The organism is Prevotella marseillensis (assembly GCF_900625065.1).
Lineage (GTDB): Bacteria > Bacteroidota > Bacteroidia > Bacteroidales > Bacteroidaceae > Prevotella > Prevotella rara.
In genome coordinates, this window is sequence record NZ_UYXY01000001.1 from 1,185,001 (window position 1) to 1,242,671 (window position 57,671).

A 57,671-nucleotide genomic window follows, 5' to 3' on the forward strand; every position below is an offset into this window, starting at 1 on the left:
CAGGCAACAATTAAGGTTTCATTAAAGACCGAGAAGAACACTAAGAGCTATTCATATACGAGTACAGATGAGTTGAAGGCTAACTACAAAATTAATATAACAGGAACTTACAATGAAAACGGAATAACACTTAATGGGACTATAACCGGAGCAACGTGGCAAGGGGTTAAAAACATAAACTTCAATTTTGATGAAACAGGGAGCTCCATAGATGAAAATACCGGCTCGGAAACTGAAGAAGGAAAGGATGAAGAAGACACAGGGGAAATGACAACAGGAAATGCTCCTGAAGTTGGTACATTGTATAAGAATTGTTATGTGTTAAAATCAGAAAATGTAGGAAATGGTACAAAAGTAACATTGATGTCTACAACATTTGAACAAGGACTTATATTTACTGATAACGATCAATCTTCAATAAATGAAGCTATAAATGTGAAACTAAAAGATATGGCAGCAGCTTCTGATGGCCTTGAATCATTTAGAATACCAACTTTGGAAGATCTCAAGTATGTAAAAAATAACTTGGAAGCAATTAATGCCAATCTTGAAAAATTAGGTAAGACGTTGTTTTTTACAGGTACAGGTACATTGTATTCATATTATTTTCTTGATAATGATGGAAGTATAAAAGCATATTGGCCATCGCGTGACGAGCCTGATTCACAGATTCCGTGTATTAGTACAGATATTAAGAGTAAAAGAAACTCTATTATACTTCGTGGCTTTACAACAATAACATTCATAGAATAAAGTTCCAATAGCAATATATCTAATTTTGTTTACTAGTATAAATAATTTTGTATAAATAGAAATACGGGATTCAATTTTGAGTCTCGTATTTTTTTGACACTGTCCAAAATTTTGTGTAAATGTAAACTAGATTTAACTGTAAGTTTCTTCTTGCATCTAGATTCCGTTTACAACAAATTGTAGTATAGATTATTTGCTTATTTCCAGGGGGAATTGGAAGAAAACAGTCTGATACAAGAGTTTCTGTTCAGATGTACCACACAGATTTCTTTGGGGGATGACTGAGGAAATATGGTACGGATGGTATCCGTAAATCCATTCAGATTGTTGGTATAGGTAATCAGTATATCCTGTACTCCACGGGCTTTTAAATCGGTCAGGACGCCGATTTGCCGACCCACATGCCAAGAACTTCCTTCTGGCCGTTTGTTTCAGACCGACACAAAGATAAACGGTCTTGTTTATAATCTTGCCGTTATCTCGTACCTTGAAGACGATACAGTCCATCCACACTATCAGACAAACAGGATCAAGTGGACGGTTTTGCCAGTCCTTGGCGGCCTGGTTTACTTTGTTTATAATGATGGAAATGGCTGATGTGGAGAGCTCTATTTCATAAATCTCACGCATCTCTTCCTCTATGTCAGAAACACTCATTCCTTTGGCATATAGGGAGATGACAAGTTTTTCTATGGAAAGTCCACGGCTTTCATGTTTGGGCACAGCTATCGGCTCAAATTGGCCATTACGGTCACGCGGAATGGAGATGACTGCTTTCCCATGTTCAGTCTGGATCCGCTTCGGATAGCTGCCGTTGCGTGAATTGCCACTGTTATTACCGGCCACGGAATTCTTTTCATACCCCAAATGGGCATCCATTTCACCTTCAAGCATCTTTTCCAATACCTGGGCATGCAACTGCTTCAGGAACTTGCTTACATCGGATTCTGTCTTGAACCGGCTAAGGAATTCCTTGCTTAACATCTCATCGGGCAATACTTGATTCTTTTCTCGCATAATCTTATTCTTTGGGTGTAAATATATAAAATAAAAAATACAGAACTCTATTTTGAATCCTGTATTTTACATTTACACAAAATATTTTAAGTGCCTATGGGATTAAATCTTTAGGTCTTTAATAAATTTTATTTCAATTTATGTTATGAATTACAAACCTGTTACAAGGACTGTATTAATAGGCTGTTATATATAATATTGATTATTGGTCATGCAGTATACGCAGCTCAATTTATTTTATACATGAGGTGATTTCACTTGGAGTTTCTACTAACGTTTGCGCTCCATTTCTTATTAGAAAATCTTTATCCCTGAATCCCCATAATACACTTATGCATGGCATGCTGCTATTACGTGCAGTTTGGATATCAACCTCGCTGTCGCCTATATATACAGCATTATCGCGTTCCGCCTCAAGAAGTTTCAAGGCTTCATTAACTGTGTCTGGTGCAGGTTTCTTTCTTATTTTATCGCTTTCGCCTATTGCAACTTTTATATAATCACTGAAAAAGTACCGGCATAGTTCTTCTGTTGCTTTACAGTACTTGTTGCTCACTACGGCAATTTTTTTGCCATGCTGTTTTAGTATTGCCAACATGTCTATTATGCCGTCGTATGGCCTTGTTGTATCGGCGTTGTGTTTCAGATAATATTCAATAAATGTATTATAAATATCTTCATAATGTTTGTTGTCTTTTCCTCCTGGTACAGCACGTTCAATAAGTTTTTTTATGCCATTGCCAACCATCATCCTTACTTCTTCTGTTGTATGTTCTGGCAAACTAAATGCACGCATTGCATAATTGGTACTTGCGGTAAGGTCATCAAGTGTATACAACAAAGTTCCGTCCAAATCAAAAATGTATGTGTCAAACTCTTTCATCTTTATACCTCCATCGTCTTTTATCACTAAATACTTTTTGTTGAAGATTTTATGCAAAAGTACATATAAAAAATATAACGCAATGATATTCGGTCATCCTTTTTTCTACTATTTTACTTATTAATAGATTATAATAAACTATTGTTTTGTTCTGGCTGTTTATTTTTGACTTAAAAGTAGTTATGGTGTTTATAATTTATATGGGTGTAGCTTCTGTTGTAAAATAGTTTCAACACAATATTTATTCATAAATTATTTATTGTGTTGCCATGTCTTATCATTTTAAATGAGATAGGGTAGTGATGACGCTTATCATATTATTTTTTCATAACATACAGTTTCATCATATATGGTAAAAAATTAAACCTGTTCCCTATATTTGTCAATATTTTTAGGGAACAGGTTTTCGTATTTATGTACTTTATTTAAAACAGACTAAATATTAATCTATTTAATTCTAATCTTACTTACATTTATGCTATTTTCTGATATCTGTTTTATTACGTAGATACCAGTTGGCAGATTTTCTTTCACTTTCTCTGCTGTCGTCATTTTATGTTTTGCTATCTTTCTTCCGTTAAGATCGTATACCTCGATGTCGCATTGTTCCACACTTATACCATCTATACAACCTGCTACAGTATTATTTACAGATATTGGCATGTATATATCGGCTGCACCTCGTGAAGATAACTTAACATAAGCTTCATGAACACCTATTTCGTCAGAATTGAACGACACCATAAATGATCCGCCTGTTACAGGTAATTGAGTTGTTGACAACTTAAATCTACTCTTATTCGGTCCTCCCAAAGACAACTTGATTGGTTCTGCAAGGTTGTTACCCGTTACAGTTATTTCATCTGATACAGCATCTTTACCAGCCGTTGCGGTGAATGCAAGCTGTGTGAGCGAAGGCCTGATAACAGCAAGGTCAGTTCGGCCGTAACTTACATCATCAATATAGTATGTTACAGAGTTGGCACGTCCACGAGTGCTCTTAAACCTAAATCCCATAAAGAACACATCCGCAATATTTTGTCCGGTCAAATCTATATGATATTCTTGCCATTCGCCGCTTTGGTCTTGCATGTTAGGCATATTGAAGCCTTCTATTGGCGCTACAAACATATCTCCTTCAGCCAGGTCTATATAGCATAGCTCTAACAAATCTGTCTGGTTGTCAAGAAGATAGTCACCCCTGACTCTGAAAGTAAACATCTTAGACTCAGAGTTCTTGAAGTCTAGAGCAGGTGTAACGAGCATCATTTCACATTCAGTTTCTTCACCTTCTGCTACACTGCCATCGTATGCGGTTACTTTTGCAACCTTTTCACCCGCAGACTCATCTTCATCAGGCAGTTCATATCCCCACCATGCACGTTTACCAACCATTGCAAGGTTTTTCCATCCTTCTATGCTAAGAGGCTTGTTCTTTGTTACATTGTCAAAATGTTCATTTACGAGTTTCATCGGTGATGAAGCGTCGAGCGGCAACTCGTCGCCTTCCTTTTCAGGCTCCGGCTCAGTACTTTCACCTGCCTTACCGTTTATCTTCACTCTCAATGTGTCCAGTCCGAGTCCGTATATCTCAATCTCGTTTTCATATTCTCCTGCTTCTTTCGGAGCAAACGTAACTTTCACATTTGCTGTAGCGTCTTTCATTAGCATTGTCGTGCTTAACAGGAACGAGCCTGATTCTTTCAGTTTCATGTATGCATAGTCTGGCAGATTGGCTGTCGTTATGCTTATTGTCTGCTCCTGTCTTTCGCCGACCTTGGCTTCAAACTTAGGCAATGTTTCTGGACTTACTGTTACTGTCGGCGGATTTTGCTCGTCTATAGCATAGGCTGACAGAGTAATGCTTTGTGACAGCAACGGCATTTCTGGGCAGTCTATAAACAGGCGTCCTTCATGTTTTCCTATTGCTGTGGGATTATATGTTATCACGATGTCGGTTTCGTTTGTTCCTGCGGGTACTGATGTTGCCGAAAGTTCAAACATATCGCGGTTTTTGCCGATAATCTCAAGATTGGTTGCTGCCGGCATGTTTACGGCACTTATATGCACTGTTCCAAATTCTGACGACTTACCAACCAGTCCTGCTGCCATTTCAAATTTTGAAGGGGTAACAGTCAACGAAGGTTCTGACGCTACAGCCGACTTTATGTCTTCAGCCTTGCGCGGCGCAACAATTACAGCACTTGCTGATGTCGACAGTCCTGTTATATGTACAGTTTCTGTCGGTATTGCTTTTCCTATTAGGGTTGTACCTTTAAACAGTCTTAGTTTACCTTTTCCTGTTGCGTCTGTTATTGTGGGTTGAGACATGCTTTCGGTAAATGTGGCACCTTCTGAAATGTCTTTAAATTGTGCATCTGCAACTCTCACTAATCTGTTTGTATAATCAGTCGGTGCAGCCTTAAGGTCTGCCAACGTTACTGTTACAGGCTCAACAGTGTTGTTCTCTGAAACAAGTGTACCGAGTGATGCTGTCAACGGAATAAACGAGTTTACACCGAACGAACTGGTTATCATTCCTATAAATCCTGTAACCATGTCGCCTTCCTTATACGTCTCGGTCATCATGTCGTAGTCGTTCTTCACTTGCAGTCCGCCAGTCTCGTCCTGAAGGTAATAAACGGGACTTGCCTGACTCTTGTCTACAAACGTTACAACAGCCTTGCCTTTATATCGGTAGGTGAGATATGTTTCACCGTCTTCTGCTGCAAACTCTTTTAGGGTGGCAATGTCTTTCACAGCGATGGTGCACCATGTCGCTCCGAGTGTTGCGTCTGTAGCTCCTTCACTGACAAATGTTATTGTTGCCTTGCCGTTCTCGCTTGTCGGTGTCAGCGTAAATTCTACATCCACACCTTCTATTGCCATTGCATCTGCTGCAGATATAGTTGTAACTGACGGCTTTAATTCATAGTTGTCTACAGTTATTGTTATGTCGTCCGTCAGGTTTACGCCTTTCACGTTTACGGTCTTGGTCTTTATGTCACCACTATACAACGTACCAAAATCCAAACCTCTTTCGCTCAAAGTTATTACCGGAGTGTCTTCTCCTGGTCCTGCACTTTCTGTAAAGAGTTCTGCATAACTGTCAGCTACACGCAATGATCCCACAAGTAAAGTAGGTGCTGTTGCGCTATAATTTGTTCCTTGGCGCAGTTCAAGTCCTTGTAATCCCCATGTTGATATACCGCTACCTGCTGATGACGGGTCAAACACAGCATCAGCAACTTTTGGCTCTTCAGTATAGCTTGCTGGATTAACATACAGCGTAACACCGTCATAACGTTCACCGGCTGCACCAATCTCATATTTAACAACAACGAGATAAGTTTCACCGATATTGAAACTTCTGTTTGCATAAACGGCTTTTGTACTTCCGCGTTCAACTCCCAGCTTATAGTGTCCTTCGTCGTCACCGGCATTAACATATAGTCGGCCTAATTCTGTAGGACTTGTTCCGTCTTTAACAACGCTGCTGAATGTGCGTGCCAGCAATGCCATTACATGTACAGGACCACTTGGTGCCTCAGAAACATTAATTAGAGCAGAATAATACATTGTACCATTCTTTATACCTTCTTCACTAGGATCAAATCTAACAAGTAAGTCTTCTCCTGACGAAGCAGCCCCTAGTTTTACTGATTTGCCTTTAACCCCTCCAGGATATCCTTCATAGTCTAGGGTTTGTTCTACTACCTGTATAGGATCGTTAGGATTAGAACCATACTTTCCCCATCCGCCATGGCCATAGAGGTTACCGGTTGGATAATTAAAATCTTCTTGCCACTTAATTTGTGCACCTACATCGGCAGGAATTAAGAACATAGACATAAGTAGCATGAGTGTGCATGCAAGCGTTGTGTTTCTTTTTCTCATGTTTTTAGTTGTTTGTGGTTAGTGAATTTAAGTTTAGGTTCTCAATGTGATTTATTAAATACAAATATAGTATATTTTTGCTATGAATGCAAAATTTTGTATATTAATTGCATGATTTTTCATCTATACCAGAAAATACAAAGTAAATTAAACGATTCTAATATGTTTTATACTTCATCTCATAATTTGCATATCCAATTTTTGTCGTATAAATATGTCATATATAATTTGAATTAGTTTTTCTTCTATTATTAATTATATTTATTTAAATCCAAGAAAATTACAGATTGTTGCTTATTAACAAATGAGCCAGAACTGCCATGTTCTGTTGTACAGTTCTGGCTCTTAATGCTTACTTATTAATAATTTAAATCTTTATCTTATTACAAATGGTTTTGCCTTATATATTCTTCCAGCTGATGTTTTGGCTATAGCTACATAGACACCAGGCATAAGGTTGACTTTATATGATGTAATTTGACCATTCACTATTGTTGACGCAACCATAATACCAGCAGTGTTTACTATTTTAACTTCTGCAGTCTCGGCATTTTCAAGCGGTAAACTTATGGTCAGGTTCTTTCCGTCTGGATAAACTATGAATTTACCGTCATTACCATTCATAGCCATTATTCCGCTTGCAGTATGGTCATAAACAGTGTATAGGCAAACTAGTTCCGATGCGTTATCATTATAAATTGCCGTTCCTAATGGTGTCAGTTTTGCCGTCTCTGGATTCACTTCATATAGCTCGCCTTGACTTTTTGCACCGGTATGCACCCAGAATAATCGCCCTGTATTATGGTCAAATGCCATTGATTGAAGATATGCCACGTCTGTTATTCCTGTATTTCCTATTGTAGTCGGTATACCCGTAGCCTTATCTATAGTACATAGGTCACCATCTGAAGATATGGCATACAATATTCCGTCCTTGCTGCAAGCCATTGCATGCAAGTTTATTCCGGTATTGCCTATAAGTTCTGTCTCACCGTTAGTCAGGCTTATTTTTACAAGTTCACTGGTAGTGTTTGTGGCACGCAATCCAAACATCGTCTTCGACGAGTAGTCAAATGCCATATCCTGTATATAGTCTTCTGTTGTAGCTGATGCTACAGGAGCCCAAGTTATTGTGTCAAGAACAACAAATTGTCTTGGCTCAGAATACCATGTTGCCGTGTATGCATATACACGTCCGTCATAATATTCTCCGGCATTTATTAATGCTTCATCCGGTATTACTTCTTTTATGAACGAAGCCTGTTCCGGTATGTTAGAGTGTATTTTCATCATACCGGCATTCCCGTAAGCGTCCCATCTGTACGCACGCAGGCCTACATCATCAAAGTTTGGCAAAGAGAATGTCTTGGCATCGTTGTTTACTGCCTCGTCTCCTTCAATTTCAGTATATGCCTTGAATATGTATAGAGCCTTTTCTTTCAGTTCATAAGAACCAAGAGTCAGGTCTGTGGTTTCGCCTTTGTTTAAGTTTACCGTGAATGTTTCCCCAATAGGTTCATTGTCGTTTACGGTGAAATATGCAGATACATTTGTCAGCGGTTTTTCGCCATAGTTTTTGACCCTTATCTTTACTTCAACTTTACCTTGTGGATCTATAGTCTTTATAGGCGATATGAATTCAGCTATGCCGGCATCAATGTTGATGGCCCTTACAATAGTGTCAGTATATGCACTGGCAGACTCCTTGTCTGTGTTATAAACTGCTTTCACGCAATACATATATTTCCCTGCTGTAAGTTCGTCCCAGTCGTTATCAGTAAATGTCAGTTCCGTTAGCGGATCCTTGTTAAGTTTTGTCTTTTGTTCTGGTTGCGACATATCTATTCGGTATATGTTATATGAGCATTTCGGCGCTTCTGTTTCTGTTGTTACTGGCAATTCTGTTCCTGGTATGCCGCAGTATGCAGAAATATTCCATGCATAATATCCGTCATATAAATACTGATTATTGCTCCATTTCAGATTATTCTTTCCGTCAATGCTGCTTCCATAGCCGGCGGTGCCTATTGGGTCAGTAGGACCATTCTTGCAGTTTACTCCTATCAGATAGTTTTCTCCTTCCTTAATCTCTACGCCAGGCGAATCAAACTCGACTGTTACCCATGCTCCTTCTGCCGTGATTTCAGAAGCAGGTATTTCTTTTGAAGCTATTTCCACGTTATTGTCACGCGTTCCTTTCCATATTTTAGCTGTATAGGTACCTTGTTCGGCTTTAATAAATACTTTTATTTTCAGAAAACTTTGTCCTATCATCATTGAGTCTTTTATGTCGTCTGCCGTAAATGCGTGAGCTACATTATAGTCTGTCGCACTATAGTCACCTCCGGTGCTCTCGTTATATTCCGAGTTGCCCCATTTTGTCCACATTATGCGTCCTTTTCTCGAAAGTGGGTCTTTCCAGCTTATTGTTGAATAAGAGCCGTCAGAACTGATTTCGCCAGACACTCCATAGACGCTGATAAGGCTGCGTGTAAGTATAATGTCTTCCATATTCAAGTCTTTATCGCTAGGCAATTCCTGTCTGTATACGTCATAAAGAGGTGTTTCTATGCTGAGCGAATAACTCTCGTTGGCATATATTCCGCCCAATTCGAATGTACCGTCGTCTGCACTCGTTGTGCTTACATCAGAATAACCGTAAGCATTAATTCTTACATTCTTCAGCGGTTTGCCTGTGTCTTCTGCTTTTATGCATCCTTTTACAGTTATTGTAGGTTTGGCTTCTATACTGAAATTCTCGGCCTGTTCACCTTCATTCTGAATTGTTATGTCTTTTTCAAAGTCTAGATACCCTGTTGCAGTTATCGTTACATGCTGCAGTCCGCTTGGCACCACATAGAAACTGTATTCTCCATTGTTGTCAGTTACGGTCGACAGTTTAAGTTCCGGTATCGAAATTATTGCTCCGCCTATGGGCTTGTCGGTATCTTTATCAGTTACAGTTCCATGGAGTCCGGCCGCGTCTTTCGTGTTCATCACAAATCTGGTCATAAGCATAGCGTCATAAAGTCCGCCCGTGCTCTCTGTAAGCATGGAATTGTCTATCTGTTCATACGACATATAGCTGCGTGTGCGTTTAGGCTTATCCGGTGTTTGTTCGATAAAGAATCTGTCAAAATACCCTCCATTGCCTTGACTATAGTCCATCGTCATTACAACTACAAGATTCTTTCCCGTATATTCATATGGTTCAGCCAACTCTACAGGAACATCATTTATACCGTTGACAAATGCTATATTCCCGTTATATACTTCTTTCATATTTTCTGTGCTTATCCAGCCTTCCGATAAATCCTGCTTGTCTGTTTCACCTAACCATATCCGTATAGGCTTTTCCAACTTGCTCGAGCTAAAGCTGTTCTTATATACAATATGGCGTATGGTACCCTTGGCATACATTAAGTCCTCAGGATAGAATACTGCCTGATAAACACCGTAGCGCTGACTGAAATCAAATGGCAGATACGGATTTCCATATTCTGTATTTGCATTCATGCCGGCAGATATGTCTTTCATGTCATCTCCGTAACTTATTACAGCATTAGAAGTTATAGGCATACTGGTACCTGTATTGTTGGATGCCGTAACTATATATGAGTGCAGAGCTCCAGCCGACACTTTGTCGGTGTATTGTCTTTCTTTTATTCCTTCGGCTATCACTTCAGTTCCATTATCCGTTTTTCGCTCAACAGTGTATGTCAGATTTTCCGTGTTTATATATCCTTTATTCATGCCTTTTGTAGGAGCATTCCATGTTATTCTGGTTTGTCCTTCCGACACATAGGCATTTAAGTTCTCTACTTCTGCAGGAACGTCTTCCCCTATGTATGCTCTTTTTGATATAGCCTTTGACTGGCCTTCGCCAGTCTTGGCGATTACAGAGTATGTATGCATGCCATTATCCATACTTGTGTCTGTATATGATGAAGTTCCGCCTGGAGTAACGTTTTCTGTTATTGCGGTCAGCAGTTTATTGTCGCGGTATATGCCTATAGCCAGTTCCCCCATAATATCTGTTCCTGTGCCGTCTGTTTGTGGATTTTTCCATGTAAGTGTTGCCGACAAAGCTCCGTTCTCTCCAGGAGTAACGGTAAGATTGCTTATTGCTTTTGGTCCTTTCTGGTTTGTCACTTCCACGTCGTCAATTCCAAGTGCATAACTTCCTGAACCTTTGTGTACAAACGCTATATATATTTTTTTTCCATTATATTCGCTTAATGAACGTGTTAAAGTCTTCAATGTAGGATAGTCGTCATATCCGTTGTCTACGGTTTCTTCATATAGTATGGTAGTGAAGTCTTTAACATCAGTTCCTGATTCAGAAATCCTCACCTCAATTTTTTCTTTGCTGTCAAGGTCTTGAGCGCAATATTTAAATGAAATCTGGAATGTTTCGTTTGTAACCTCAATTTGAGGTGTTATCAGATAATTGTCCTGTACGCCATATTCTTCTGTAGGACTATTCGGGTCTACAGTATATGATATAGCGGTTTTCTCTCCACTGACAGTAGCATCACTTCGTGTTGCTGTCTGCCAGCAGTGTCCGTCTCCGTCGTTATCAACAATTTTCCATTCTTTAGGCGGAAAACCTTCACCCTCGAAACCTTCGTTAATCAAATACGATTGTCCGTTGGCGGTAATGCTTGTCCCAAAAAGCACAATTAAAGTGACAAAGGACACGACCTGAAGATGATAATCCTTTCTCATAGTAAATAGCGCAGGGTTCACGGGTTAAATAATACTGCCGGATTTTACATTGGAACCCTTTTAGATGCAAAATCCGGATTCTTAATAAATATATATATGAAAGTTTTCAAATATAGGTATTAATATTCTAGCCTTGCATCTCGTTTGGTTAAAAATAATTAACACATATGTAATATCCGTCAAATCGTAGAGTTTTCAGGTAAAGTAGTATATAAATATGCTTTGACTTGCATGTGCTTTTCTTTAAAAAATAGCAATTATAAAAATATTTATTCAAAATTAACTGTAAACGTGTTACACGTATTTATTATGTAATAAAACATGAGTATTAAAATTTTATAAAAACTTAATTGTATTCAATTATTAGTATAATCTTAGATACTGTAGGTAATACATTCATAAAATATTACAAAAAATAAATTTCTATAGTGGTTATTAAAATTCTTCAAAACTTTAATGATTTTGGGTTAAAAACTCATTGAGTTTCGATACGAAATTCATTGAGTTTTGTATCGTATTTCAATGGTTTCTAAATCATATTAAATTTATATTTACTATTGTTCTATTTTTCATTAAAAAATAACTATTATAGACTGATTTGCATAGCAAAAATACATAAAAAAGACATTTCTATTGACGATAAAAACATCTGTAACTATAATTTAAATCTTTTGTTATATGTCGCTGATTAACATATGTTTATCCGTAAATATTAAAGTTTAAATTGCATTGTGGCATATATGCCATAATGCTCAATTCAAATTGATTATTAGGCTTAATACGGTTTAAACCAACAGGCAATTTGGTGTTTTCAAGTTGTATGTTTGTCTAATATTATCACATTTCATTATATGGCTCATTATGTTTAAAAGTGAATGACAATATACTTACGTTGAATCCAAAGACTGATTTGGATTAATAATATAGTTTTATCAATCTATCAGGTATAACATAAACTTTTCTAAAAGGAGATTCCTTTTTAAGAAAAAGACGGTAATTATGCTTTACATTTTATCTTTATATTTTTCAAAAAAATGGTTGTTTTTGCGAAATAGAAAAAGAATAAAGATGGAATATGTAAACTAGTAGATTTAAGTTAAAAGCTGATGTGTTCGTATAATATTCTGAAACCTATCAGAAGAAGAATCACTCCTCCAATAAATTCTGGCTTAAGGCGCTTTACTATCGACTTGCCACACATTACGCCTAGAATGTTGCCTAATATAGACATAACGAACGAGCATGCGCCAATGACGATAAGCGGCAAGGTTAGCTGTTCTATATTTTTATATCCAAGACATGCGAAAGATATGCCTACAGCCAGGGCGTCAATACTGGTTGCAACAGCAAAGAGTAGTTGGCTTGTCAGTTTTGAAGGGTCAAAATGAGCCTCTTCTTCGCTTCCGAACGAGTCTTTTATCATTTTCCCACCAAGAAAAGCCAAAAGGCCAAATGCAATCCAATGGTCGACAGACTCAAGGTAATGGCTGAAATAGCTTGTTCCTAACCAACCAATAAAAGGCATCATTGCCTGAAACAGACCGAACAGAACTGCCATGCGCAAAATAACCGAAAGAATGTATTTACGGATAATGACTCCACTGACAATGGAAACTGTAAAGCAATCCATTGCTAAAGCCAAGGCAAGAAATGTGATATCAATAAGACTCATCGTGTCAATTGGTAAGATGTATGATATTTATGTGCCGTAGGATATTGTTTCCTTGATACGGCAAATTGCTAGTGCAAAGGTAATAAAAAATATTTTAACACAAATGGTCATTGAACTTTTAGTGATTGGTGACAAATAATTATTTGGAATCAATAATTTATTGCACTATCATAAATATAAACAAATCATATATATGCTGACAGAACCTTTGTTTTATCGGTTTATTTGGTGTAACATGCGGTAAAAGCATAAATATAGATGATTTTATTTTGACTTGCATCTGATTTGCATTATCTTTGCATAAGCTAAGCTGAGTCTCGGCATAAACGCTAAAAACGGGAATTGGCTATTTTGCTCCTGATTTATAACAACAATTATATGCGCACAAATTATAACGACAATAATTATCTGCATTTAACGGTAAAAGAAGACAAACCGCTGCTGGAATTTCTGCTTGACAGCATGGAGAATACAAGCCGCACGAAGATAAAATCTACGTTGCAGGGCAGGGGGGTGAAGGTTAACGGTAAGGTGATAACACAGTTTGACTATCCCTTAAGTTGCGGTATGAAAGTAGCTGTAAGCAGGAGTAAGCAAAACGCTGAAATGTTTAAAAACCGCTACATCAAGATTGTCTATGAAGACCGTTATATAGTTGTTGTAGAAAAGAATGTTGGCATATTGTCGATGGCTGCAGGCCATAGTTCGCTGAACGTCAAGACAGTGCTTGACTCGTATTTTAAGACGAGCAGACAGAAATGCACTGCACATGTCGTACACAGACTTGACCGTTACACCAGCGGACTAATGATTTATGCCAAAGACATGCAGACAGAGCAGATACTGGAACATGAATGGCATGACATAGTTTATGACCGCAGATATGTTGCTGTGGTAAGTGGTGAAATGGAGGACGACTATGGAACTATGACCAGTTGGCTGAAAGACAACAATGCTTATATTACATACTCTTCTCCTTATGACAACGGAGGCAAATACGCAGTAACGCATTTTCATACGCTTGACCGGACCACTGATCACAGCCTTGTTGAATTCAGGCTTGAGACAGGCAGAAAGAACCAGATACGTGTGCATTCTGCAGACATGGGACATCCTGTGTGCGGTGACATAAAATATGGTAATGGTGATGATCCAATAGGCCGTCTGTGCCTTCATGCTTATGTCCTGTGTTTTTACCATCCTATAACAAGACGCCGTATGGAGTTTGAAACGCCTATACCGGTAAATTTCAGAAAACTTTTTAAATAGTCTTACTTAAAATTGCAGTATTCCACGAAGAACGGATACACAATTCTAATGTAGTTTGAAAATGGAAAATTTTGGATATTATATTTTTTGTATTATTGCGCTCATTGTAGGCATTTTTATATTCAAGAAAGTTGCGGGTTGTCTTATGAAGACAATCTTCTTTATCATAATACTAGCCGTTCTTGCGGCATGTTATTATATGTTCTTTAAATAGCACGACAGGAGCGCCTATGGATGTTGAAGCAGTGAAACGACTGATAGAGCGGCGTCCGAATCTGTCGACCGCCTTAGGTATGGATTTTGTCTCTACGCCAGAGAACGATATATGCAAGGCAACGATGACGGTTGACGAACGTAATCGCCAACCCTTCGGCTTCCTTAGTGGCGGTGCCTCATTAGCATTGGCTGAAAATGTTGCTGGAGTTGGGTCGTTGGCTTTGTGCCCCGACAAAATATGTGTGGGCATAAGTGTCAGCGGCAATCACGTCAAGGCGGTGGCAGAAGGTGATACTGTTACGGCTACGGCACGACTTGTCAGCAAAGGACATAAATTACATGTATGGGATGTTGATATAACCGATTCGTCTGGCGGACTCATCTCTACCGTACATGTTACTAACTATATCATTACTCCAAAAAATCAGACTGATGAATAATAGCTTTGTCATGTACAGGTTGCCGCATGAGACAACCTACACCATTATGCGACAGTGTGACGGCGAAGCTGAAATATTGCCGTCATATGCAGATTTAAACGGAAGGACGGGTTTTGTCTTTTCGCCGTTTATGATGTCTGAAAAGCATCCGTTGCTGCTGATAAGACCCGACGAGACTGAAACTTGCAAGATTGATGATTGTAGTAAGCATAAGTCGCTGGCTTTTAGCAATCGTGACATTGACAAAGAGCATAGGCAGTATGAAACTGATTTCAACAAATTTCATTCCCAATTATGCAAAGGAACATTTCGGAAGATTGTATTGGCGAGAAATAGTGTAGAAAATGCTTGTGAAGATATTACCCCGGAATTGATATTCAAACGAGCTTGCCGTATATATCCAAATGAATTTATAGCGCTTGTATCTACACCTTACAGCGGAACATGGCTCATGGCAACGCCAGAGACATTGGTTGAAGGACATGAAGAAGAATGGCATACAGTGGCCTTAGCCGGAACAAAACGTATTGGTATTGTAGGCGAGTCGGAAGTACAGAAAATGCAAAACCGGAATATATACGATGTGTGGGACGAAAAAAACATACACGAACAGCAATATGTTGCCGACTATATACGAGAGCGCCTGCGGTGTTTTACCCCAAAGGTTGATGAAGCAAAACCACAGACACTTGTGGCCGGTCAGCTGATACATATTGTCACACATTTCAGATTTAACTTGAATGCCAATGCAGGTATAGGAAATCTTATAAAGACACTTCATCCAACGCCTGCAGTATGCGGACTGCCCAAAGAAGAAGCCTACAAGTTTATATTAGATAATGAAAGCGGTGACAGAGGATATTATAGCGGCTTCTCTGGACCGCTGAACTACGAAGGCTCCACACATCTCTTTGTGACATTACGATGCATGCAGATAGAAGGCAGATGCTGCAAACTATATGCCGGTGGTGGATTGTTAAGTGAAAGTGAAGTAGAAACAGAATGGCTTGAAACAGAAGCCAAAATGGATACAATGAGACGATGTTTAGCGATAAGAAGAATATAAATATACTAACCTCATTGCTTGTTGCACACGGGGTGAAACGAGTGGTAGTGTGTCCTGGGTCAAGAAATGCGCCCATAGTGCACAATTTTAACGAATGTGCCGACATAATATGTTACCCTGTAACAGACGAGCGCAGTGCAGGCTTTTATGCTTTAGGTATGGCTTTGGCTGATAATAGTCCTGTGGCCGTGTGTGTTACTTCAGGCACTGCATTGCTTAATGTCGTTCCGGCAGTGGCAGAAGCATCCTATCGGCATAGGGGAATAATTGTTATATCAGCAGACCGTCCGTTGGAGTGGATTGATCAGCTTGACGGACAGACGCTGCCTCAGAGCGGTGCGTTCGGTAAATATGTGAGCAAATGCGTATCGCTGTCAGAGCCAAATAATGAACAAGAGCACTGGTATTGCAACAGAGTAGTGAATGAGGCTCTTATTGCTGTGAAAACACACGAAAGAAAGTCTGTGCATATTAACGTACATATCAACGAGCCATTGTTTAACTTCACTCAACAGGAGCTGCCGCTTGAGCGTAAAATAAGCTATATGCCATCTGTAATGAATTTAGACGCTTTAAGAACGATTGCAGAACGGATTCAGGCAGCACATAAGCCTATGATTATAGTAGGACAGACAAGATCCAGAAACAGTGAAGTTACAGATGCCATAAAGACTATAGGACGTAAAGTTGTAACGATATCAGAGACACTGGCATCTGACGTTATTACACATTTTGACTTGATGCTGTCACGTATAGGAAAAGACGAGCGCTATATGCCTGACTTTATTCTTTTTCTAGGCGACAATATGGTGAGCAAACGTCTGAAAAAGTTTCTACGTCTGTCGCATCCAGCTGAAAGCTGGGCTATAAGTGAAGACCGTGAGATACACGACACTTTTATGCATCTTACGGGGATTATTGAGGCCGACTATAAAGAGGCACTGACGGCATTGGCCAAAATGATAAACGAAACAGAGGGTATGCAAGACGGCGTGTCTGACCTTGACAACGCTGAGTTTAGACATATATGGCATGAACAGATCAAGATCATAGACGAAAAAATTGCCGCTTATGATCCGCAATACTCCCAGATGTCTGCTGTAAAAATATTTGAAGAGTCACTGGCAGACATGGACTATGAATATCACGTGCATTATGCCAATAGTTCGGCCGTCCGCTTGGCTGACATATATTCAGATCATTATGTATGGTGTAACCGCGGTGTAAACGGTATAGAAGGTAGCTTGTCAACAGCAGCAGGATTTTCTGTTGCATGCCGCGATATGGTGTTCTGTGTGATAGGTGATCTCAGTTTCTTTTATGACCAAAATGCCTTATGGAACACAAATCTTAGAGGCAACTTCCGTATGTTGCTGCTGAACAATGGCGGTGGTGGAATATTCTACAACTTGAAAGGACTGAAAGAGAGTAATGCGTGCGAAAAACTTGTTGCGGCATGCCATATGACAACTGCTCAAGGTATATGCACACAAAATGATATAGGATATATGTCTGCACGTAATGCAGAAGAGTTGCGCATTGGCATTGCCATGCTGCTCGCCTCGGATGCAAAACGCCCGATGTTGCTTGAGGTGTTTACGGACATATCTGATGATAGTAATGCATTAAGTGAATTAGTAAAAAATATAAAATAAATATGGCACATAGAAATTGGGAACCAATAAAGGGATTCGACTTTAAGGAAATATTGTTTGAACAATACAATGGTATTGCAAAGATTACCATTAACCGTCCGCGTTATCGAAATGCGTTTACTCCTAGGACAACATTTGAAATGAGTCAGGCTTTTGCCTACTGTCGCGAAGCTCAGGATATATGCGTTGTTATATTAACAGGTGCAGGCGACAAGGCTTTCTGCTCTGGAGGAGACATGCATGTTAAGGGGCGAGGTGGATATGTAGGAGAAGATGGTGTGCCGCGCCTAAATGTACTTGACGTTCAAAAACAAATTCGTTCTCTGCCTAAGCCTGTTATTGCCATGGTTAACGGTTATGCCATTGGGGGCGGTCATGTGCTCCATGTGGTGTGTGACTTGACTATTGCTAGTGAGAACGCAATATTCGGACAGACTGGGCCTAAGGTTGGTTCGTTCGATGCCGGATTTGGAGCTTCATATCTTGCACGCATAGTAGGACAGAAGAAGGCAAGAGAGATATGGTTCCTGTGCCGCCAATATACAGCAGAAGAAGCTGAGCGTATGGGACTTGTTAATTGTGTAGTTCCTTTTGACAAGTTGGAGGATACATGTGTAGAATGGGCTGAGACTATGATGGAACGCAGCCCGTTGGCCTTGCGCATGATTAAAGCCGGACTAAACGCAGAACTTGACGGACAGGCTGGAATACAGGAATTGGCAGGAGACGCTACAATGCTCTACTATTTTTTGGATGAGGCACAGGAAGGCGGAAAAGCTTTTCTTGAAAAGCGTAAGCCTGACTTCAAGAAATATCCTAAACTGCCATAAACAGATAGTCGTAATATAAATACTTATGTTTAATTCCGGTTGCAGTATGCATCTATATGTGCATACTGCAACCGGAATTAAACAACCATAAGTAATTATACCAAATCTGTTTTATAAATAAAAAACATATGGCTGACAGGACAAAAGATAATGATGACTATAAGTTAATACCGAAAATTAAAGTTACGTATGAGATACGAGATAAAGATTATACCACGTACATTTCACTTTAAGCAACCAGCCGGCACTTCACGTGGAGTGTATATGACAAGGCTATCGTGGCTGCTGGAACTTACATCACCGGATATGCCGGGACATAAAGGTATTGGCGAGTGTGCACCACTGCCAGACTTAAGCTGTGACTATGGTCCTGATTATGAAGAGACATTGCGCAAGATGTGTGACAAGTTCATGAACGAGGGGCAAATAGATTATAAAGAAATGCGTGATTATCCGTCAATGCTGTTTGGTCTTGAAACTGCGCTGAAACATTTTGAATGTGGCAGTATCAACTTCTATGATACTCCGTTTAGCCGTGGTGAAGCCGGAATACCAATAAACGGTCTTGTGTGGATGGGAACTTTCGAAGAAATGATGCAGCGTATAGACGAAAAAATAAAGCAAGGTTTCAGATGTATCAAGCTGAAAATAGGAGCTATAAACTTTGACAAGGAGCTTGATATGGTTAAACATATACGTGAACGATTCTCGCATAATGAACTGGAAATCAGGCTTGATGCAAATGGTGGTTTTAAATTTGATGATGCTCTGTACAAACTGGAACTACTTTCACAATATTCGATACACTCGATAGAACAGCCCATACGGCAACATCAATGGGGCAACATGGCTCAGCTATGCCGTGAGTCACCAATGCCTATTGCACTAGATGAGGAACTTATTGGCGTAAATGATCCGGACATGAAAGAATATATGCTCAATGTGATAAAACCGGCATACATTATTCTGAAACCTTCATTACATGGAGGTATAAACGGTGTGAAGGAATGGATAGATATTGCTACGGACAAAGGCATAAAGACATGGATTACTAGTGCTCTTGAAAGCAATATAGGGCTGAACTCTATTGCACAACTTACAGCTCAAGAGTATGGACCAGATATATCCATTCCGCAAGGACTGGGTACGGGTATGCTCTTTACAGACAACATAGACATGCCTTTGGAAATAAGAGACAATAAACTTTGGCGTAAATTGGCAGAAGACAGAGAATGACACTTGATGATTTTTATACCGAATGGAACAATGATTCTGATATGATGCTTGTGCACACAAGCGGATCAACAGGCAAACCGAAACCTATGATGGTTGAGAAATGCAAGATGGAAGCTAGCGCAACCATAACTTGTGACTTTCTGAACCTAAAGGAGGGTGACACAGCATTATTGTGCATGCCTCTCGATTATATTGCCGGTAAGATGGTGGTAGTACGCTCTATCGTGCGTAAGCTCAAACTTATTAACGTGAAACCGTCAGGACATCCATTGTCTGGAATGACCGAAGCTCCTGTATTTGCTGCAATGATACCTATGCAGGTGTTTAACAGTCTGCAGGTGCCAGAAGAAAAAGAAATACTTATGCGGATAAACCACCTGATAATAGGCGGAGGAGCGATAGACGATAAAATGGAGAGAGAGCTCAGGGATTTTCCAAATGCGGTATGGAGCACATATGGCATGACTGAAACTTTGTCACATATAGCCTTAAGACGCCTTAACGGCAGTGAGGCTAGCTGTTGGTATACGCCTTTTGAAAGTGTTGATGTGAGTGTAAATGAGGATGGATGCCTTGTAATTGACGCCCCAAAAGTATCAGATTCGAGTATTATAACGAATGACATAGCTGAAATTGGGAAAGATGGCAGGCATTTTCGCATATTGGGACGTAAAGATAACGTCATAGACAGCGGGGGCATAAAAATACAGATAGAAGAAGTGGAAGCTTTGTTAAAGAAATATTTGACCGTACCATATGTTATAACAAAAAAGAGTGACCATAAATTTGGTGAGGTTGTCGCAATACTTGTTGAAAGCGATGATATTGAGAAAATAAAGAAACTATGCGAAGACAATATGCCAAAATATTGGCAGCCAAAGATATATATAAGTGTGGAAGAAATACCTCGCACACAGACAGGGAAACCGGCTCGCAGATTGGCTGCAGAAATCGCAGAGAACAATACAACCGGATAATTAGAACCGTTAATATGAATTTGCCTGACTATTTTGTTTATTAATTATTTGCATGTAATTCAGTAAAGGAACGAACACGTTTTATGAACTCAAAGTTAAAAGGAACATTATGCAGCATTGGTGCTGCCGTTAGCTATGGATTAAATCCGTTAGGCGCATTGCCTCTCTATTCGCAGGGCATAAATACAAATACGGTATTGTTCTTCAGATATGGACTTGCCGTGGTGTTATTGGCTCTTTTTATGCTTTTCAAGCGCCAGTCATTTGCGATAACAAAGAAAGAAACATCAATATTAGTGGCATTAGGCATATTGTTTGCGATGTCATCATTGACACTATTCTTGAGCTTCCATTACATGGGAGCAGGAATAGCATGTACGTTGCTATTTGTCTATCCAGTGATGGTGGCTGTAATGATGACCGTATTCTTCAAAGAAAAACTAACCATAATAACTATATTATCGATAATTCTTGCTCTTAGCGGCATTGCTCTGTTATATAAGGGAAATGACGGGGATGTGTTGAATATCACGGGTGTGATACTTGTTATGATTTCGTCTTTAACTTATGCTATATATATAATTGTTGTAAACAAATCTCCATTACGAATATCTTCTGTCAAACTCACATTTTATGTGTTATTATTTGGTGTAATATCTCTCATCATTTATTCGTTGGCAGGTGACCAAAACAATTATATTCAAATGCTTACGACTCCAGAGATGTGGTTCTATGCGTTGATTTTGGCATTATTCCCAACGGTAATTTCGTTATTGTTGATGGTTGTTGCTGTTCACGAAATAGGCTCAACACCTACAGCTATAATGGGGGCATTAGAGCCATTGACTGCCGTTGTGATTGGAGTGGTGATGTTTGGCGAACAGCTGACATTAAGAATGGCTACCGGAGTGCTGATGATATTGGTAGCTGTACTTTTTATTATAGCAGGGAAATCATTGACTGTAAACAAAATAACTACAGTCATCGGACGTCTTGGCCATGTTGTCGTAAAACATTGGAGATGGAGATTGTAAAAAAATGAGGTGACTTAAGGAAACAATTGGGTGGAACGCAGTATAATTCATATCGACATGGATGCCTTTTTTGCTTCTATTGAGCAGAGAGACAATCCTGAATTGCGGGGAAAGCCTATAGTAGTAGGCTTTGATGGTCCACGTGGAGTTGTGTCTACAGCAAGTTATGAAGCCAGAAAATATGGAATACATTCAGCAATGTCTATATTTAAGGCAAAAAAGCTGTGTCCACAATTAATCGTTGTTGCAAGTGACCATGACAGATATAAGTCTGTCTCAATGCAGGTTTATGAAATATTCTGCGATTTCACTGATAAGATAGAGCCTCTGTCAATAGACGAGGCCTTTCTTGATGTCACTGATAATATCAATAATATGCCGGCTGAAGAGATTGCACTAAAGATAAAGGAACGGATAAAAAACGAACTGTATCTGACTGCGTCTGCCGGCATCTCATACAATAAGTTTTTGGCAAAAATAGCGTCTGACTATAACAAGCCTGACGGAATATTAACTGTTAAAGCAGAAAAGGCACTAATGTTTCTGGAAACTCTGCCAATAGAGAAGTTTTGGGGTGTTGGTCCGAAGACAGCTGTCATTATGCATAAAATGGGCATTTTTAACGGTAAACAGCTGCTTCAATGCACCCTTAACCATCTAACTGAGGTGTTTGGAAAGTCAGGAAAAATGTATTATAACTTTGCACGCGGCATTGATGAAAGAGCTGTGGAGCCGGTGAGAATAAGAAAATCCGTGGGATGTGAACAAACTTTTTTGACTGACCTTAATAGAAAATCGGCCATTTATATAGAGCTATACCATATTGTCCTAGAATTAACAGAAAGATTGGATAAAAGCAAATTCAGCGGCTATACTCTAACGCTAAAAATAAAGTTCAGCGATTTTATGCAGACAACAAGAAGTATAACGTCATTTAAACCTCTTACTGATAAGAATACCATACTTCCTTTAGCAAAAAAACTTATTGAGCAGGTGGATTATTCTACTAAACCGATAAGACTAATAGGGCTATCAGTCTCTAATCCGCATAACGAAAAAACACGTCAAGAATGGGTTGAAGGAGAACTTAAGTTCAAAGAATGGGATGATTTTGCTGCACAATAGCTTGCATTTATAGAATTTGTTTTGTAAATTTGCAACCTAATCAAGGTAATATAACCGTATATTTATGAAACAAACTAAGATTGTAGCTTCTATAAGCGATCGCAGATGCGACGTTGATTTTATTCGCCAACTTTTTGATGCAGGAATGAATGTGGTACGAATGAATACCGCACACGCCACACCTGATGGAATAAAACAGATAATACGGAATACACGTGCGGTTAGTAAGCATATTGGTATTCTGATTGATACCAAAGGACCTGAAGTAAGAACAACGGGAAATGATGCTCCTATTGAATATAAGACAGGAGACGTCGTAAAAATTTTTGGACGTCCAGAAATGAAAACGGAGCACGATATATTAAATCTGTCATACGAAAACTTTGCCAATGATGTGCATGTTGGCGACGACATCCTGTTTGATGACGGCGCGATAGACATGAAGGTAATCGGCATAAACGGTCCTGCTGTCGTAGCACAAGTACAAAATGACGGATTGTTAGGATCTAATAAAAGTGTTAACGTGCCAGGTGTTCATATAGACCTGCCTGCACTTACGGAGAAAGACAAGCGCAACATACTACTGGCAATAGAGGAAGATATCGACTTTATAGCTCACTCTTTCGTAAGAAGCAAGGAAGATGTGCTTGCAGTTCAGAGGATTCTTGATGAACACAATAGTGATATCAAGATTATCTCTAAAATCGAGAACCAGGAAGGTGTTGATAATATTGATGAAATCATAGAAGCGTCTTACGGAATCATGATAGCACGAGGTGACCTAGGTATTGAAGTCCCTATAGAAAAGATTCCTGGAATACAGCGAATGATAATTCACAAATGTATGAGAGCTAAAAAGCCTGTTATTGTTGCGACACAAATGCTTCATACTATGATTAATAATCCGCGCCCGACACGTGCGGAAGTAACAGATATTGCAAATGCTATTTATTATAGAACAGACGCATTGATGCTGAGCGGCGAAACTGCTTCAGGAAAGTATCCTGTTGAAGCTGTTAAAACTATGGCTTCAATAGCAGAACAAGCTGAACAGGATAAGATGTATGACCACGATTACGACTTTCCGCTCAGTGAAAATTGCGATGTAACAGAATTTTTGGCACGTAATGCAATTGAAGCGACCGAAAGATTGGGTGTGAAGGGTATAATTACAGACAGTAAGACAGGTCTTACTGCACGTAACCTTGCAGCATTCAGAGGTCCCAACCCTGTACTTGCAATATGCTATAAGGAAAAGACACAGCGATGGCTGGCACTGAGCTATGGCGTTATTCCTGTTGCTCAACATGAGCAGATTGGCGCACAGGAGCAATTCCTTGCAGCTCTGCGTATGTTACGCCAGAAAGGCTACTTACGTATGGAAGACAAGATAGCTTATCTGAGTGGCAGTTTTGGAAGGGGAGGTGGAACCACATTCTTGGAAATAAATAAAGTACAGGAAGTATTCGACCGCTCATATGAGTTTCATCTGCCAAATAAGACTAGATAATAAGATTGCTCGTCTTGAACGTTTGCAGATGATAAATATTGAACATAATTTATATAAGCGCGTGGAGACAACAAAAGATTGTCTCCACGCGTGCTATATATGGCAAATAGAAAAACATATCCAAGCGTTTTTAAATGCATCTATTCATTACTTATATATACTTTATTAGTCTTATTTATTTTCTAATCTTCCATACGTCTTGACGTAGATGAAAAGCAATCAACAATACAGCATAATTCTATTGAAGGTTTAGAATAAAGAAAAGGATACACCAATTCTGATGTATCCTTCATGTAGATTTCAGGAACCAAGATTCCATTTACACTTTAAAATATCTTCTCACTAATGCATTTTGAAAGCGATGACATTCTTTAATGTGTTATCAAGATAGAATGTATAAGGCACGGTATCTTTGCCATTGCATATTCTGGCCTTTGTAAATATATATGGCTTATTACCATTTCCGTATTCTATGTTCTTCTTGAAAAGCCTGTTTTTTTTCGCACTATTTTTCATTACAATTATCATACTGTCAGTAAGATTCTTCGTTGAATCAATTTTATTGAAGCTTATCGAATAGTCGGCAGCCGTCATGTTTTGATCAAGAAAATCTTTAACAGCACTCTCTGCTTTATGCTGCTTTCCACAACCTACAGCAACAAGAGTAATAGAACAGATGATAATAATCTTAATATAACGTTTCATCCTGCAGAAGCGTTATTTCTCGGGAACGTTCTTCATTATCTCCAAAAGATGATCCCAAACCATTTGAACTGTAGGTATAAGCAAGCGCTCTTCTGGAGAATGTACTCCTCTAAGAGTCGGACCCATTGATACCATGTCAAGATGCGGATATTTTTCTGAGAACAGACCACACTCCAAACCGGCATGGATTCCGATTACCAACGGTTCTTTGTTAAAGAGCTTCTTGTATGTGTCTACAACAATTTGGGTGAGCTTACTGTCTTGCTTCATCTGCCATGCCGGATATTTGTCCCCTTGGGTAACTTCAGCACCAGCCAACTCAAACAAAGCTTTTATTGTGTTGCCCATATTGTTAAGATTGCTCATTACGTTAGAACGCTGTGATGCGACAATCTTTATATCGCTTTCTGTAGTATTTACACTAGCAACATTGCTTGAAGTTTCGACCATCCATGCAAGTGCTTCATCCTGACACATGGCCATAACACCATTGTCTACAGCCTGAAGAGCCTGTATGAATTTTGTATTTACTGGCTCTTTTATTACAAGCCCTTTTTCTGTGCTTTCAAGACTAAATTTAATCTCCTTTTCTGTAACATGGAATTCAGCCTCGACTTCAGCAGTAAATACATTTAGGTCAACACTGACGTTTTCTTTGTATTGAGCAGGTACTGCAAAAATAACAACACCATCACGAGGAATAGCATTGTGCATACGTCCTGAATTGAAACTAACAAGTTTTACACCATATTTTTCGTTTATAATATAAATAAACCTTGTCAGTAACTTAATACCATTTGCGAATTTTTTATTAATATCGTCACCGCTATGTCCGCCATGCAAACCCTGAAGTGAAAGTTTCAAGAAGAAATAATTTTCAGGAGCCTCTTCTCTTTCTATATTGAATGTGGCAACTGTAGTCATACCTCCGGCACAGCTAATGAAGAACTGACCTTCATCCTCACTGTCAAGGTTGATGAGCATATCACCTGTCATAAATCCTTCTTTCATGCCACTGGCGCCTGTGAGGCCTGTTTCCTCATCTCTTGTAAATACACATTCAATAGGACCATGTTCCAAAGAGTCGTCATCAAGCACGGCAAGTTGCATAGCACAGCCAATACCATCGTCTGCACCTAACGTCGTACCTTTAGCCTTCAGCCATTCGCCATCAACATAAGTTTCAATAGGATCTTCCTCAAAGTTGATTTCTTTATCAACAAGTTTCTCGCAAACCATGTCCATGTGGCTCTGAAGGATAAGAGTCTTTTTATTCTCGTATCCCTTTGAAGCCTTCTTTCTTATTACAACATTTCCAGTTTCGTCTACAATGGTTTCAAGGTTTCTTGACTCACCAAAATTCTTTAGGTATTCAATCATTTTTTCCTCGTGCTTTGAAGGACGTGGAATCTTGTTGATCTGTGCAAAGTGCTCAAAGACACTTGCCGGCTTTAGTTCAATTTTCTCCATTATTATTGCTACATTTATGTTATTTTATTAAAAATAAATATTTCTGTTTACAATAAGCAATATAAGAACCGCAAAAACAAACGGGTTTGTTTTGTTTTGTCTCCGAATTGCATTATCTTTGCATGCAAAAATAAGAAAAATGGCAGAAACTTTCCTTCTTGGCATGTTAATAATTGCTATATCTTTAATATTGCTTTGTATAAAGCTTATATTATTAAAGAACGGGAAGTTTTCGTCTCCACACGTGGGTGATAATCCCGGTTTGCGCAAGAACAAGATACACTGCGTAATGGATGAAGATAAAGAAGCCCGGAGACATGTCGAAAGATTGGACAAGAATAAATCAGTGTAATAATTTAAAACAATAATGGGTATGAAAAAATTAATCCGTTCAGCAGCTGTTGTTGCATTAATGTCACTCGTTGTGGCTTCATGTAACAAACAAGCACCAAAGGTAGAAGAAAAGTCGGCTTCTACCAACACCGCAAATGCAGGTATGAAGATTGCATATATTGAGGTGGATTCAATTATGTCTCAATATAAATTCTGCAAAGAATATTCTTTGATTCTTGAAAAGAAGAGCCAGAATATTCAAAATACAGTAAATGCCAAAGGACGTTCTCTTCAGGCAGCAGCCGCAAAATTCCAGCAGGATATACAGAACAATAAATATACCCAGCAGCAGGCAGAAGCTGTTCAAGCCGGTTTGCAAAAGCAGAATGCGGACTTACAGGCTTTACAGCAAAGATTAGGTGCTGAGTTCCAGGCTGAAACAGAAAAATTTAATAAAGCTTTGCGCGATAGTATCCAGCACTATTTAGCTGTATATAACAAAGATAAGAAATTCTCTCTCATCTTGAGTAAGGCTGGTGACAACATTCTGTATGCCGACAAAACTTATGATATAACAAACGAAGTTATTGCAGGTTTAAATAAAGCATACAAACCAGTAGCTAAAAAGAAATAATAGAATATTTTGTGAAATAGAAAAGACACGTTGAAAATTCCAAGATCATTTTCAACGTGTCTTTTTGTTGCTGAGGCATTCGCCTATTTATTCCCAAAATAAGGCATGGAATTTATTAATGCATAGAAAACTACATTAACTTATTGTTTCTAGTTATTAAGAGACTTTATCATTTGTATAAATGATTACTGATTAACTCCATAACCAAAGAGAGCAAAGTCACCTTTAAGCGGATCGTCAGGAAAAATATCCCTAAGTTTCCCTGTAAGCTTTATTGCCACACTCATTGAGGCTGTTTTATTGTTTATCAAATGTAATTTATTCGCTTCTTGGAGTACATGTGTATCCAATGGTACAATTAAGGTACGCTTGTCAATGAAGTCACTCCATAAACCTATATCGACGGGAGAATTATCTCTGACCATCCATCTTAGAAACATACAAACTCTCTTGCACGCGGATGTAGTATTTTTAGGTATAATTGTCTCTATGCCGGTTTTAGCAGAATAGCTTGTTATTGCTTTTATTGCAGATAAACCGTCAGAAGAATTCCTTTTGACAAAATTTCCAATTGATTCATATTCTATCAGCAGATTGTGTAAAGATTCAAATAATTTATACATTATGCTGAAATTATACAATCTGTAAAAGCAGCTTTTATCATCTTCTTTAAAGCTATCTTTATAATAGTCTTGCTTTATCCAATTATACATATCGTTATTAGCATAATCGAGTAGTGCTTGTATTTTGGGCATAAACTGCTTTCTGCTTCCATAGCTCAAACATGATGCAACAAATGCAGCAACTTCTTTATTTTGCCTGCCTTCAACCTGATGCATAAATCGACTTGGATCATCATGCAAGAAATCAGATGTCTCATATCGTTGAGCGTACTCCTCTAATATAGATTTTATTTTACTATCCATATAAATAATATATGAAAAACAGGCTCTGCATGTAAAAATACTACTGCAGAGCCTGACTTATTATTTAATTTGTACTAGACAAATATTTGGTATACATTACAGAATTGTCTTAACTGCTTCAAGCATGCCTTTCTCCTGAATGAGATCGAGATCCTTCTTAACCAATGCATTTAGACCTGCAATGTTATTCAAATCTTCACCCCAAATCTGTGTCGCAGAAAGAACACCATCTGTAACTTTCTGAGTGTCACCAGTAGCCCAAAGATTCTTAAGCAAGTCCATGATCTCCTGAGAGTCATTAGGAACAATCTCAGTACCATCTTCGCGTTTACCACCCTTATAGTATGTTATGATGGCTGCAAGACCGAATACAAGACCTTGTGGAAGTTCACCTTTACGTTCCAGATATGTCTTAACACCGGGCAGGTCACGTGTCTGATATTTCGGGAAAGAGTTAAGCATGATGCTAGTTACCTGATGATCAACGAACGGATTCATAAAACGCTCCAAAACATCACTAGCAAACTTCTGAAGTTCGTCCTTCGGAAGGTTAAGTGTTTCCATTAGCTCCTCGAACTGAACTTTATGTATATACTTGCCAATAACAGGATCTTTGCAAGCATCACGTACAATATTAATACCACTCAAGAATGCAACAGGACTCAATACTGTATGAGGGCCATTAAGCAATGTAACCTTACGCTCATGATATGGCTCTTCTGAAGGTACAAATAATACATGAAGACCAGCCTTATCTGCAGGGAATTCTTCTGCAATCTCTTTAGGTGCTTCAATTACCCATAAATGGAATATTTCAGCCTGAACGACGAGATTGTCTTCGTAACAGATTTTCTGCTGAATATCCTTGATTTCCTTGCGTGGGAAACCCGGTACAATTCTGTCAACTAATGTTGCATAAACGCCGCAGCATTCTGTAAACCATTTTTTGAAGTCCTCACCAAGATTCCAAAGTTCGATATACTTATAAATGCAATCTTTGAGAACATGACCATTAAGGAATATCAGCTCACATGGGAAAATAATGAGACCCTTTGTAGGATCACCATTGAATGTCTGATAGCGACGATAAAGCAACTGTACTAATTTTCCGGGATATGAACTTGCAGGAGCATCCTCTAGTTTGCAATTAGGATCAAATGCAATACCTGCTTCTGTCGTATTTGATATTACAAAACGAATTTCAGGCTGATCTGCAAGAGCCATGAAAGCTTGATTTTGTGTATAAGGATTCAATGCACGGCTTATAACATCAATACGTGTAAGGCTGTTTACCGGCTTACCTTCATCAAGTCCCTGAAGATTTACATGATATAGGCAATCTTGACCATTAAGCCAATCAACCATACCTTTTTCAATTGGCTGAACAACAACAACAGAACCATTGAAATCAGTTTTCTGATTCATATTGTAAATAATCCAGTCAACGAAAGCACGCAGGAAGTTTCCTTCACCAAACTGAATGATCTTCTCAGGCATTACGCTTTTAGGCGCAGTCCTTTTGTTTAAAGCTTGCAATTTTTTCATGATTTATACTAATGAGTTTGTTTTTCTTTTACGATGCAAAATTACTATTTTATTTTATACCTTGCTACGTTTTTCCTGATTAAACTTACGTAAAGGTTTGCGTAATTGTAATATGCAGATATTATGCACTGATCACATTGCATAGGTATTAAAACCTCCATCAACTACAGCAACTGTACCTGTTACAAATTTTGCTGCATCACTCATTAAATAATGTATTGTTCCGCAAAGCTCTTCCGGATCACCCATTCTGCCAAATGGTGTCTGATGTATAACGTCTTTACCTCTCTGAGTATAAGAGCCATCAGGATTTGTAAGCAAAGTTCTGTTTTGTTCTGTTATAAAAAATCCAGGAGCAATAGCATTAACACGAATACCTTCACCAAACTTTTTAGCACACTCTGTTGCCATGAATGCCGTAAAATTGCTTATACCAGCTTTGGCTGCTGCATAACCGCATACACGTGTTATAGGACGGAATGCTGCCATTGAAGAGAAATTGATAATCGAACCCTTGCCTTGTTTCACCATAGGTTTCAGGAATATTTGTGTTGGTATAACTGTACCTGTCAGATTCAGATTAAGAACTTTTTGAAATTCTTCAACTTTTAAGTCAAAAAAGTTTTTGTCTGGTGCTATTACTGCGCCTGGCATATTTCCACCTGCAGCATTCAGTAATGTATCAATACGTCCATATTTTGCAATAATATCATCACAGTTCTTTTGCACTAATTCTTGATTCATAACATCAGTTTTCATGAATTCAGCATGATAACCTTCTTTTTTAATGTCCTCAACGATTTCGTTTCCGACGTCTTCTTTTCTACCAAGAATGATAACTTTTGCACCATTTTTTGCAAGATATTTTGCAATTGTACGTCCTAATACACCTGTTCCGCCTGTTATGACAGTAACGTTGTCTTTAATATTAAATAGTTCGTTCATAATTTTGTGATTTTATTTTTGATTTATTCCTAATTCTCTGTCAACTGTAGCTAGAATACCCTGTACTTGCCCCATAGCAAACATACGTCCAAGGAAAGTATAACCTGCATTATAACCTTTATCAAGATCGCCTAACATATTGGGTCCATGGTCAACACGCATCGGTAAGTTTGGATTTGTTTTTTCAAATATTCGTGCTAATTCTATCAAGTCGGCACGTCCGCCAAGATGTGAAGCTTCTGTAAAATCTCCGTTAGGGAAAACTTTACAAGATCTCATATGCACGAACCATGTACGATCTGCATATTTGCGTGCAAGTTCAGTAACGTTGTTATGGGCACCAGCAGACAATGAACCTGCACAGAATGTCAATCCGTTATGCGGGTCATCTACGGCTTTTAAGAACCAGCTGATGTCATCATCGCATGTAACAATACGTGGGAGACCGAGAATAGGGAATGGAGGATCATCCGGATGTACACACATATACATGTCGTATTCATTACATGTTGGCATTATTGCAGAAAGAAAATATCTCATATTTTCTCGCAACTGTTCCTTTGTTATACCTTTATATAAATCTAAAAGTTGTCTGAAGAGTTCTACAGGATGTTCGTCATTTTCAGAAATATTTCCGTTTACAAAGCCTTGAGTCTTAACAATAATATTTTCAACAAGCCTATGATCATCTTCAGGTGTCATTGTTTGTTTAAGCTTTTCAACCTCCTCTAGAACTTCTTGACTATATTGCTCTTCTGCATTTTCACGCTTCAGTATGCAGCAGTCGAAATAAGCGAACTGAGCATGACTGAAGAATAAATTACTGGTTCCGTCCGGATTTGGATGAGCTAAATCTGTCCTGGCCCAATCCAACACAGGCATAAAGTTATAGCATATAGTATGGATACCTTCCAGACTAAGATTTTTAAGACTCTCTTTATATTTTTCAATGAGTTCATCCCTGTCCGGTCCTGCATATTTAATACTTTCGCAAACAGGAAGGCTTTCAACAACAGACCAACGCATACCATAACTCTCGATATATTCACGCAGGTCGCGTATCTTTTCTCTAGTCCATACCTCACCATTAGGAACATCATGTAATGCCGTGACTATTCCTTCAACGCCAATTTGTTTTAGCATCGACAAAGTAATCTTATCTTTTTTGCCGAACCATCTCCATGTCTTTTCCATATTAGTTTTCTTTATATAAAATCATAAATTACTCATGATGATAATGTTCATTTTTTATTATCGTGCATGCACGATAAACCTGTTCCGTAAAGAGCAATCTAACCATCTGATGAGAAAGTGTCATCTTTGATAATGACATTTTCTCATTGGCACGATCATATACGGCTTGAGAGAATCCATAGGGGCCACCTATCACAAAAGTCAACTGCCTTATAGTTTGTTGCTTGTTTCCCAACCACGCCGCAAATTCTACACTTCTGAACTCTTTTCCGTGTTCGTCTAATAAGACGACATAACTTTTATCGTCTATATTCTTTAAAATCAGTTCTCCTTCTTTTTCTTTTTGCTGTTTTTCATTAAGGCTCTTGGTGTTTTTAAGCTCAGGAATAATTTTCAAACAAAAAGGTGTATAATGATTTGTTCTGGCTACATAGTCTTCAATCCCTTCGGCATATAGTTTGTTGTCAGTTTTTCCTACAAGTAACAATGTCGTTTTCATATTCAATACTCTTTTTTGCGTTTAGGATTCATTGGAAACCATCCTTTCTTAACCCGGTCACGTTGCTCAAACAATTCTTTTATTGACCATAAAGATGAAGCACCGAATATGCCTAATATAGCTGAACAAAGTGAATCTGCAATTAATAGAGCCAATAACAGGCAGACAATTCCTACAATCAGGAATATCCACCAAAACTTTGTACCTGTATAATATTCTGTTTTTATTACTATCGGATGAAAAATGCCAATAATCAAAAAACATGATATTGCTATAATAATTCCAGAAAAATACATCTATGCTTATGTTTCGTTATTATTTCCGCAAATATACTCATTTATTTTTAATAGGGCAAAAAGAAATGATAGAAAAACTTCGTATAAATTAAATTTAGATGAAAAAAAAGAAAAAAAAATTCTTGAGCGTAATTTTTGAATTTAATTTATTACCTTTGTAAACAATAAAATTACTAACACTAATATTAATAATATGGAAAAAAACACGGAATTAATTGCATTATGTGAAAATAAGGCAAAACAATGGCTATCACCTTTTTTTGATCAGGAAACACAAGAAAAGATTAAGACCATGTTGGAAAATGAAGACAAAACCGATTTAATAGAAAGTTTTTATAAAAACCTTGAATTCGGTACAGGTGGCCTTAGAGGTATAATGGGAGTAGGTAGCAACCGTATGAATATTTATACCGTCGGCATGGCTACACAAGGATTTGCTAATTACCTAAAAAAGAATTTTGCAGACCGTGAGCAGATTTCTGTTGTTGTTTGCCATGACTGTCGTAACAACAGCAGACTTTTTGCAGAAACCGTTGCTGATATCTTTTCTGCAAACGGCATAAAAGTATATCTGTTTGACGACATGAGGCCAACGCCAGAATGTTCTTTTGCCATACGTCACCTGGGATGCCAAAGTGGTGTTAACATTACTGCTAGCCATAACCCCAAAGAGTATAATGGATATAAAGCTTATTGGGCAGATGGCGCACAAGTACTGGCACCTCACGACAAAGGCATTATAGACGAAGTTAACAAAGTTAACGTTGAAGACATAAAGTTTGAAGGAAATAAAGAACTCATAGAAATTATAGGAGAAGAAATAGATAAAGTATATCTTGATCTCATACACGGAATTTCTATCGACCCAGAAGTAATTAACCGTCAGAAGGATCTTAAAATCGTATATACGCCACTACATGGAACTGGCATGACGCTAATACCGCGTTCTTTGAAATTATGGGGATTTGAAAACGTTCATTGTGTAAAAGAGCAAATGGTTAAAAGTGGCGATTTCCCGACAGTGGTAAGCCCTAACCCTGAAAATGGTGAAGCCTTAACATTGGCATTGCGTGACGCCAAAGAACTTGATGCTGATATTGTAATGGCAAGCGATCCTGATGCAGACCGTGTTGGAATGGCATGCAAGAACGACAAAGGGGAATGGATACTTATAAACGGCAACCAGACCTGTTTACTCTTCTTGTATTATATAATCAAAAACCGTCAGGCTAAAGGTTTGATGAAACCGACGGATTTCATTGTTAAAACGATTGTAACCACTGAAGTTATACGAAAAATAGCAGAAAAACAAAACATAGAAATGCGCGACTGCTATACAGGCTTTAAGTGGATTGCCCGTGAAATTGCCTTGTCAGAAGGCAAACAACAATATATAGGTGGAGGTGAAGAGAGCTACGGATTCTTGGCAGAAGACTTTGTACGTGACAAAGATGCTGTTTCTGCATGTTCTCTATTAGCAGAAATCTGCGCATGGGCAAAAGACCAAGGTAAAACACTCTATGATGTTGTGATGGACATTTATCTTGAGTATGGATTCTCTAAAGAATTCACAATAAATGTTGTCAAACCAGGAAAGAGCGGAGCAGATGAGATAAAGCAGATGATGACAGACTTCAGAAACAATCCCCCAAAAGAACTTGGCGGAAGCAAGGTCGTTACATGGAAAGATTATCAAACATTGGAGCAACGTGATGCAAACGGAAATGTTTCTAAATTAGAAATGCCAGAAACAAGCAATGTTCTGCAATGGTTCTGTGAAGATGGAACAAAAATAAGCGTTCGTCCGTCAGGAACAGAGCCTAAAATCAAATTCTATATTGAAGTTAAAGGCACAATGAAATGCAATGGGTGCTATGATCGTTGCACAAGCGAAGCAAACAATAAAATTGCAGAAATAAAAAAATCGTTAAACTTGAATTAATTAGGCAATTCCTGTATCATTACAAAAAGGCGGAAATGTTATCATATTTCCGCCTTTTTGTATCATTAAATCATAAGTACATGATGTCATTCAAAATCTTTAGACTTACATCTAAATTTCAGTGATCATATATTTATAATTTATATGTCATATTATTTTAGTATTTTATCACGTAATTGGCAAAATGCTTTTATTACCATTTTGTAATGGCGAAGCAATAAAATAAAGATTTAGAGTTTTCTTGTCTATAATAAAGTTTAAAATTATATGTTTTGCCCTAAATGTTTTTTGTAGGTCGAAAAAAAGTGTTAATTTAGCAGGCCCAAAAAGATGTAAAACGTCTTAAAACGAAAGCAAATGGCCTCAAACGGCATTTTATAGAAAATTAATACAATTATAATTAATGGATAATAACACATTTGATCAAGACAGAATCATAAAGATTAATATAGAGGAGGAAATGAAATCCTCTTATATTGACTATTCTATGTCTGTTATTGTTGCCCGTGCTTTACCCGATGTTCGTGATGGATTTAAACCTGTACATAGAAGAATATTGTACGGTATGATGGGAATTGGCAACACGAGTGATAAGCCGTATAAGAAATGCGCCCGCGTAGTAGGTGAAGTCCTTGGTAAATATCATCCTCATGGAGACAGCTCTGTATATGGAGCATTGGTAAGAATGGCGCAAGATTGGAATATGCGCTATACTCTTGTTGATGGTCAAGGAAACTTTGGTAGTGTCGATGGTGATTCTGCCGCCGCAATGCGTTATACAGAGTGCAGATTGTCAAAGATGGGTGAACACATCATGGACGACCTAGAAAAAGAGACTGTCGACATGATGAATAACTTTGACGACTCACTTCAGGAGCCCTCTGTAATGCCGACCAAGATACCAAATCTTTTAGTTAATGGAGGTAATGGTATTGCCGTTGGTATGGCAACAAATATTCCAACGCATAATTTAGGAGAAGTTATTGACGGATGTTGTGCATATATTGATAATCCAGATATTGATACAGAAGGCCTTATGCAATATATAAAAGCTCCAGATTTTCCGACAGGTGCTTATATATACGGCATTCAAGGAGTAAAAGATGCATACGAAACTGGTCGTGGACGTATAGTGATGCGTGCAAAGGCAGAAATTGAAAGCACAGAATCACATGATAAGATTGTCATTACTGAGATACCTTATGGCGTAAATAAGGCTCAATTGATTGAATATATCGCTGATTTAGTAAAAGAAGGAAAACTTGATGGAATAAGTAATGCAAACGATGAATCCGGTCGTCAGGGCATGCGTATTGTGATTGATGTGAAAAAAGATGCCAATGCGAATGTCATCCTAAATAAATTATTTAAGATGACTGCATTACAAAGCTCATTCTCAGTCAATTGCATCGCATTGGTTAAAGGACGTCCTCGTTTGTTAACATTGAAAGATTGTGTGCATTATTTTGTTGAGCATCGCCATGATGTAACAATACGCAGAACAAAATTTGACTTGCGTAAGGCTCAAGAAAGAGCACATATACTTGAAGGCTTAATAATTGCTTGTGACAACATTGACGAGGTTGTTCATATTATCCGAGGCTCGAAGACTCCATCTGACGCTCAGCGTAATTTGGAAAAACGTTTTGAACTTGATGAATTACAATCAAAGGCTATTGTAGATATGCGTCTTAGTCAGTTGACTGGACTTAGAATGGATCAACTGCATGCTGAATACGAAGAGCTTGAAAAGCTAATCACATATTTACAGTCAATACTTGACGACCATGAGCTTTGTAAGAAGGTTATGAAAGACGAACTTTTAGAGGTAAAGGAAAAATATGGTGATCCACGTCGCACTGAAATAAAATATTCTAGCGAAGAATTCAACCCTGAAGATTTTTATCCAAACGATCCTGTTGTGATAACAATAAGTCATTTGGGATATATCAAACGCACTCCGCTATCAGAATTTCGTGAGCAAGCCAGAGGTGGAGTTGGCAGCAAAGGTGCAAATAGTCGTGAACAGGACTTTACTGAATACATTTATCCTGCAACGATGCATAATACAATGATGTTCTTCACAAAGAAAGGACGTTGCTATTGGCTTAAATGCTATGAGATACCTGAAGGGGCAAAGAATTCAAAAGGTCGCGCAATACAAAATCTGTTGAACATAGAAAGCGATGATAGTATTAATGCGTTCCTTCGTTTACGCGGATTGGATGACCCTGATTTCATAAATAGTCATTATGTAGTATTTGCTACCAAAAAAGGATTAATAAAGAAAACAAGCCTTGAAGCATATAGTCGACCAAGAGCAAATGGTGTGATTGCCATAAACGTACTTGAAGGAGATGAGGTCGTTGGTGTAAGACTTACTAATGGACATAACGAACTGCTGCTTGCAGATAGAAATGGCCGTGCTGTAAGATTCCATGAAAATACTGTACGTGCGATGGGACGCGTTTCAACCGGTGTCAGGGGTATGCGTCTTGATGAAGGAGACGATGAGGTTGTAGGAATGGTTGTCGTCAATAAGCCGGAAGAAGAAACTATAATGGTTGTCAGTGAAAATGGATATGGAAAACGAAGCCAGGTAGAAGACTATCGTGTTACAAATCGTGGCGGAAAAGGCGTCAAAACGCTAAATATCACAGAAAAGACAGGCCGTTTGGTTGCAATAAAGGTTGTTACGGACGAGAATGACCTCATGATAATAAACAAAAGTGGTATTTTGATTCGTCTTAAAGTGTCAGAATGTCGTGTAATGGGTAGAGCGACACAGGGTGTCAGACTTATAAACTTGACAAAGAAAAATGATGTAATATCAAGTGTATGTAAAGTAATGAGTTCGGATCTAGAGGCGTTAGTTGAAGCTGAAAGTAGAAAAGAATGGGCACAAACAAGTGAGGCATTCAAAAATGATACTCAAGCTATACCAACAGATACAGACTCTGACGATGATACTCTTCCTGATATATCAGATGAGGATAAATTCGATGAACAATAACAATTATTTTTTAATAAATCTATTATGAAAAAGTTTATGACCTTGGCCGTAGCTTCTATACTAAGTATGTCGGCCTTTGCACAGGATGTGTATAAACAAATTTCGAAAATTAAAGATTATAATGAAGCTTATAATCTTCTGAAAAGTAACCTCAGCAATATGTCAGCTGAGCAAAAAGCTAAATGCTACAACAAACTTGTTGATTTAGCCTATGAGAAAGTTGTCAATGAGCAGGCTACAATTACCAGTAATCAGATGGCAGCACAGCTAAACACAAAAGTTGAGCCTTATGATACCATTGGACTTTACAATGCCGTGATGCAGGCTTTAGAAAATGGTGTACTCTGCGACGAATTTGATAATCAGCCTAACGATAAGGGTAAGGTGAAACCCAAGTTCCATAAGTCAAATGGCGACAGACTTTATCCAATCCGTTTCCATCTCATCAACGCTGGTATTTATTATCAGAATAAAGATGAAGCACTTGCATACAAGAATCTTGCAACTTATGTAGATAGTAATGATTATCCTTTGTTTAAAGAGCAGGATAAGAGCACAGACGCAAGTCTAACCCAAATGGCATATTATGCTGCGCGCTTTGCTTATTTTGCAAAGGAATATGACAAAGCTGAAAAATATGCTGATATCGCAATCAAAGATACAGCAATGGCAGATGATGCATTACAGCTTAAACTGGCAGTTATGCAAAACCAACTGAAGTCACATGAAGATACTCTTAATTATGTAAATAAACTTAAGAGTATTTATGCAAATGACGAAAATAATGATATGGTATTCAGTACAATATGCTCAATGCTCATATCTCTTAATGACAAGGCTGGTCTTTCAGAATTTGTTAAAGTAAAACTTGCTAAAGATCCGAACAACTTCACTGCATTGGCAATGAGTGGTCAGGCTAATATGAATGAGCACAAATGGGACGAGGCAATTGCAGATTTGTCAAAAGCAGCTTCAAAACAGCCTGAGAATGTCGCGGTATTAGCATCAATAGGCAATAGTTATATGTACAAAGCACAAGAAGCTGCAGAGCGTGCAACCGCCAATGGAAAGAAACTTTCTCCGGAAGCAGAAAATGCAATAATTGATGTTTATAAAAAGGCTATTGAATTTTTAGAGAAAGCTAAGAATCTTGATAAAGAAATGCAGTATAAAACTGTATGGGCATATTCATTATATACATGCTGTTACAGAATTTATGGCGCCGATGATCCTAAAACAAAGGAAATGGAAGCTTTGACAAAATAAATACATATTAATTATTAATTAATGGAGACCGGTGTTGGCCACAATATCGGTCTCCATCTTTAAAAGATATATAAATGCGTCATTTTTTTCTATTTGTTACAATAATACTTTCTATTACGACTTCTGCTCAAAAGAAGGAAATTAGTCAGGCACGTTCTGATATAAAAAGTCGAAGTAATCTTGAGCAGGCTGAAACATCAATGCGCAATTTGCTTAAAGATTCTGTGAATAGACAAAATATAAAAATTTACGAAACGCTTGCCAATGCTGTAAGCGCTCAGTATGAAGTAGCAAACGAAAAATTATATTTAAAAGAAGGCTATGATACGGTTGCTTTCTTTAATACAGCACATAAAATGTTTATAGCGTATGAAAGTCTAGACAGTATAGATGCACTGCCTGATAAGAAAGGCAGAATTAAACCGAAGTATCGTAAGAAAAATGCTGAGTATCTTGATAAATACAGACGTAATTTATATAATGGTGGATTATTCTTTATAAACAAGAAGAATTATGAGTCTGCTTATAAATTGATGGATTCATACCTTGATTGTGCACAACAGCCTTTATTTGAAGCCAATAAATACATTAATGATGATCAATTAGCATCATCTGCCGCATTTTGGACCGTAGTTTCAGGATATAAATTAAATAGACCTGATAGCGCTCTGAAATATCATGAGCTTGCTTTGTCGAACAGGAATTATCGCAGAAGAGCTTTACAATATCTCTCGGATATATATTTGATCAAAGGAGATACAGCAAAGTATATCGAAACATTAAATCTTGGATTTAAAGAAAATAAAAAATCTAAATTCTTTTTTTTAAGATTAATGGATTATTACAATGGCAAGAACCAACTAGACAAGGCTATGGCGATTGTTGATACAGCATTGATTTCTGATAAAGATAATGTGTTGTTTTTATTTGCAAAAAGTAATATACTATTAAACATGGGCAGTTATCAAGAGTGTGTTACTGTTTGCGACACTATTCTAAAGAAAAATAACTCATTTCCCGATGTTTATTATAATGCAGGTGTATCATATCTGAATCTGGCAATTGATTTAGAAAAAACAACAATCTCAAAGCGTAAAAATAGAACACAGATTATAGATTATTATAAGAAATCATTACCATATATGGAAAAATATAGAGAGATGTGCCCTAACGAAAAAGACAAATGGGCTCCATCTCTTTATAACATATATTTAAAATTAAATATGGGACGACAGTTTGACGAAATGAACAGCATCCTACAGAATCTTCACGGAAAAAAATAAATATATCAGCGTAATATAGTCAATCATATAAAATTTGTTATTTATTTTGATTATACTTTTTTTTACGCTATCTTTGCATTATTGAGCGGTTTAAAGATATCATACATAAGTTAAGTTATCCTTATTTCCGCAAAGATTAATTTATGGTATTTTAAATCTTAAATATATGAATTTAAAAACTCGTTTAGCAATAATGAACTTCCTTGAATTTGCTGTTTGGGGAGCATATCTTACTTGTATGAGTAACTATTTAGGCTCTGCGGGGCTTGGAGATTTAATACCATGGTTCTATTCAATTCAGGGAATTGTATCTATTTTTATGCCAACAATAATTGGTATAATTGCGGATAAACTGATCCAGCCACAAAGATTATTGGGTATATGCCATTTTCTTGCAGCTATATTTATGCTTGGGTGTTGGTGGATAGGATACAATACCGGCCTTGGAAATCAAATACAAGAAAAAGGTATTTTTATCGCATTATATACATTAAGTGTTGCATTTTATATGCCTACACTTGCATTATCGAACACAGTGGCATTTGCTACATTGAAAAGAAATGGATATGATACGATTAAAGATTTTCCTCCAATACGAGTTTTAGGCACAGTTGGATTTATTGCAGCAATGTGGTTCGTTAACTGTGCAGCCTACACTGCAGAAGATGGATTTTTCTTTAGTGTAACTTCTGAGAGCAGATTCCAATATAGCTTTATGCAGTTTTTTGTTTCTGGCGTTTTAGGATTAGTACTTGCACTGTATGCCATTACATTACCACAATGCGCCATAGCAGAAAAAGGTAAAAGCATGTCATTATATGAATCACTTGGACTAAACGCGTTCAAGTTATTTGGACAAAAACGTATGGCATTATTCTTTATTTTTTCAATGCTGCTCGGTATGTCATTACAAGTAACGAATGGATATGCAACGCCATTCATAACAAGTTTTAGCGGTAACGCAGAATACTCACATACATTTGGGGCAAATAATGCGACCTTATTAACTTCTTTATCTCAAATGTCAGAAGCATTTTGTATATTGTTAATACCATTTTTCTTAAAACGTTTTGGTATTAAAATTGTCATGCTTATGGCAATGATAGCTTGGGTATTACGATTTGGACTTTTTGGTTTAGGAAACCCAGGAGATGGTTTATGGATGTTTATTCTTTCGATGCTGGTATATGGAGTGGCATTTGATTTCTTTAATGTATCCGGTGCATTGTTTGTAGAAAAAGAGACAGATCCTTCTATTCAAGCATCAGCACAAGGTCTCTTTATGTTAATGACAAATGGAATAGGTGCATCTGTTGGAACTTTAGCCGCGGGGGCTGTTGTTGATCATTTCTGCAAATGGAAAGGGATGTATTTACTTGGTGACTGGCGGTCAACATGGCTTATTTTTGCTGGATATGCATTATTGGTTGCCTTGTTATTTGTTCTATTTTTTAAATCTGAAACAAAAAAATCTTAAATATAATTTTTCTTTATCATTTTATGGCAACAAAAGAAAGATTAATTTTCAAAGGAGTTACTGAAATTGTAGGGACTGAAGACATGGGACTATTGATTTTGACAGATGAAAATAATATGCGACAAATATCAATAGTTTGCGATAAAGCAATGGCTGTACAATTAGAATTGCGGACAAAGGAGATACCTATTGTAAATATAATGTTACCTGAAGTCTTATGCAGAATGCAAGGGATTAATCCTGATTCAGGATATGAACTCCTAATTGATGATTTAGTCGAAGGGCAATATAGGACTACTCTTTATGACAAAAAAACTAAAAAGGCTGAGATTATCAGAGCTTCGGATGCGGTATTACTTTCATATGTAGGAAAAATACCTATATACATCGACTCAGTGCTCTTGGCACGTCAATCTGTTGCGTATAGTGAGAACTCAAGAGGAGTATCATTACCTGTAAATACTATTAGCGATAAAATGCTACAAGCTGCATTAGAAAAAGCAATTCTGGAAGAAAATTACGAACTGGCCTCGCATTTGCGGGACGAAAAGAAAAGACGTGAAAGAAATAGTAATAAGGCCAATAATTTAAGTGAAATAGATGAAAGAGGTTAGATTTTTTTATGTTCCAGAAGCTGCCAATTTAACAGAACTTCCAATGGACGAAGCTTTACATGCATTACGTGTTCTGCGTCTTAAAAGTGGCGATGAAATGTTTCTGATGGACGGTGAAGGAACATTCTATCGGGCTGTTGTTACTATTGCAGCAACAAAACGATGTATGTATGAAATTAAAGAATGTCTGCCACAAGAAAAAACTTGGAGAGGACATATAAATATCGCAATGGCACCAACAAAAATGATGGATAGGGTAGAATGGTTCTGCGAAAAGGCAACTGAAGTTGGCATTGATGAGATAACATTCTTGAATTGTAAGTACTCAGAACGAAAAGTTATGCGTACTGTCAGGCTAGATAAAATAGTAGTTGCTGCCGTTAAGCAAAGTAGAAAGCCTTGGAAACCGAAGCTTAATGCAATGACTTCTTTCAAAGAATTTGTATCAACGCCTCGTGAAGGGAAAAAATATATTGCTCATTGCTATGAAGAAATAAATAAAAAAGATTTTTTCTCAGAGATATCTCCTTTAATTCATACAAATGAAGCAACAAACATCACTGTATTGATCGGTCCAGAAGGAGATTTCTCAATAGACGAGGTTAAACTTGCAATTAAAAATGGTTATGAGTCAATCTCATTAGGTAAAAGCCGCTTGCGTACAGAAACAGCAGCTTTATCGGCAACATTAATGACTCAATTAGTTTTAAGGAAATAACATAAATATTAAAGGTATTAGTAATCTTTATAAAGATGAAAAAAAATATAATAAATCCATTGATATTTTGGGGTGAATTACTATTTTGCATGCTTATTTTATCATCGTGTTCATCTGATGATTATCTGAATGTCATACCTAAAAATAGTACCGCGGTTATTTCAGTAGACTTACAAGAACTATATAATACATCAGATGATAAGCAATTAGATTACCTTAAAGATGTACTAAAACTTAAAGATGCAGATGCTAGCGGTTTGGATTTCTCTACTAAAGCATATGTATTTGAAACTGTTGATGGTAATATAGGGCTTGTAGCTAAGGTTGATGACGAAGATAATATAAGTAATTGGATTAAAAAATTAGAAAAAGCTGGATATTGTAAGAACTTAACAACACGTAAAGGTTTTAAATTTACATCTGTAAAAGACACATGGATTTTAGGGTTTTCATCAGATGCACTATTGGTAATGGGACCTATTTTGCCTATTCAACAGGCAGATATGCAGCGACAAATGATAAAATTTCTAGAACAGGATGACAGCAAGAGTATAAAAGGCTCACCAATGTTTCAAAAACTAGACAGTCTAGAAAGTTCCGTATCCATGGTAGCTCAAGCTGCCGCATTGCCAGAAAAGTTTGTCGCCCCTTTCACTATTGGGGCACCAAAAGACGCTGATGCATCACAAATAATGATTGCAGCTGAATTTGTTAAAGGTGAAGATGGATGCGTAAACATAAAAGGTGAAACGTATTCCTTGAATGAACATATAAATAATGCTATAAAAGAAAATAAAAAGACATTTAGGCCAATTCGAGGCACCTATTCTGCAAGTATGCCTATTAATGCCTCTTTAGGTATATTCTTGAATGTTGATGGAAAAGAATTTCTTAAATTGCTTCATTCTAATAATTCTATTCAAGCGTTATTAGCAGGAATGAATACTGCTATTGATATGGATAATATAATAAAAAGTATTAATGGCGATATGTCTATTATTATACATTCTTTTAATGAAGGAGGAAATATACCCCAGATGAGCGCCCAACTTTCTAATAATGCATTTCTTAAAGATATAGGATATTGGAGAGAGTCATGTTTGGCTGGGTGTAAAATTATTGATTGGAATAAAAACTCATATTATTATACAAATGGAACTTTCAATTATTATTTTGGTGTTTCAGATGATATGCAATTTTATTCAGGTGGAAGTCCTAAATATGCGCTTGAATCAATATCAAAATCACAAAATGCCATTCCTGAATATGTACAAAATAAAATAAGAGGAAAGCGTTTGTGTTTAATACTGAATTTAGAAACGATATTGGGGGATGGTACGGATAAAGCTTCTGTTATGACATCAATAAAGCCATTACTAGGAAATATAAGAACGGTTATATTCAGTATGTAAAAAACATGAAAGAAATAATATTTAATTCGGTTATACCTGATGTGTTTTCACATAGCAACACCCTTAATTCTGATGTATGGAATAGTGATGTTGCATTTAATAAGGAACAGCTTTATCTTATTGAGGCTGATAGTGGAAAAGGTAAAAGTACATTTTGTAGTTATATTCTAGGATACAGACGGGATTACAGCGGTAACATCAAGTTCGATAATAAGTCTGTTAGAGAGATGAAAATATCTGAATGGATAGACATACGCAAACTTCATATTAGTTATCTTTTTCAAGAACTTCGTTTATTTCCTGAATTAACTGCGTTTGAGAATGTAGAGATAAAGAATAAACTTACAAATTTCAAAAATAAGCAACAAATACTTGAGTGGTTCGAAATTCTAGGTATAGGAGATAAAGTAAATTCGAAGATATGTCATATGTCGTTTGGACAGCAACAACGCGTAGCTATGATAAGAGCTCTAGTTCAGCCTTTTGATTTTATACTAGTAGATGAACCAATAAGTCATCTAGATGATAATAATTCAAAAATTATGGGCGACATTATGATGACTGAGGCAAAAGCTCAAGGAGCAGGGGTTATAGTTACAAGCATTGGCAAACATATGAATTTAAATTACAATAAAGTTTTTAAGTTATGAATTTGGTTTGGAAATTATTGCGACAACATATAAGTGTACCTCAATTTACAGGATTTGCTTTCGCAAATTTATTTGGAATGCTTATAGTTCTTTTAGGTTATCAGTTTTATTGTGATGTTTTACCTGTATTCACATCGCAAGATAGCTTTATGAAAGCAGATTATCTGATTGTAAGTAAAAGAATAGGGACCGCAAGTACTATTTCAGGAAGAGATAATTCTTTTAATAATGCTGAGATTGATGACATATCCTCACAAAAATTCATAAAAAAAATAGGTAATTTTACATCTACAGAATATAAGGTTGATGCACACATGGGCATCAATGGACAATCTATACTCAGTTCAGAATTATTTTTTGAAAGTGTACCAGATGAGTTTGTTGATGTGTCATTAAAAGATTGGAAATATGATGAAGGTAGTAGGGAAGTGCCAATTATTCTTCCTCGTACATATATCAATATGTACAATTTCGGATTTGCCCAATCGCGTTCACTTCCTAAAATAAGCGATGGACTTATTGGAATGATTGATTTCCGTATCTACATTCATGGAAATGGCCACCAAGATGAATATAAAGGTAAGGTAATAGGTTTTTCAAATCGTCTAAACACTATACTGGTTCCACAAAAGTTTATGGATTGGAGTAATAAGTATTATTCTCCTGCGGAAAAGTCAAATCCAACCCGCTTAATCATTGAAGTATCTAATCCTGCAGATGAAAATATAACTAAATATCTTGATGATAAAGGATATGAAGTTGACAGCGATAAACTTCAAAGTGAAAAAACGACATATTTTCTAAGAATGATTGTAATGATTGTAATGGCTGTTGGTATTGTGATAAGCATATTGAGTTTCTATATTCTGATGTTAAGTATTTATTTGTTAGTACAAAAAAATACTTCTAAACTAGAAAATTTATTACTCATCGGATATAGTCCCATACGTGTCGCGATGCCTTATGAATTACTTACCTTAGGCTTAAATGCAATAGTACTTATTGTTGCACTGTTAATGATTTCATTTATCCGCAATTATTATATGGGAGTAATTGAGATATTATTTCCGCAAATCGATGAAGGAAATATATTACCTTCTGTGATATTAGGATTTATTTTATTTACATTTGTTTCTATAATGAATTTCATCGCAATTTATAGAAAGGTAATACGAATATGGTGGCGTAAAGATTCTTAAGACATAAAACAATAGGCCTTTACTCAAATTGGCACTATAAAATATTTTGTGTAAATGTAAAATACAGGATTCAAAATAGAGTCCTGTATTTTTTATTTTATATATTTACACCCAAAGAATAAGATTATGCGAGATACTGTGATACTGTCTCAAAAAGTGTGTCTGATAAGCAGTAAAAAAGGGCCGACCCTTGCGTGTCAGCCCCGAAGTTTGTAATTTAGGAGTGACCAAACCACTAAATATACAAACTATGCATTTCATGAAAGTACAAATTTCTGAGCTCATGCGCAAGCATGCAGAGAAAGAAAATGGTCTACACGACCTGATGGAAATCAAGCCTGAAAGCATGATGGTAGCAGAACGGAGTGAGTTTCTGCATGAAAATCCTCAAAATAAGGGCAATGGCTATCGTTTTGGACATGCCTATGGCCAAGGAAGAAAATTGGAATTCCGTATTCCCCGCGACCGTCATGGCAACTTTCATCCCCGGATACTTGCCATTCTTCGCAATCAGGAAGAGGAATGTGACCGGTTGGCCGGAGTCTTATATACCAAAGGTCTGACGCAGGAACAGGTCGGAGATGTCTTTGAGCAGATTTACGGCCAGCACTATTCCAAGTTCAGCATCAGCCGGATGGTCGACAGCGTTCGTACCCAGGTAAGCGCCTGGCTGGAGCGCAGTCTTGAGAGTTACTACCCGGTCATGTTCGTAGACTGTGTGCATATTAAGATTCACCGTAAACGTTCGGTATCCAGTGAAGCGTTCTATGTCGCATTGGCTGTTACAGAGGAAGGCCGCCGTGATGTGCTGGGTATATTCAATATTCCTACAGAGAGCGCAACAGGATGGAGTGATATCTTTGACACTTTAAAAGAAAGGGGCGTCCAAAAGACTGGGCTCATGGTTGCAGACGGTATTAAGGGGCTTGATGTCGTTGTGGGAGAGAAATTCCCTGGTACTCCGCTTCAGAGATGCGTAACCCATCTCAAACGCAATATGTTTGCCAAGGTCAGTCATGGAGACAAGGGTGCTTTGGCTTCTGATCTGCGTGATATATTCCGTACCGGACAGCGCGATTACACCATTGAGATGGCATGGAAGAAATGGCAGGATATGTGTGAGAGGTGGGGTAAAGACTACCGGGCATTCAAACTCATGCGTAATAACGCCGACTACAAGGCATACATGACTTACTTGAACTATGCTCCGGAGATTCTGTCCATGATATATACCACTAATTGGATCGAGCGTCTGAATCGGGACTTCAGGAGAGTGACAAGAATGCGTACAGCCATGCCTACCGAAGAATCGGTACTGACGCTCATGAGCAGTGTCGCTATGGAACACAAGGCTTTTGACCGGCTGCTGCCCAACATAACCTGCGACAAGACTCTGTTTCCGGACTAATGGAATAGTTTTTTAGCAGAAAAGCCTGCCTGAAAGCAAAAAAGAAGTCGCCACCATGACGAATCCAGGATAGTTCTTGCAATCAGTATAGGCGTAGCCATGTTGCTGACGGGTTGCTCCTCAGCAGAACCCGTCCCTCGTCCAGCTACAACATAAAATTCACTTTTTTGATATGAAATACAAAATTGTCTGTTAACTTTGCATCATCACTTCTAAGGCAAACTTGCATCAGACACACTCAGTGAAACACTATCCCGTGAAAAGACCATCTTTCTTTCAATTGTGGAGATTGAGAAGAAATGGACACAGCCTATTCATAACTGGGGATTGATTATGAATCAGTTTATACTCATTTTTGAAAACAGAATCCAGATATAAGAAGTAACTTACAACTGAATCCTGTTTACATTTACACAAAATTTGGAACTGTGTCCTCAAATTTGAGTAAAGGCCTATTGTTTTATGTCTTTGATACATCAGGATATAGAATTTGCTAACAATTTTTTATAGGCCTTCTCTTATAAAATCAAATGATTCAAATATGTCTTCCTTTGATGCTGTGAAATTAATTTTTACTTTTCCAATATTTTCTAACAATGTAAAATTAATAGTATTAGCTGTATTTTTTTTATCATGTTTCATGAGTTCGTATAAGACTTCGTAATCGTCACAACTAAAATCATAAATTCCATAAATATGTTTTATGTAACTAACCGTCTGACGCATCTTTTCAATCGGGAATCCCACCTTAATTGTACAAAGATAAAGTTCACAAATCATACCATAGGCAACAGCATAGCCATGCAATATCGGAGATTGTTTTATCATTGAAAGTGATTCAAATGCATGACCTATCGTGTGCCCGAAATTAAGCGCTTTTCGCATACCGGTTTCATATGGATCATTCTTAACAATTTCTTCTTTAATTTTTATGCTATCCTCAAGAAGATATGATAAATCATTAAGATTTGGCGCTAAAATATCAAATGTAAGCAATTTACTCCAGATATCTTCATTACTAATTAAACTATGTTTTATCATTTCTGCATATCCAGAACAAATATTTTCGGAATCAAGCGTTTTTAAAAAATTTGTGTCAATAATTACTATATCAGAATTATTAAAAACCCCTATTTCATTTTTTAATCCGTTAAAATTTATTCCAGTTTTACCACCAACGGAAGCATCAACCATAGCCAATAGGGTAGTAGGTATGTTAATAAATTTGAGGCCCCGTTTAAATGTCGAGGCTGCAAATCCACCAAGATCTGTTACCATACCGCCACCTAAATTGATAATTAGAGAATATCGTGTAGCTTTTTGTTCGCTTAAATATCTCCATACGTGAGTAAGCGAGTTTATGTTTTTACTATTGTCTGTAGAACATATTGAGATAATACCGGCATTCTTAAGTGATGGGATATCACTAATTCTTGGCAAACAAAATTTCTCCGTAATATTATCAACGATTATAAAAACTTTATCGGGATTGAAAGATTTAATATGAAAATCAAGTTCAGCATTTAAGCATTTAGATATTATAATACTCTGTTTCATAATCATAAAGACATTATATGTGTTGCAAAGTTAGTCAAATTTATTCTAAATGAAAATTTTTATTCAACTTTTAATATGTTGTTGATTAAACCAATAATTATATTTAACGTCTAAGACAATAAAATATAAGGTAAAAATGAAAAAGAAGATAATTCTACTATGCCTATTGATAATTTCATCAATAGATGTTTTTTCTCAAATTAACACCATAACAGGAAAGCTTATAGACCGCGATACAAAGGAAGGCGTGATGATGGTTACGGTACAAATGTTGACACAGGATAGCACCTATATCTCTGGTGTTTTAAGTGATGAAAATGGTAAATTTAAGTTAACTGCACCTAAAAGAGGAAATTATATTCTAAAATTTACATGTGTAGGATATATACCATTGACAAAAACACTAAATGTTTCAACTGAGAAAAATATAGCATTAGGTGATATTACCTTTTCTGCTGATGCAATTATGTTAAAGGGAGCAACTGTCATAGGTCAAGCACCGCCTGTGACAGTTCAAGAAGATACTTTTGTCTACAATGCTTCTGCATATAGAACTCCAGAAGGTTCTGTTGTAGAAGAATTGATAAAGAAATTACCAGGCGCTCAGATTGACGATGACGGAAAAATTACAGTAAATGGTAAAGAAGTAAAAAAAATACTTGTTGACGGTAAAGAGTTTATGACCGGAGATACTAAAACTGCATTAAAAAATTTACCAACATCTATTATAGACAAGATTAAAACCTATGACGAGAAAAGCGATTTGGCTAAAGTCACTGGCATAGATGACGGTGAAGAACAAACTGTATTAGACTTTGGAATAAAGAAAGGAATGAATAAAGGAATAATAGGAAATGCAGATGCATCAATAGGAACGCATAATAGATATGCCGAAAGATTGATGGGGGCCCTATTTAAGGATAAATCAAGAGTGATGCTTATGGGAAATGCCAATAATACTAATGATAAAGGCTTCCCTGGAGGAGGTGGAGGCGGACATTTTGGAGGTGGACTCAAAGGGCTGAATTCCTCAAAAATGATGGGTGCAAATTTAAACTATAATCGTAACAAGATATTCATTTTAGATGGTAGTATTAGATGGAATCATTCTAATGGTGACGTCAGAACAGAGCAATCAACTGAAAATTTCGTAAGTAACATCGGCTCTTTTTCAAATAGCTTTAATCAAAATTATACTCGAAGTAATAGTTGGGATGCTCGTTTGAGAATGGAATGGAAGCCAGATACAATGACCAATATTATGTTTCGTCCTACTATTAAGTATTCAACAAGTGATGGATTATCATCATCAACAAGTGCCTCATATAATGATGATCCATATTTATATGTTACTAATCCGTTGTCTCCTGAGTCAATATTACAAATGGCAGAAGATAGTTTAATGGTGAATACAAGGAAGAACAATTCTATAACATACTCTGAAAATAAAAGTTTAGGTATAATGTTGCAAATTAACAGAAAACTAAATTCAAAAGGTCGAAATGTAACATTGCGTACTAACGTTACTTATAATGATAATAAAAGCAAAAGTTTAAGTACATCAAATGTACATTTATATCAGATAAAAAATAGTTCAGGAGTTGATTCGGTATACCAAACAAATAGATATAATTTAACTCCAACAAAATCACTTAGCTATAATATTCAAGCTACTTATAGTGAACCAATATTTAAGACCATGTTTTTGCAATTTAGCTATAAATTTACTTATAACTATAACAAAAGTGATAGGGAAACTTTTGATTTCAGTAATTTAGGTGAGAATTTCTTTGATAATGTTATTAATGAATATAGAGGATGGAATAATTATCTAAGACTGTTAGAGAATCCACTTGACAGCTATATGGATCCAGATTTAAGTAGGTATTCAGAATATAAGAACTACATTCATGATTTGCAAATAATGCTGAGAGTTATTAGACAAAAATACAATTTGAATATTGGATTCATGGCACAGCCACAAACTACACATTTCATTCAGAAATACCAAGGCATATATACAGATACAATAAGAAACGTTGTTAATGTCAGTCCAACATTAGATTTCAGATATCGTTTCTCAAAGTTGAGTAATTTGAGAATAAATTATAGGGGTACAACAACGCAACCTAATATGACAGACCTTATGGATATTACAGACGATAGTGACCCTTTAAATGTCACAAAAGGAAATCCTGGTCTTAAACCATCGTTCACCAATTCACTAAGATTATTTTATAATACATATTTACAGAATCATCAACGAGCTATAATGACGTACATTAATTACCAAAATACACGTAATAGTATTAGTAATATGGTTACTTATGACGAGAAAACCGGAGGACGCATAACGCGACCAGAAAATATAAATGGAAATTGGAACATTTCAGGAGCATTCATGTTTAACACTGCAATCGATTCTATTGGGAAATGGAATATTAATACATTTACTAATATATCCTATAATAATTATGTTGGATATCTTGCTTTAGATAATAATTCTAATTCACAAAAAAATATAACTCGCACATCACAAATTAATGAACAACTGCGCACTAGTTATCGCAATGATTGGCTTGAAGTTATGCTAGATGGTTCATTAAACTATACTCATTCACGGAATTTATTACAAAGTGAAAGTAATCTTGATACATGGCAGTTTTCATACGGAGGTTCATTAAATATATATTTACCTTGGGGAACTAGTCTATCTACCGATTTACATGAAAATAGTCGCAGAGGATTTAATGACAATTCCATGAATACAAATGAATTAATTTGGAATGCTCAAATTAGTCAAGGATTCCTTAAAGGAAAGCCATTGACTATTTCTCTACAATTTTATGACATCTTACATAATCAAAGCAATTTCAGCCGAGTAATAACTGCTGTACAAAAAAGCGATACAAAATATAATAGTATAAATAGTTATGCAATGTTACATGTTGTTTATCGTATGAACGTATTTGGAGGAAAACAAGGCGATGACCCCAAAAGAAGAATCAGACCAGAAGGCATGTCAATAGGTCCTGGTGCAAGAGGGCATATCCCACATGAGTTTAGAGGTCGATAAACAAATATATAATATATTAGCGTATATTATAGTAGAAAATCTAAATTGATTACATACATCAATCTATTTTAGAATTATAAATTCTATTTTGTCTTTAAGATAAATGTATTATAGAATTTTATCTAATAAAATTTTGAAAAGATATATAAATGGCTTAAATTTGCATTAATTTGAACCTATATAAATTCATAACAAGATATTAAGGATGGGGAGATTTTTGATACTTTTTTTATGTATATTGACAAGTGTTGTGCTTAATGCTCAAATGAGGTGGAACTCTAAGTATCAAGCTTATATTGATAAATATAAAGATCTGGCTATTTCAGAGATGCTGAAATATAATATTCCTGCAAGTATTACTCTTGCACAAGGATTACTTGAGAGTGGGGCTGGAATGAGTGAGCTTACAAGAAAAGGGAATAATCATTTCGGTATAAAATGTCATGATTGGCTCGGAGCAACAACATACCATGATGATGATGAAAAACAGGAATGTTTTAGAGCGTATCGTGACGCATACGAAAGTTATGAGGATCATAGCAAATTCTTGGCACGCCAGCCAAGATATAAAAAACTATTTTCACTTAAAAGAACTGACTATAAAGGTTGGGCACATGGATTAAAAAAGTGTGGATATGCTACGAACCCAAACTATGCAAAAAAACTTATTGGAATTATCGAATTGTATAAGCTACATAAATACGATCATGCTAAAAAGTATGATAAGTTCATGGTCGAGATGGCTGAAGTGAAAGACATTTCACCAGATACAAAATTGCATCCTATACATATTTATAATAAAAACTATTATCTTAAAGCAAGGCAGGGTGATACATTCAGATCCATTTCAAAGGAAGTTGGTATTTCATATAAGAAATTGGCAAAATACAACGAAAGAGATAAAAATGACAGATTAATACCAGGAGAAATCATTTACTTGAAAAAGAAACAAAATAAAGCCGAAAAAATATATAAAAACCGACTGCATAGAATTAAAGCCGGTGAAAGTATGTATTCTATAGCGCAATATTATGGTATTAAACTTTCTAGTCTTTATAAGATGAATAAATTGTCACCAGATTATAGCATAAAAGTTGGTGATTATTTAAAAGTAAGATAAATTACACTAATCGGCATTATGATAAATATAAAATGATAAATCTATGACTAATTATATTGAATTAAAAAATATACGAGTAAATAATTTAAAGAATATTTCACTAAAAATTCCTCATAACAAGTTTATTGTTATAACAGGTGTTTCGGGCTCTGGCAAATCATCATTAGCCTTTGATACTCTCTATGCAGAAGGTCAAAGGCGCTATGTAGAAAGTCTTTCGTCATATGCAAGACAATTTTTAGGCAGAATGAATAAACCAGACTTTGATTATATTAATAATTTGCCTCCAGCAATAGCTGTTGAACAGAAAGTTAATACGCGTAATCCTCGTTCAACAGTAGGTACCAGCACTGAAATATACGATTATTTAAGAATGCTTTATGCAAGGATTGGGCATACCTATTCGCCTATAACGGGCAAAGAGGTAAAAAAACATTCATTAAAAGATGTAGTAAATTGTATAATGTCCTTTTCAAAAGGTACAAAATTTGTAATATTATCACAATTGCATATAAATGAACAATATACACTAAAGAGGCAACTTCAAATATATCTTCAGCAGGGCTTCTCACGTATTTATCATAATCACGAGTTTTACAGAATTGAAGATATTTTAGAGTCTAATATAGAAATATCACAAGACGAATCATTTTTATTAATTGACAGACTATCTGTAAATGACGATTCTGATACGTTATCGAGAATCTACGATTCATTAGAAACTGCTTTTTTTGAAGGAAGCGGAGCATGCAGACTCGTATTTATCCCATCATATATTTCTTATGATTTCTCTGATAAGTTTGAAGCAGATGGAATACGTTTTGAAGAACCTAATGATAATATGTTCTCATTTAACACCCCATTTGGAGCCTGTCCTGTTTGTGAAGGTTTCGGTAATGTCATAGGAATTGACGAAAAACTAGTTATTCCAAATCCATCGCTAAGTGTGTATGAAGGATGCGTACAATGTTGGCATGGAGAAAAAATGGCAAAATGGAAAGATGAATTTTGTTATCTTGCTGCAAAAGACAACTTCCCTATTTTTGAACCATACTATAATCTGTCACAAAATCACAAAGATTGGTTATGGCATGGCTTACCGTCACAAAAAAATAAAAATACAGAAGAAAAAATCTGTATTGATTCTTTCTTCCAAATGGTAAAGGAGAATCAGTATAAGATCCAATATCGTGTTATGATGAGTAGATATAGAGGGAGAACAATATGTCCTGAATGTAAAGGTACTAGATTGAGAAAGGAAGCACATTATGTTAAGATTGGTGATAAAAGTATCAATAATTTAGTAGAAATGTCCATTGACAACCTTAAAAAATGGTTTGACAATTTAGAACTAAATGAAACAGAGAAAAAAATCAGTAAGCGACTTTTAGCTGAAATTAATAACAGACTACAATTTTTGTTAGATGTAGGATTAGGATATCTAACATTAAACAGGGCGTCTAATAGTTTGAGTGGTGGTGAAAGCCAACGTATTAATTTAACAACAGCTCTTGGAAGTAGCTTGGTGGGATCGCTATATATATTAGACGAACCTAGTATTGGTCTTCATAGTAAAGACACATATAAGCTTATTCATGTCTTAAAAGAATTACAATCACTAGGTAATACTGTAATTGTCGTAGAACATGACGAAGATATTATAAAAGCTGCTGATTATATGATTGATCTTGGACCCGATGCAGGTGCTAATGGCGGAGAAATTGTTTTCAGTGGAAACCCGGCAAATTTAAGAAATAGCGATCTAGAGAATTATTCAAATAGTCATACACTGAAATTTTTATTTAATACGGATAAAATAGAAATCCCAAAAACACGTCGTTCTTGGAATAAAAAAATAATAATCAGGGGAGCTAGAATGAATAATCTAAAGGGGATTGATGTAGACATTCCTTTAAACATTTTAAATGTCATTACAGGAGTGAGTGGCTCGGGTAAATCTTCATTAATTAGGGGTATACTCTACCCTGCCTTAAAACGAAGATTAGATGAAGTAGCAGATACTCCAGGAGAATTTGCTTCTTTAGATGGAGATTGGGCTGAAATAAAACATGTGGAAATGGTTAATCAAAATCCTATTGGGAAAAGTTCTCGCTCAAATCCTGTTATTTATGTTAAAGCTTTTGATGATATAAGACAACTTTTTGCGGAACAACCTTTGGCAAAACAAATGGGATTCACAGCACAATATTTCTCATTTAATGCTGAAGGTGGAAGATGTGAAACATGCAAAGGCACAGGAATAATTACTGTTGAAATGCAATTTATGGCAGATTTAGAGATAGTATGTGACAGTTGCCATGGTAAAAGATTTAAATCAGATGTTTTAGATGTAAAGTTTGCTGGCAAAAATATCTTCGACATCTTAAATATGACAGTTACAGAGGCTATAGATTTCTTTACAAAGAATAATAAAGTTAATATAGCAAACAAATTAAAGCCTTTAGACGATGTCGGTCTTGGATATATAAAATTAGGACAAAGTTCCTCAACCCTATCAGGTGGAGAAAATCAACGTGTAAAATTAGCATATTTTCTTAGCCAAGAAAAATGTGAACAAACTTTATTTATTTTTGATGAACCTACAACAGGTCTTCATCTTCTTGATATAAAAAAATTACTAAAAGCTTTTGATGCCCTTATACAACATGGGCACTCAGTGATTGTAATTGAACATAATTTGGATGTCGTTAAATGTGCAGATAATATTATAGATTTAGGACCAGGAGGAGGAAATAAAGGTGGAAAACTTATTTTTGAAGGAACTCCCGAAGATTGCATAAAATGTGAATCAAGTATCACGGGAATATATTTAAAAGAGAAACTTATAAATTAAAAATAAGTTAAAACGCTAAAAATGGTTATCTTGGTTTTTCTTTAATACATAAAAAAATATTACCTTTGCACTGCTTTGAAAGGAATGCCGATATGGCTCAGTTGGTAGAGCAATTCATTCGTAATGAATAGGTCCCGGGTTCGAGTCCCGGTATCGGCTCTTTGCGGTAATAGCTCAGTTGGTAGAGCACTAGCTTCCCAAGCTGGGGGTCGCGAGTTCGAGCCTCGTTTACCGCTCGAAATCAGATTAAAAATAGTTCTCTACTTTTAATTATTTATTGAAGATTGTTTTCTTTACTTTCTAACCCAATAAATATAAACCCTATTAGATTTTTAAATATTATTGTTTGGATGTCCAAAAAAATCAAAGTGTTTTTATCAAAAATTGATAAAAACATAAATTCTTTATACAGGCGTATTTGTACAGAACAGATAATAAGTCAATTGAAATCATATTACAGATTGAACCACAACCCTTATAAAGGTGGATGTGAGATACCATGAAGTTTTTCTGGTAGCAATGGTTTATAACTTCAAAAGAGAAATGAAAGCCCTTTGGTGCATGTTTCAAAAAATATGCGAGATACTGTGTCAGAACAATATCTTGCAAAAATTGGCTTTTTAGGGACGAATAAATATAAAAATATATGCTACACCTTATTGCGGACTAAACAAATATAGTGTAGCATATCAAATCAATAATATCTGTAATACTTACTTCTTCTTCAATCCTTTATATACCAATACGCCAATAACAACTACAGCCAGCCCTAATAGCACATATCCAATCTCATGACTATATTGTGTTGCACGTTCATAAACATCTGCTGTCGTCTTTAAGTCTGTAAAGCGATAAATCAAATATCCCAACAGAGCAAGTATGGAGTTCCATACTCCAGCACCGAGCGTTGTATACAACAAAAAATGATCTAGCCTCATTCCAGCCAAGCCTGCAGGAATACTGATAAGCTGACGAACTGCTGGTATAAGTCTGCCAAAGAATGTTGACGCTGCACCATGTTGACGAAAATACATCTCAGCGTGTTCAACTTTTGCACGGTCTATTAAACACATATGCCCCAAACGGCTGTCGGCAAACTTATAAACAATTGGTCTGCCAAGCCAACGTGCAAGATAATAATTAACCAATGCACCAAGATCTGCACCTATAGTGGCAAAAACAACAACCATGAAAATATTCATGCTATCATCTGCCATTGCTTTCCAT

At 36.7% G+C, this 57,671-nt stretch carries 40 protein-coding genes, 2 tRNA genes and 1 pseudogene (2 of these 43 only partly in view); 28 read left to right on the top strand and 15 right to left on the bottom strand.

Annotated elements, in window-relative coordinates:
* Positions 1-753, top strand: the 3' portion of a protein-coding gene (locus EJL04_RS05030) for a FimB/Mfa2 family fimbrial subunit (protein ID WP_125104266.1). Its footprint begins 669 nt before the window's first position; the window shows 753 of its 1,422 coding nt (coding positions 670-1,422); the start codon falls outside the window, past its left edge; its stop codon occupies positions 751-753.
* Between the two features lie 233 nt (positions 754-986).
* On the opposite strand, the pseudogene EJL04_RS16710 reads toward EJL04_RS05030, so the two are convergent.
* From EJL04_RS16710 to EJL04_RS05055, 5 genes and pseudogenes are all read right to left on the bottom strand, one after another.
* Positions 987-1,770: pseudogene (locus EJL04_RS16710) on the bottom strand (IS256 family transposase); the annotation flags it as partial.
* A 232-nt stretch (positions 1,771-2,002) separates the two neighbouring features.
* A complete protein-coding gene (locus EJL04_RS05040; RefSeq protein WP_125105299.1) occupies positions 2,003-2,653 on the bottom strand; it encodes an HAD family hydrolase in 651 nt (216 codons plus the stop codon).
* Positions 2,654-3,100: 447 nt separating this feature from the next.
* The gene (locus EJL04_RS05045; protein WP_125104267.1) at positions 3,101-6,550 is read right to left on the bottom strand and encodes a DUF5689 domain-containing protein; all 3,450 of its coding nucleotides are present in this window, start codon (positions 6,548-6,550) and stop codon (positions 3,101-3,103) included.
* Positions 6,551-6,925: 375 nt separating this feature from the next.
* Positions 6,926-11,278, bottom strand: a complete 4,353-nt coding sequence (locus tag EJL04_RS05050; protein ID WP_125104268.1) for a choice-of-anchor J domain-containing protein — start codon at positions 11,276-11,278, stop codon at positions 6,926-6,928.
* Positions 11,279-12,374: 1,096 nt separating this feature from the next.
* Entirely contained in the window at positions 12,375-12,950 is a 576-nt protein-coding gene (locus EJL04_RS05055) for a manganese efflux pump MntP (protein WP_125104269.1), read from the bottom strand.
* 378 nt (positions 12,951-13,328) lie between these two features.
* On the opposite strand from EJL04_RS05055, the gene EJL04_RS05060 reads away from it, so the two are divergent.
* The 10 genes from EJL04_RS05060 to pyk all read left to right on the top strand — a co-directional run bounded on the left by EJL04_RS05060 (position 13,329) and on the right by pyk (position 24,308).
* Complete coding sequence (locus EJL04_RS05060) at positions 13,329-14,219, top strand: RluA family pseudouridine synthase (protein ID WP_125104270.1); 891 nt, start codon at positions 13,329-13,331, stop codon at positions 14,217-14,219.
* Positions 14,220-14,449: 230 nt separating this feature from the next.
* Positions 14,450-14,875, top strand: a complete 426-nt coding sequence (locus EJL04_RS05070; protein ID WP_125104271.1) for a PaaI family thioesterase — start codon at positions 14,450-14,452, stop codon at positions 14,873-14,875.
* Positions 14,868-15,941 (top strand): isochorismate synthase, encoded by a 1,074-nt coding sequence (locus tag EJL04_RS05075; RefSeq protein WP_164511723.1) that lies wholly within the window; start codon positions 14,868-14,870, stop codon positions 15,939-15,941. The genes EJL04_RS05070 and EJL04_RS05075 overlap by 8 nt, the downstream gene beginning before the upstream one ends.
* The gene (gene menD / locus EJL04_RS05080; protein WP_125104273.1) at positions 15,917-17,596 is read left to right on the top strand and encodes a 2-succinyl-5-enolpyruvyl-6-hydroxy-3-cyclohexene-1-carboxylic-acid synthase; all 1,680 of its coding nucleotides are present in this window, start codon (positions 15,917-15,919) and stop codon (positions 17,594-17,596) included. The genes EJL04_RS05075 and menD overlap by 25 nt, the downstream gene beginning before the upstream one ends.
* A 2-nt stretch (positions 17,597-17,598) precedes the next feature.
* The gene (menB, locus tag EJL04_RS05085; RefSeq protein ID WP_125104274.1) at positions 17,599-18,426 is read left to right on the top strand and encodes a 1,4-dihydroxy-2-naphthoyl-CoA synthase; all 828 of its coding nucleotides are present in this window, start codon (positions 17,599-17,601) and stop codon (positions 18,424-18,426) included.
* Between the two features lie 189 nt (positions 18,427-18,615).
* Positions 18,616-19,662, top strand: a complete 1,047-nt coding sequence (gene menC, locus EJL04_RS05090) for an o-succinylbenzoate synthase (RefSeq protein WP_125104275.1) — start codon at positions 18,616-18,618, stop codon at positions 19,660-19,662.
* Positions 19,659-20,639 (top strand): AMP-binding protein, encoded by a 981-nt coding sequence (locus EJL04_RS05095; RefSeq protein WP_125104276.1) that lies wholly within the window; start codon positions 19,659-19,661, stop codon positions 20,637-20,639. Before menC ends, EJL04_RS05095 begins: the two co-directional genes overlap by 4 nt.
* Positions 20,640-20,722: 83 nt before the next feature.
* The gene (locus tag EJL04_RS05100) at positions 20,723-21,673 is read left to right on the top strand and encodes a DMT family transporter (RefSeq protein WP_053399071.1); all 951 of its coding nucleotides are present in this window, start codon (positions 20,723-20,725) and stop codon (positions 21,671-21,673) included.
* Between the two features lie 30 nt (positions 21,674-21,703).
* Positions 21,704-22,798 carry a DNA polymerase IV gene (dinB, locus tag EJL04_RS05105; protein ID WP_277595965.1) on the top strand — a complete coding sequence of 365 codons (1,095 nt, stop codon included), beginning with the start codon at positions 21,704-21,706 and terminating at the stop codon, positions 22,796-22,798.
* Between the two features lie 64 nt (positions 22,799-22,862).
* On the top strand, positions 22,863-24,308 hold the full coding sequence (gene pyk, locus EJL04_RS05110; RefSeq protein ID WP_125104277.1) for a pyruvate kinase: 1,446 nt from the start codon (positions 22,863-22,865) through the stop codon (positions 24,306-24,308).
* Positions 24,309-24,650: 342 nt separating this feature from the next.
* Here pyk and EJL04_RS05115 read toward each other — a convergent pair whose 3' ends face one another.
* Both EJL04_RS05115 and EJL04_RS05120 read right to left on the bottom strand, forming a co-directional pair.
* Complete coding sequence (locus tag EJL04_RS05115) at positions 24,651-25,013, bottom strand: hypothetical protein (RefSeq protein WP_125104278.1); 363 nt, start codon at positions 25,011-25,013, stop codon at positions 24,651-24,653.
* Between the two features lie 12 nt (positions 25,014-25,025).
* Positions 25,026-26,483, bottom strand: coding sequence for an aminoacyl-histidine dipeptidase (locus EJL04_RS05120; RefSeq protein WP_125104279.1), 1,458 nt, complete (start codon positions 26,481-26,483; stop codon positions 25,026-25,028).
* Positions 26,484-26,856: 373 nt separating this feature from the next.
* On the opposite strand from EJL04_RS05120, the gene EJL04_RS05130 reads away from it, so the two are divergent.
* On the top strand, positions 26,857-27,450 hold the full coding sequence (locus EJL04_RS05130) for an OmpH/Skp family outer membrane protein (protein ID WP_021854431.1): 594 nt from the start codon (positions 26,857-26,859) through the stop codon (positions 27,448-27,450).
* 185 nt (positions 27,451-27,635) lie between these two features.
* Here the strand turns inward: EJL04_RS05130 and EJL04_RS05135 are convergent, their stop codons facing one another.
* The 6 genes from EJL04_RS05135 to EJL04_RS05160 form a co-directional block, all read right to left on the bottom strand.
* A complete protein-coding gene (locus EJL04_RS05135; RefSeq protein ID WP_206429370.1) occupies positions 27,636-28,376 on the bottom strand; it encodes a TIGR02757 family protein in 741 nt (246 codons plus the stop codon).
* Between the two features lie 96 nt (positions 28,377-28,472).
* On the bottom strand, positions 28,473-29,912 hold the full coding sequence (locus EJL04_RS05140) for a tagaturonate reductase (protein ID WP_053399219.1): 1,440 nt from the start codon (positions 29,910-29,912) through the stop codon (positions 28,473-28,475).
* A gap of 141 nt (positions 29,913-30,053) precedes the next feature.
* Positions 30,054-30,866 carry an SDR family oxidoreductase gene (locus EJL04_RS05145; RefSeq protein WP_021854434.1) on the bottom strand — a complete coding sequence of 271 codons (813 nt, stop codon included), beginning with the start codon at positions 30,864-30,866 and terminating at the stop codon, positions 30,054-30,056.
* Between the two features lie 12 nt (positions 30,867-30,878).
* Positions 30,879-32,060, bottom strand: a complete 1,182-nt coding sequence (gene uxuA, locus EJL04_RS05150; protein ID WP_125104281.1) for a mannonate dehydratase — start codon at positions 32,058-32,060, stop codon at positions 30,879-30,881.
* 28 nt (positions 32,061-32,088) lie between these two features.
* Entirely contained in the window at positions 32,089-32,559 is a 471-nt protein-coding gene (gene rlmH / locus EJL04_RS05155) for a 23S rRNA (pseudouridine(1915)-N(3))-methyltransferase RlmH (RefSeq protein WP_125104282.1), read from the bottom strand.
* A 2-nt stretch (positions 32,560-32,561) separates the two neighbouring features.
* Positions 32,562-32,855, bottom strand: a complete 294-nt coding sequence (locus tag EJL04_RS05160) for a DUF4491 family protein (protein WP_021854437.1) — start codon at positions 32,853-32,855, stop codon at positions 32,562-32,564.
* Between the two features lie 193 nt (positions 32,856-33,048).
* On the opposite strand from EJL04_RS05160, the gene EJL04_RS05165 reads away from it, so the two are divergent.
* The 11 genes from EJL04_RS05165 (at position 33,049) to EJL04_RS05215 (ending at position 47,837) form a co-directional block, all read left to right on the top strand.
* On the top strand, positions 33,049-34,797 hold the full coding sequence (locus tag EJL04_RS05165) for a phospho-sugar mutase (RefSeq protein ID WP_125104283.1): 1,749 nt from the start codon (positions 33,049-33,051) through the stop codon (positions 34,795-34,797).
* A 403-nt stretch (positions 34,798-35,200) separates the two neighbouring features.
* Complete coding sequence (gene gyrA, locus EJL04_RS05170) at positions 35,201-37,810, top strand: DNA gyrase subunit A (protein WP_125104284.1); 2,610 nt, start codon at positions 35,201-35,203, stop codon at positions 37,808-37,810.
* 24 nt (positions 37,811-37,834) lie between these two features.
* Complete coding sequence (locus EJL04_RS05175; RefSeq protein WP_021854440.1) at positions 37,835-39,076, top strand: tetratricopeptide repeat protein; 1,242 nt, start codon at positions 37,835-37,837, stop codon at positions 39,074-39,076.
* A 74-nt stretch (positions 39,077-39,150) separates the two neighbouring features.
* Complete coding sequence (locus tag EJL04_RS05180) at positions 39,151-40,359, top strand: tetratricopeptide repeat protein (protein WP_125104285.1); 1,209 nt, start codon at positions 39,151-39,153, stop codon at positions 40,357-40,359.
* 166 nt (positions 40,360-40,525) lie between these two features.
* Entirely contained in the window at positions 40,526-41,836 is a 1,311-nt protein-coding gene (locus tag EJL04_RS05185; protein ID WP_125104286.1) for an MFS transporter, read from the top strand.
* A 23-nt stretch (positions 41,837-41,859) separates the two neighbouring features.
* Positions 41,860-42,450, top strand: coding sequence for a bifunctional nuclease family protein (locus EJL04_RS05190; RefSeq protein WP_125104287.1), 591 nt, complete (start codon positions 41,860-41,862; stop codon positions 42,448-42,450).
* Positions 42,437-43,168, top strand: coding sequence for a 16S rRNA (uracil(1498)-N(3))-methyltransferase (locus tag EJL04_RS05195; RefSeq protein ID WP_053399211.1), 732 nt, complete (start codon positions 42,437-42,439; stop codon positions 43,166-43,168). Before EJL04_RS05190 ends, EJL04_RS05195 begins: the two co-directional genes overlap by 14 nt.
* Positions 43,169-43,203: 35 nt before the next feature.
* On the top strand, positions 43,204-44,580 hold the full coding sequence (locus EJL04_RS05200) for a DUF4836 family protein (protein WP_125104288.1): 1,377 nt from the start codon (positions 43,204-43,206) through the stop codon (positions 44,578-44,580).
* Between the two features lie 5 nt (positions 44,581-44,585).
* Positions 44,586-45,230 (top strand): ATP-binding cassette domain-containing protein, encoded by a 645-nt coding sequence (locus EJL04_RS05205; RefSeq protein ID WP_053399209.1) that lies wholly within the window; start codon positions 44,586-44,588, stop codon positions 45,228-45,230.
* The gene (locus EJL04_RS05210) at positions 45,227-46,429 is read left to right on the top strand and encodes a hypothetical protein (protein ID WP_053399208.1); all 1,203 of its coding nucleotides are present in this window, start codon (positions 45,227-45,229) and stop codon (positions 46,427-46,429) included. The genes EJL04_RS05205 and EJL04_RS05210 overlap by 4 nt, the downstream gene beginning before the upstream one ends.
* A 250-nt stretch (positions 46,430-46,679) precedes the next feature.
* Positions 46,680-47,837, top strand: a complete 1,158-nt coding sequence (locus EJL04_RS05215) for an IS256 family transposase (protein WP_125104289.1) — start codon at positions 46,680-46,682, stop codon at positions 47,835-47,837.
* Between the two features lie 504 nt (positions 47,838-48,341).
* On the opposite strand, the gene aroB is transcribed toward EJL04_RS05215, so the two are convergent.
* Positions 48,342-49,394, bottom strand: a complete 1,053-nt coding sequence (gene aroB, locus EJL04_RS05220) for a 3-dehydroquinate synthase (protein WP_021853485.1) — start codon at positions 49,392-49,394, stop codon at positions 48,342-48,344.
* A 136-nt stretch (positions 49,395-49,530) separates the two neighbouring features.
* Here aroB and EJL04_RS05225 point away from each other — a divergent pair, with 136 nt between their 5' ends.
* From EJL04_RS05225 to EJL04_RS05245, 5 genes are all read left to right on the top strand, one after another.
* Positions 49,531-52,470 carry an outer membrane beta-barrel protein gene (locus tag EJL04_RS05225; RefSeq protein WP_125104290.1) on the top strand — a complete coding sequence of 980 codons (2,940 nt, stop codon included), beginning with the start codon at positions 49,531-49,533 and terminating at the stop codon, positions 52,468-52,470.
* Positions 52,471-52,675: 205 nt separating this feature from the next.
* Positions 52,676-53,590, top strand: a complete 915-nt coding sequence (locus EJL04_RS05230; protein ID WP_125104291.1) for a glucosaminidase domain-containing protein — start codon at positions 52,676-52,678, stop codon at positions 53,588-53,590.
* A 43-nt stretch (positions 53,591-53,633) separates the two neighbouring features.
* The gene (uvrA, locus tag EJL04_RS05235; protein WP_125104292.1) at positions 53,634-56,444 is read left to right on the top strand and encodes an excinuclease ABC subunit UvrA; all 2,811 of its coding nucleotides are present in this window, start codon (positions 53,634-53,636) and stop codon (positions 56,442-56,444) included.
* Between the two features lie 86 nt (positions 56,445-56,530).
* Positions 56,531-56,603 (top strand) — tRNA-Thr (locus EJL04_RS05240).
* 4 nt (positions 56,604-56,607) lie between these two features.
* A tRNA-Gly gene (locus tag EJL04_RS05245) sits at positions 56,608-56,680 on the top strand.
* A 477-nt stretch (positions 56,681-57,157) separates the two neighbouring features.
* On the opposite strand, the gene EJL04_RS05250 is transcribed toward EJL04_RS05245, so the two are convergent.
* On the bottom strand, positions 57,158-57,671 hold the 3' portion of the coding sequence (locus EJL04_RS05250) for a DedA family protein (protein WP_021853489.1). Its footprint extends 125 nt past the window's final position; 514 of the gene's 639 nt are visible here — the last part of the coding sequence; the start codon falls outside the window, past its right edge; it ends in the stop codon at positions 57,158-57,160.

Excerpts from the sequence above, each read along its gene's own strand:
- EJL04_RS05040 (WP_125105299.1), bottom strand. The coding sequence starts at position 2,653 with ATGAAAGAGTTTGACACATACATTTTTGATTTGGACGGAACTTTGTTG.
- EJL04_RS05045 (WP_125104267.1), bottom strand. The coding sequence starts at position 6,550 with ATGAGAAAAAGAAACACAACGCTTGCATGCACACTCATGCTACTTATG.
- EJL04_RS05050 (WP_125104268.1), bottom strand. The coding sequence starts at position 11,278 with ATGAGAAAGGATTATCATCTTCAGGTCGTGTCCTTTGTCACTTTAATT.
- EJL04_RS05055 (WP_125104269.1), bottom strand. The coding sequence starts at position 12,950 with ATGAGTCTTATTGATATCACATTTCTTGCCTTGGCTTTAGCAATGGAT.
- EJL04_RS05060 (WP_125104270.1), top strand. The coding sequence starts at position 13,329 with ATGCGCACAAATTATAACGACAATAATTATCTGCATTTAACGGTAAAA.
- EJL04_RS05070 (WP_125104271.1), top strand. The coding sequence starts at position 14,450 with ATGGATGTTGAAGCAGTGAAACGACTGATAGAGCGGCGTCCGAATCTG.
- EJL04_RS05075 (WP_164511723.1), top strand. The coding sequence starts at position 14,868 with ATGAATAATAGCTTTGTCATGTACAGGTTGCCGCATGAGACAACCTAC.
- menD (WP_125104273.1), top strand. The coding sequence starts at position 15,917 with ATGTTTAGCGATAAGAAGAATATAAATATACTAACCTCATTGCTTGTT.
- menB (WP_125104274.1), top strand. The coding sequence starts at position 17,599 with ATGGCACATAGAAATTGGGAACCAATAAAGGGATTCGACTTTAAGGAA.
- menC (WP_125104275.1), top strand. The coding sequence starts at position 18,616 with ATGAGATACGAGATAAAGATTATACCACGTACATTTCACTTTAAGCAA.
- EJL04_RS05095 (WP_125104276.1), top strand. The coding sequence starts at position 19,659 with ATGACACTTGATGATTTTTATACCGAATGGAACAATGATTCTGATATG.
- EJL04_RS05100 (WP_053399071.1), top strand. The coding sequence starts at position 20,723 with ATGAACTCAAAGTTAAAAGGAACATTATGCAGCATTGGTGCTGCCGTT.
- pyk (WP_125104277.1), top strand. The coding sequence starts at position 22,863 with ATGAAACAAACTAAGATTGTAGCTTCTATAAGCGATCGCAGATGCGAC.
- EJL04_RS05115 (WP_125104278.1), bottom strand. The coding sequence starts at position 25,013 with ATGAAACGTTATATTAAGATTATTATCATCTGTTCTATTACTCTTGTT.
- EJL04_RS05120 (WP_125104279.1), bottom strand. The coding sequence starts at position 26,483 with ATGGAGAAAATTGAACTAAAGCCGGCAAGTGTCTTTGAGCACTTTGCA.
- EJL04_RS05130 (WP_021854431.1), top strand. The coding sequence starts at position 26,857 with ATGAAAAAATTAATCCGTTCAGCAGCTGTTGTTGCATTAATGTCACTC.
- EJL04_RS05135 (WP_206429370.1), bottom strand. The coding sequence starts at position 28,376 with ATGGATAGTAAAATAAAATCTATATTAGAGGAGTACGCTCAACGATAT.
- EJL04_RS05145 (WP_021854434.1), bottom strand. The coding sequence starts at position 30,866 with ATGAACGAACTATTTAATATTAAAGACAACGTTACTGTCATAACAGGC.
- uxuA (WP_125104281.1), bottom strand. The coding sequence starts at position 32,060 with ATGGAAAAGACATGGAGATGGTTCGGCAAAAAAGATAAGATTACTTTG.
- rlmH (WP_125104282.1), bottom strand. The coding sequence starts at position 32,559 with ATGAAAACGACATTGTTACTTGTAGGAAAAACTGACAACAAACTATAT.
- EJL04_RS05160 (WP_021854437.1), bottom strand. The coding sequence starts at position 32,855 with ATGTATTTTTCTGGAATTATTATAGCAATATCATGTTTTTTGATTATT.
- EJL04_RS05165 (WP_125104283.1), top strand. The coding sequence starts at position 33,049 with ATGGAAAAAAACACGGAATTAATTGCATTATGTGAAAATAAGGCAAAA.
- gyrA (WP_125104284.1), top strand. The coding sequence starts at position 35,201 with ATGGATAATAACACATTTGATCAAGACAGAATCATAAAGATTAATATA.
- EJL04_RS05175 (WP_021854440.1), top strand. The coding sequence starts at position 37,835 with ATGAAAAAGTTTATGACCTTGGCCGTAGCTTCTATACTAAGTATGTCG.
- EJL04_RS05180 (WP_125104285.1), top strand. The coding sequence starts at position 39,151 with ATGCGTCATTTTTTTCTATTTGTTACAATAATACTTTCTATTACGACT.
- EJL04_RS05185 (WP_125104286.1), top strand. The coding sequence starts at position 40,526 with ATGAATTTAAAAACTCGTTTAGCAATAATGAACTTCCTTGAATTTGCT.
- EJL04_RS05190 (WP_125104287.1), top strand. The coding sequence starts at position 41,860 with ATGGCAACAAAAGAAAGATTAATTTTCAAAGGAGTTACTGAAATTGTA.
- EJL04_RS05195 (WP_053399211.1), top strand. The coding sequence starts at position 42,437 with ATGAAAGAGGTTAGATTTTTTTATGTTCCAGAAGCTGCCAATTTAACA.
- EJL04_RS05200 (WP_125104288.1), top strand. The coding sequence starts at position 43,204 with ATGAAAAAAAATATAATAAATCCATTGATATTTTGGGGTGAATTACTA.
- EJL04_RS05205 (WP_053399209.1), top strand. The coding sequence starts at position 44,586 with ATGAAAGAAATAATATTTAATTCGGTTATACCTGATGTGTTTTCACAT.
- EJL04_RS05210 (WP_053399208.1), top strand. The coding sequence starts at position 45,227 with ATGAATTTGGTTTGGAAATTATTGCGACAACATATAAGTGTACCTCAA.
- EJL04_RS05215 (WP_125104289.1), top strand. The coding sequence starts at position 46,680 with ATGCATTTCATGAAAGTACAAATTTCTGAGCTCATGCGCAAGCATGCA.
- aroB (WP_021853485.1), bottom strand. The coding sequence starts at position 49,394 with ATGAAACAGAGTATTATAATATCTAAATGCTTAAATGCTGAACTTGAT.
- EJL04_RS05225 (WP_125104290.1), top strand. The coding sequence starts at position 49,531 with ATGAAAAAGAAGATAATTCTACTATGCCTATTGATAATTTCATCAATA.
- EJL04_RS05230 (WP_125104291.1), top strand. The coding sequence starts at position 52,676 with ATGGGGAGATTTTTGATACTTTTTTTATGTATATTGACAAGTGTTGTG.
- uvrA (WP_125104292.1), top strand. The coding sequence starts at position 53,634 with ATGACTAATTATATTGAATTAAAAAATATACGAGTAAATAATTTAAAG.